This window comes from Rheinheimera sp., assembly GCF_030824435.1.
Taxonomy (GTDB): Bacteria; Pseudomonadota; Gammaproteobacteria; order Enterobacterales; family Alteromonadaceae; genus Pararheinheimera.
In genome coordinates, this window is record NZ_JAVBXS010000021.1 from 1 (window position 1) to 57671 (window position 57671).

Annotated in this window: 52 protein-coding genes (1 of these 52 running past the window's edge); 13 read left to right on the top strand and 39 right to left on the bottom strand. The window is 48.3% G+C overall.

The genetic code is table 11. The annotated features are described in order from the left end of the window. The 5 genes from parE to nudF all read right to left on the bottom strand — a co-directional run. The coding region (gene parE / locus RCH83_RS04775; RefSeq protein WP_306519569.1) for a DNA topoisomerase IV subunit B at window positions 1-1572 on the bottom strand (1572 nt) is incomplete at its 3' end. A gap of 80 nt (window positions 1573-1652) precedes the next feature. Beyond that, a complete protein-coding gene (locus RCH83_RS04780; protein WP_306519571.1) occupies window positions 1653-2228 on the bottom strand; it encodes a YqiA/YcfP family alpha/beta fold hydrolase in 576 nt (191 codons plus the stop codon). After that, complete coding sequence (locus RCH83_RS04785; protein WP_306519573.1) at window positions 2225-3064, bottom strand: metallophosphoesterase; 840 nt, start codon at window positions 3062-3064, stop codon at window positions 2225-2227. Before RCH83_RS04785 ends, RCH83_RS04780 begins: the two co-directional genes overlap by 4 nt. Next, entirely contained in the window at window positions 3022-3483 is a 462-nt protein-coding gene (locus tag RCH83_RS04790; protein ID WP_306519575.1) for a DUF1249 domain-containing protein, read from the bottom strand. Before RCH83_RS04790 ends, RCH83_RS04785 begins: the two co-directional genes overlap by 43 nt. A gap of 9 nt (window positions 3484-3492) precedes the next feature. Then, window positions 3493-4125, bottom strand: coding sequence for an ADP-ribose diphosphatase (nudF, locus tag RCH83_RS04795; RefSeq protein WP_306519577.1), 633 nt, complete (start codon window positions 4123-4125; stop codon window positions 3493-3495). A 115-nt stretch (window positions 4126-4240) separates the two neighbouring features. On the opposite strand from nudF, the gene tolC reads away from it, so the two are divergent. From tolC to RCH83_RS04810, 3 genes are all read left to right on the top strand, one after another. Next, window positions 4241-5554 carry an outer membrane channel protein TolC gene (gene tolC, locus RCH83_RS04800; protein WP_306519579.1) on the top strand — a complete coding sequence of 438 codons (1314 nt, stop codon included), beginning with the start codon at window positions 4241-4243 and terminating at the stop codon, window positions 5552-5554. 104 nt (window positions 5555-5658) lie between these two features. Then, window positions 5659-6585, top strand: a complete 927-nt coding sequence (lpxL, locus tag RCH83_RS04805) for an LpxL/LpxP family Kdo(2)-lipid IV(A) lauroyl/palmitoleoyl acyltransferase (protein WP_306519581.1) — start codon at window positions 5659-5661, stop codon at window positions 6583-6585. Between the two features lie 122 nt (window positions 6586-6707). Beyond that, window positions 6708-7343, top strand: coding sequence for a TcpQ domain-containing protein (locus RCH83_RS04810; RefSeq protein ID WP_306519584.1), 636 nt, complete (start codon window positions 6708-6710; stop codon window positions 7341-7343). Here RCH83_RS04810 and glnE read toward each other — a convergent pair. Together glnE and RCH83_RS04820 are read right to left on the bottom strand one after the other, a co-directional pair. Further along, window positions 7297-10125 (bottom strand): bifunctional [glutamate--ammonia ligase]-adenylyl-L-tyrosine phosphorylase/[glutamate--ammonia-ligase] adenylyltransferase, encoded by a 2829-nt coding sequence (glnE, locus tag RCH83_RS04815; protein WP_306519586.1) that lies wholly within the window; start codon window positions 10123-10125, stop codon window positions 7297-7299. The two genes, RCH83_RS04810 and glnE, sit on opposite strands and share 47 nt — an antisense overlap. Then, window positions 10122-11078 (bottom strand): inorganic triphosphatase, encoded by a 957-nt coding sequence (locus RCH83_RS04820; RefSeq protein ID WP_306519588.1) that lies wholly within the window; start codon window positions 11076-11078, stop codon window positions 10122-10124. Before RCH83_RS04820 ends, glnE begins: the two co-directional genes overlap by 4 nt. A gap of 148 nt (window positions 11079-11226) precedes the next feature. Here RCH83_RS04820 and RCH83_RS04825 point away from each other — a divergent pair, with 148 nt between their 5' ends. After that, window positions 11227-11922, top strand: a complete 696-nt coding sequence (locus tag RCH83_RS04825; protein ID WP_306519590.1) for a TIGR04211 family SH3 domain-containing protein — start codon at window positions 11227-11229, stop codon at window positions 11920-11922. Window positions 11923-12028: 106 nt separating this feature from the next. Here RCH83_RS04825 and RCH83_RS04830 read toward each other — a convergent pair whose 3' ends face one another. The 5 genes from RCH83_RS04830 to RCH83_RS04850 form a co-directional block, all read right to left on the bottom strand. Then, window positions 12029-12604, bottom strand: a complete 576-nt coding sequence (locus RCH83_RS04830) for a DUF4287 domain-containing protein (protein ID WP_306519592.1) — start codon at window positions 12602-12604, stop codon at window positions 12029-12031. Window positions 12605-12801: 197 nt separating this feature from the next. Further along, on the bottom strand, window positions 12802-13680 hold the full coding sequence (locus RCH83_RS04835) for a LysR family transcriptional regulator (RefSeq protein ID WP_306519594.1): 879 nt from the start codon (window positions 13678-13680) through the stop codon (window positions 12802-12804). Window positions 13681-13747: 67 nt separating this feature from the next. Continuing rightward, window positions 13748-14482 carry a sulfite exporter TauE/SafE family protein gene (locus RCH83_RS04840; protein ID WP_306519596.1) on the bottom strand — a complete coding sequence of 245 codons (735 nt, stop codon included), beginning with the start codon at window positions 14480-14482 and terminating at the stop codon, window positions 13748-13750. Between the two features lie 165 nt (window positions 14483-14647). Then, window positions 14648-15343, bottom strand: coding sequence for a pirin family protein (locus tag RCH83_RS04845; protein WP_306519598.1), 696 nt, complete (start codon window positions 15341-15343; stop codon window positions 14648-14650). 164 nt (window positions 15344-15507) lie between these two features. Further along, a complete protein-coding gene (locus RCH83_RS04850; RefSeq protein ID WP_306519600.1) occupies window positions 15508-15954 on the bottom strand; it encodes a DoxX family protein in 447 nt (148 codons plus the stop codon). A gap of 652 nt (window positions 15955-16606) precedes the next feature. Between RCH83_RS04850 and RCH83_RS04855 the strand changes: the two genes are divergently transcribed. Then, entirely contained in the window at window positions 16607-17425 is an 819-nt protein-coding gene (locus tag RCH83_RS04855; protein WP_306519602.1) for an ABC transporter substrate-binding protein, read from the top strand. A gap of 161 nt (window positions 17426-17586) precedes the next feature. Here the strand turns inward: RCH83_RS04855 and RCH83_RS04860 are convergent, their stop codons facing one another. Beyond that, a complete protein-coding gene (locus RCH83_RS04860) occupies window positions 17587-18063 on the bottom strand; it encodes a winged helix-turn-helix transcriptional regulator (RefSeq protein WP_306519604.1) in 477 nt (158 codons plus the stop codon). 132 nt (window positions 18064-18195) lie between these two features. On the opposite strand from RCH83_RS04860, the gene putA reads away from it, so the two are divergent. Next, window positions 18196-21990 (top strand): bifunctional proline dehydrogenase/L-glutamate gamma-semialdehyde dehydrogenase PutA, encoded by a 3795-nt coding sequence (gene putA, locus RCH83_RS04865; protein WP_306519606.1) that lies wholly within the window; start codon window positions 18196-18198, stop codon window positions 21988-21990. Window positions 21991-22267: 277 nt separating this feature from the next. Then, window positions 22268-23374 carry an HD-GYP domain-containing protein gene (locus RCH83_RS04870; protein ID WP_306519608.1) on the top strand — a complete coding sequence of 369 codons (1107 nt, stop codon included), beginning with the start codon at window positions 22268-22270 and terminating at the stop codon, window positions 23372-23374. A gap of 78 nt (window positions 23375-23452) precedes the next feature. Here RCH83_RS04870 and RCH83_RS04875 read toward each other — a convergent pair whose 3' ends face one another. Both RCH83_RS04875 and RCH83_RS04880 read right to left on the bottom strand, forming a co-directional pair. Next, window positions 23453-24358 carry a general secretion pathway protein GspB gene (locus RCH83_RS04875; protein WP_306519610.1) on the bottom strand — a complete coding sequence of 302 codons (906 nt, stop codon included), beginning with the start codon at window positions 24356-24358 and terminating at the stop codon, window positions 23453-23455. 3 nt (window positions 24359-24361) lie between these two features. Then, entirely contained in the window at window positions 24362-25318 is a 957-nt protein-coding gene (locus RCH83_RS04880) for an ExeA family protein (RefSeq protein ID WP_306519612.1), read from the bottom strand. Between the two features lie 78 nt (window positions 25319-25396). Between RCH83_RS04880 and RCH83_RS04885 the strand changes: the two genes are divergently transcribed. Further along, a complete protein-coding gene (locus RCH83_RS04885) occupies window positions 25397-26659 on the top strand; it encodes a multifunctional CCA addition/repair protein (RefSeq protein WP_306519614.1) in 1263 nt (420 codons plus the stop codon). 96 nt (window positions 26660-26755) lie between these two features. On the opposite strand, the gene RCH83_RS04890 is transcribed toward RCH83_RS04885, so the two are convergent. The 4 genes from RCH83_RS04890 to folB form a co-directional block, all read right to left on the bottom strand. Next, window positions 26756-29842, bottom strand: a complete 3087-nt coding sequence (locus RCH83_RS04890; RefSeq protein ID WP_306519616.1) for an efflux RND transporter permease subunit — start codon at window positions 29840-29842, stop codon at window positions 26756-26758. Window positions 29843-29884: 42 nt separating this feature from the next. Further along, the gene (locus RCH83_RS04895) at window positions 29885-31009 is read right to left on the bottom strand and encodes an efflux RND transporter periplasmic adaptor subunit (protein WP_306519618.1); all 1125 of its coding nucleotides are present in this window, start codon (window positions 31007-31009) and stop codon (window positions 29885-29887) included. A gap of 217 nt (window positions 31010-31226) precedes the next feature. Continuing rightward, on the bottom strand, window positions 31227-31709 hold the full coding sequence (gene folK / locus RCH83_RS04900; protein WP_306519620.1) for a 2-amino-4-hydroxy-6-hydroxymethyldihydropteridine diphosphokinase: 483 nt from the start codon (window positions 31707-31709) through the stop codon (window positions 31227-31229). Further along, window positions 31709-32062, bottom strand: a complete 354-nt coding sequence (gene folB, locus RCH83_RS04905) for a dihydroneopterin aldolase (RefSeq protein WP_306519622.1) — start codon at window positions 32060-32062, stop codon at window positions 31709-31711. The genes folK and folB overlap by 1 nt, the downstream gene beginning before the upstream one ends. A 141-nt stretch (window positions 32063-32203) precedes the next feature. Here folB and plsY point away from each other — a divergent pair, with 141 nt between their 5' ends. Next, window positions 32204-32809, top strand: a complete 606-nt coding sequence (gene plsY / locus RCH83_RS04910) for a glycerol-3-phosphate 1-O-acyltransferase PlsY (protein ID WP_306519624.1) — start codon at window positions 32204-32206, stop codon at window positions 32807-32809. Between the two features lie 123 nt (window positions 32810-32932). Here plsY and trpS read toward each other — a convergent pair whose 3' ends face one another. Together trpS and rpe are read right to left on the bottom strand one after the other, a co-directional pair. Beyond that, window positions 32933-33940 (bottom strand): tryptophan--tRNA ligase, encoded by a 1008-nt coding sequence (gene trpS / locus RCH83_RS04915; RefSeq protein WP_306519626.1) that lies wholly within the window; start codon window positions 33938-33940, stop codon window positions 32933-32935. Window positions 33941-34029: 89 nt separating this feature from the next. Continuing rightward, window positions 34030-34704 carry a ribulose-phosphate 3-epimerase gene (rpe, locus tag RCH83_RS04920; RefSeq protein ID WP_373689742.1) on the bottom strand — a complete coding sequence of 225 codons (675 nt, stop codon included), beginning with the start codon at window positions 34702-34704 and terminating at the stop codon, window positions 34030-34032. A 240-nt stretch (window positions 34705-34944) separates the two neighbouring features. Between rpe and RCH83_RS04925 the strand changes: the two genes are divergently transcribed. From RCH83_RS04925 to RCH83_RS04935, 3 genes are all read left to right on the top strand, one after another. Then, window positions 34945-35694, top strand: coding sequence for a TorF family putative porin (locus RCH83_RS04925; protein ID WP_306519628.1), 750 nt, complete (start codon window positions 34945-34947; stop codon window positions 35692-35694). 138 nt (window positions 35695-35832) lie between these two features. Next, window positions 35833-36108 (top strand): hypothetical protein, encoded by a 276-nt coding sequence (locus tag RCH83_RS04930; RefSeq protein WP_306519630.1) that lies wholly within the window; start codon window positions 35833-35835, stop codon window positions 36106-36108. After that, the gene (locus tag RCH83_RS04935) at window positions 36105-36296 is read left to right on the top strand and encodes a DUF2970 domain-containing protein (protein ID WP_306519632.1); all 192 of its coding nucleotides are present in this window, start codon (window positions 36105-36107) and stop codon (window positions 36294-36296) included. The genes RCH83_RS04930 and RCH83_RS04935 overlap by 4 nt, the downstream gene beginning before the upstream one ends. Window positions 36297-36330: 34 nt before the next feature. Here RCH83_RS04935 and RCH83_RS04940 read toward each other — a convergent pair whose 3' ends face one another. From RCH83_RS04940 to RCH83_RS04980, 9 genes are all read right to left on the bottom strand, one after another. Further along, window positions 36331-37161, bottom strand: coding sequence for a Dam family site-specific DNA-(adenine-N6)-methyltransferase (locus tag RCH83_RS04940; RefSeq protein WP_373689743.1), 831 nt, complete (start codon window positions 37159-37161; stop codon window positions 36331-36333). 30 nt (window positions 37162-37191) lie between these two features. After that, window positions 37192-38775 carry an SPOR domain-containing protein gene (locus tag RCH83_RS04945; protein ID WP_306519636.1) on the bottom strand — a complete coding sequence of 528 codons (1584 nt, stop codon included), beginning with the start codon at window positions 38773-38775 and terminating at the stop codon, window positions 37192-37194. Continuing rightward, the gene (gene aroB, locus RCH83_RS04950; protein WP_306519638.1) at window positions 38776-39855 is read right to left on the bottom strand and encodes a 3-dehydroquinate synthase; all 1080 of its coding nucleotides are present in this window, start codon (window positions 39853-39855) and stop codon (window positions 38776-38778) included. It abuts the gene before it with no gap. 24 nt (window positions 39856-39879) lie between these two features. Continuing rightward, entirely contained in the window at window positions 39880-40398 is a 519-nt protein-coding gene (gene aroK / locus RCH83_RS04955) for a shikimate kinase AroK (protein WP_306519640.1), read from the bottom strand. Between the two features lie 159 nt (window positions 40399-40557). Then, window positions 40558-42618 carry a type IV pilus secretin PilQ gene (locus tag RCH83_RS04960; RefSeq protein ID WP_306519642.1) on the bottom strand — a complete coding sequence of 687 codons (2061 nt, stop codon included), beginning with the start codon at window positions 42616-42618 and terminating at the stop codon, window positions 40558-40560. 16 nt (window positions 42619-42634) lie between these two features. Continuing rightward, window positions 42635-43171 carry a pilus assembly protein PilP gene (locus RCH83_RS04965; RefSeq protein ID WP_306519644.1) on the bottom strand — a complete coding sequence of 179 codons (537 nt, stop codon included), beginning with the start codon at window positions 43169-43171 and terminating at the stop codon, window positions 42635-42637. Continuing rightward, a complete protein-coding gene (locus RCH83_RS04970; protein ID WP_306519646.1) occupies window positions 43171-43761 on the bottom strand; it encodes a type 4a pilus biogenesis protein PilO in 591 nt (196 codons plus the stop codon). Before RCH83_RS04970 ends, RCH83_RS04965 begins: the two co-directional genes overlap by 1 nt. Continuing rightward, window positions 43758-44369, bottom strand: a complete 612-nt coding sequence (locus RCH83_RS04975) for a PilN domain-containing protein (protein WP_306519648.1) — start codon at window positions 44367-44369, stop codon at window positions 43758-43760. The genes RCH83_RS04970 and RCH83_RS04975 overlap by 4 nt, the downstream gene beginning before the upstream one ends. After that, a complete protein-coding gene (locus tag RCH83_RS04980) occupies window positions 44357-45436 on the bottom strand; it encodes a pilus assembly protein PilM (RefSeq protein WP_306519650.1) in 1080 nt (359 codons plus the stop codon). Before RCH83_RS04980 ends, RCH83_RS04975 begins: the two co-directional genes overlap by 13 nt. Window positions 45437-45730: 294 nt before the next feature. On the opposite strand from RCH83_RS04980, the gene RCH83_RS04985 reads away from it, so the two are divergent. Continuing rightward, complete coding sequence (locus RCH83_RS04985; protein WP_306519652.1) at window positions 45731-48145, top strand: penicillin-binding protein 1A; 2415 nt, start codon at window positions 45731-45733, stop codon at window positions 48143-48145. A 115-nt stretch (window positions 48146-48260) separates the two neighbouring features. Here the strand turns inward: RCH83_RS04985 and argH are convergent, their stop codons facing one another. From argH to metL, 9 genes are all read right to left on the bottom strand, one after another. Continuing rightward, window positions 48261-49640 (bottom strand): argininosuccinate lyase, encoded by a 1380-nt coding sequence (gene argH, locus RCH83_RS04990; RefSeq protein ID WP_306519654.1) that lies wholly within the window; start codon window positions 49638-49640, stop codon window positions 48261-48263. A 225-nt stretch (window positions 49641-49865) separates the two neighbouring features. Beyond that, window positions 49866-51080 carry an argininosuccinate synthase gene (locus tag RCH83_RS04995; protein WP_306519656.1) on the bottom strand — a complete coding sequence of 405 codons (1215 nt, stop codon included), beginning with the start codon at window positions 51078-51080 and terminating at the stop codon, window positions 49866-49868. Window positions 51081-51088: 8 nt separating this feature from the next. Next, entirely contained in the window at window positions 51089-52003 is a 915-nt protein-coding gene (locus RCH83_RS05000; protein ID WP_306519658.1) for an ornithine carbamoyltransferase, read from the bottom strand. Between the two features lie 130 nt (window positions 52004-52133). Next, window positions 52134-52925 (bottom strand): acetylglutamate kinase, encoded by a 792-nt coding sequence (gene argB / locus RCH83_RS05005; RefSeq protein ID WP_306519660.1) that lies wholly within the window; start codon window positions 52923-52925, stop codon window positions 52134-52136. Then, window positions 52925-53971: an N-acetyl-gamma-glutamyl-phosphate reductase gene (argC, locus tag RCH83_RS05010; RefSeq protein ID WP_306519662.1), complete on the bottom strand. Its 1047-nt coding sequence runs from the start codon at window positions 53969-53971 to the stop codon at window positions 52925-52927. The genes argB and argC overlap by 1 nt, the downstream gene beginning before the upstream one ends. A gap of 395 nt (window positions 53972-54366) precedes the next feature. Next, window positions 54367-56139: a C4-dicarboxylic acid transporter DauA gene (dauA, locus tag RCH83_RS05015; protein ID WP_306519664.1), complete on the bottom strand. Its 1773-nt coding sequence runs from the start codon at window positions 56137-56139 to the stop codon at window positions 54367-54369. A 111-nt stretch (window positions 56140-56250) separates the two neighbouring features. Further along, window positions 56251-56802 (bottom strand): hypothetical protein, encoded by a 552-nt coding sequence (locus RCH83_RS05020; protein WP_306519666.1) that lies wholly within the window; start codon window positions 56800-56802, stop codon window positions 56251-56253. A 75-nt stretch (window positions 56803-56877) separates the two neighbouring features. Then, complete coding sequence (locus RCH83_RS05025) at window positions 56878-57081, bottom strand: hypothetical protein (protein ID WP_306519668.1); 204 nt, start codon at window positions 57079-57081, stop codon at window positions 56878-56880. 336 nt (window positions 57082-57417) lie between these two features. Then, window positions 57418-57671: the 3' portion of a bifunctional aspartate kinase/homoserine dehydrogenase II gene (gene metL / locus RCH83_RS05030; RefSeq protein WP_306519670.1), read on the bottom strand. It continues 2173 nt past the right edge of the window; 254 of the gene's 2427 nt are visible here — the last part of the coding sequence; its start codon lies off the right edge, out of view; its stop codon occupies window positions 57418-57420.

Below are 57671 nucleotides of genomic sequence, written 5' to 3' on the forward strand. Positions count from 1 at the left end.
CATAGCAACAAACACATGGCCCTGTTCCACCAGAGTGCGGAAATGCTGCATAAAAAGTGCACATAACAAAGTGGCGATGTGCAGACCATCAGAGTCGGCGTCGGCCAGAATACAAATTTTGCCATAACGCAGCTGCGACAAATCGGCTGAATTTGGATCCATACCAATTGCCACTGAAATATCATGCACTTCCTGCGACGCCAGAATTTGTTCTGAATCCACTTCCCAGGTATTAAGGATTTTACCGCGCAGCGGCATCACCGCCTGAAACTCACGGTCACGCGCCTGTTTAGCCGAACCACCTGCTGAGTCACCTTCCACTAAAAACAATTCGGTACGGCTGACGTCCTGCGCGCTACAGTCGGCCAGTTTGCCCGGTAAAGCCGGGCCTGCCGTCACTTTTTTGCGCACAATTTTTTTCGCGGCTTTTAAGCGTTTTTGCGCGTTGTTAATACAAAAATCAGCCAAAGCTTCAGCAATTTCAGTGTGTTCATTTAGCCATAAACTAAAACTGTCTTTCACAACGCCAGTGACAAAAGAAGCGGCCTGACGGCTGGATAAACGCTCTTTAGTCTGACCGGCAAACTGCGGCTCCTGCATTTTTAATGACAAAATATAACTACAGCGGTCCCACACATCTTCCGGCGTGAGCTTAATGCCGCGTGGTAATAAATTACGGAACTCACAAAAATCACGTAAAGCTTCCAGCAATCCCTGGCGTAAACCATTGGCATGGGTACCGCCCTGGGCTGTTGGAATCAGGTTGACGTAACTTTCGGTGACCAGCTCGCCGCCTTCCGGTAACCAGAGCACAGCCCATTCCACCGCTTCATGACTGGCGGCAAAAGCGCCGGTAAAAGGGGTTTCCGGTAGCGCTATCATGTCTTTGACAGCATCAATTAAATAATCACGAATACCGGCGATATAACACCAGCTGTAACTTTGCTCGTTGACTTTATCTTCAAATTTTACGGTCAGGCCCGGGCACAACACAGCTTTGGCTTTGAGTACATGCAATAAACGGCTGACCGAAAATTTATTGGAATCAAAATATTTAGCATCTGGCCAAAAGCGCACGCGGGTACCGGTATTACGTTTGCCAACAGTGCCGGTTATCGCCAGTTCAGATACCTTAAAACCGTTTTCAAAAGCCATTTCATAAACATTGCCGTCACGGCGTACTGCCACTTCCACCCGGGTGGACAAAGCGTTGACCACCGAAATACCCACGCCATGTAAACCACCGGAGAACTGGTAGTTTTTATTGGAAAATTTACCACCGGCATGCAAACGACATAAAATCAGCTCTACACCACTAACGCCTTCTTCCGGGTGAATATCCACCGGCATACCCCGGCCATTGTCGATGACTTCCAGCGATTGATCCGGGTGCAAAATCACCTGAATTTGATCCGCATGCCCGGCCAAAGCTTCATCCACGCTGTTATCGATGACTTCCTGACCCATATGATTTGGACGTGTGGTGTCGGTATACATCCCGGGGCGGCGCTGTACAGGTTCAAGACCTGTCAGTACCTCAATCGAATCGGCATTATAAAGTTGTTCAGTCATGATGCTCTCTGGCTGCTGTGGGCATGCCAGCCGGTTAAAAAACCGGCTGGGACAAAGTCACTGTATTGATCACCAGTGTTTTACGCTAATTGGCAGAATTTGACAATATCCGGCAGCCTGTTGGCATAACCCTGATAGCTGTGATCGCCGCCTTCTTGTACATCTAATTGACAATGTTGATAAAAATCCACCGCATCCAGGTAATTCAGCACTTCGTCACCGGTTTGTAATAACACCTGATAAAGCGCCGGATTTTTTGGTCTGGCAGGCGCTAACTGCGCCAATAACGGCAGATGATCTTGAGTGACATCGTAATGTTGTTGCCGCACCGGGTGGTAATAACGCCCCAGATGCCTGGCGAGTAATAAATGCGGCCGCACTGCCGGGTTAATTAAAGCGGCGGGAATTTGATATTGCTCTGCCAGCACTGTTGCCAAAAAACCACCCAAAGAGCTGCCAATCAACGCATCCGGCCGCTGGCCTTGCAGCAACTCCTGCAAACAAGCCATGGCATCGTCGGGCGTATAAGGCAAGTCCGGCACTAATAACCTGTGCTGCGGCAACTCGCGGGCGAAATAATCAGCGGTAATCAGCGCTTTTTCCGACTGGGATGAACTGGCAAAACCATGTAAATAAACTACTAACTTACTGCTCACAACCCGATAAACTCCCAGGAAACTGCCGGAGTATCACCGGCGGTAAAAGTCCAGACACAAGCTTGTGGCCCCAAATCTTCGGTTTGCCAGTCTGCTGTTTGTTTAAATTGTACCGAAGTTGCCGGACAACCGACAATCTGTAGCTGCCTGCCCAAAGCACCGGGCAAAGGAAAGGCCCGCTGATAAGCAAAATGACAATGACCATGCGCCAGCCCTTTGACTTGCGGATATTGCGCCAGCAGCTGCCAGAACAATTCCGGCTGTTGCAGGCCCAGCGTATCAATAAAACTGCCAATGGGCGCTGGCTGGTGGTGGCAAAACAACCAGACCGGCGTGCTGGCATGCTTCAACTGCAAAGCCAAAGCGTCACGGCGCGTTAAATCAAATTCACCTGCCGGTGTTGGCCCTTTGCTATTGAGTAACCCCAGCAACCAGCCACTGAGTGACAACCACTGGGCCGCATAAAAAGGTGTTCTGGCAAAAGCTTCTGCCATCATGGCCGGGCAGTCATGGTTGCCTGGCAGATAAAATACCGGTGTTGGCTGCTGTTGTTGCCAGTTAAAAAGCAAATCTGCCAACAGCTGATAAGAAGCAAGGCTGTGATCCTGGGTCAGGTCGCCAGTTAAAATCACCGCATCAAAAGCGCTGGCCGGATAAGTCTGTAATAAAGTTTTTAAATGTTGATAAGGCTGGATCTGTTGATATTCCGCATCAGGCGTTGCCAGCAAGTGACAGTCCGAAAGTTGTAACAAGCGGTAAGCTGTCTGCGGGGGAAACTGATACAACAATGACATCAGCTCAGCGTCTCGGCTTTGTGATAACCCTGGCGCTGGCATAAGGTTAACCAGTCACGCAGCAATAGGTTAATCTGCAGTTTTTCGTCAGGTAACATCATATCGGTATTGGGGTAATCATAAACTGCTTTAAAACGGCGGATTTGCTGGCAAGCCACAACTTCGGCGAGACGGGCGTCATGGTATAACCGCACTTCAAACTGCGGTCTTAACCAGCCAAAAACTGTTTGGCTTAAATGTTCAATCCGGATGGTGGTGGTAAATTTACATAGCTCCAGCAGACGAATGCGGTAACCCTCATGTTCACTGATCTGAATCACCTGAAAGTCACCGATACTCGCTTTGGCTGCGGCATGACCACCTGGTAATAAAAATCGCAGCTGTGCATAATTCCGCTCACATAAAGTAAGAAAATCAGGAACATAAGGTTTATAAACGGATTTTTTCGCAAGCAACGGCATCTGCGTAAACTACTCCCGGGCGGCACTCACTTTCGCGTGATGTAATTCCAACCATTGTAGTGCAATCACAGTGGCGGCATTATCAATTTTTCCACTCTGAAGCAGCCGCATGGCGTCTTTTCGGCTGAATACATGCACTTTGATATCTTCATGTTCCTCCGGTAAACCAAAAACACCACTTGGTATTTCACCGGTTAACTCGCCGAGGTATAAATGAATACGCTCAGTAGTGCCGCCAGGGCTGCTTAAATAACTGAGCATCGGCCATAACAGGCCTAAGGTTAGACCTGCTTCTTCCAAGGCTTCACGGCGCGCCACATCTTCATAAGCTTCACCTTCGCCAATCATACCGGCCACAGCTTCCAGCAACCACGGGCTGGTGCTGGTAGCTGCAGCCCCCAGCCGGAACTGCTCTACCAACACCACCCTGTCAGTTTTTACACAATAAGGCAGTACCACCACGGCATGACCACGTTCAAACATCTCGCGGCTAAAGGTTTCACTCCAGCCACCGGCAAAAAGTTTATGTTTGATTTGGTACTTATTAATCCGGAAAAAACCCTGAAAAACCGTGTGCTGGTCGATAATCTGCAAATCATCCTGACCAAATCCGGGATAATGGATCTCCTTGATTTCAGACATATTCGCTCTCACATTCTGTTACATTTAGGCGTATAACTTTTACGCATTAATTGTGACTTAGTGTACGCTAACACGATATTATTCGTTCACTTTTAGTTTTCCATAGGATTGGGTTATGAAGAAAACCTTATTAAATTCACTGATTTGTGCCGCAATTGGTCTGCTGAGCCTGCAAGTCAGCGCTGAAAATCTGCAAAATGTCTATCAACTGGCATTAAAAAAAGACCCTCTGGTATTAAAAACTGCCGCCCAACGTGATGCAGCTGCTGCTGGTATAGATGTCAGCAAAGCGCAGTTTTTACCGAACATCAGCCTGGGTGCAGGTGTGACTCGCAGCTCAGGCGAACAAGCCATCAATCAAAATACTGTGGTGCGCAGCAGCAGCACCAATACGGGGGCAGAACTGACACTGACCCAAAGCATTTTTGACTGGGCAGACTGGGAACGTTTATCCAACTCAGAAAAACAAGCATTGCAAGGCCAGACTTATTACAACGCTGCTTTGCAAGCGCTGATTGTACGGGTGTCACAAGCTTATTTTAATGTGTTAAGCGCCAACGACGATTTAACTTTTGTGGTTGCCGAAAAACGTGCAGTTGAACGTCAATTGGAACAAACCAAACAACGTTTTGCCGTAGGTTTAACCGCCATTACCGACGTGCATGAAGCACAAGCGCAATATGACAGCGTGGTAGCCCGTGAGATTTCTGCCACCAATGCTTTGGAAAACGCCAAAGAAGCGCTGCAGGAAATCACCGGTGAATATCACTCAGAATTGTCGCCACTGAACACAGCCGCATTCAAACCAGTAGCACCACAACCGGCCAATGCGGTGGATTGGGTGGCTATTGCTGAAGAAAACAATCTGGATTTAAAAGCCCGCAAACTGGCGGTTGAAATTGCACAAAACAATATTGATTTAGCCGAAACTGGCCATTACCCAACGGTAGGTCTGACGGCAAAAGCTGGTCTGAGCGATTCAAACCGCACGCCACAAACCGACAGCAACTCTCTGAGTGTCAATCTGGCAGTGCCGATTTATTCAGGTGGTGCTGTAGTTGCCAATACTGATGTACAACGTGCCAACTATGTAGCAACCAGCGAAGATTTAGAACTGGGCCATCGTTCAGTACTGCGCCAAATTCGCGTGAACTACAACAACGTGGGTGCTGCTATTGCCGGTATTAAAGCGCTGGAACAAGCTGTGGTTTCTGCTGAAAGTGCGTTAAAAGCCACCGAAGCAGGTTTTGAAGTAGGCACCCGGACTATCGTTGACGTGCTGATCAGCACCCGCAACCTGTTTGATGCCCGCCGTAACCTGACCAAAGCCCGTTACGACTATATCCTGGCCGTGTTATCGTTAAAGCAGGCTGCCGGTACTCTGACCGAAGCGGATTTAGACCTGATCAACAGAGCGCTCAGCGCTTAATCTACCCTACTACAGGTCCGGCCAACAGGCTGGACCTGTCTGCCTCCTGTTTTGTCTGCTGATTTCCGTTACAATGCCCCGGTTTTTTCTGTCGAGGACCTGTTGTGATTAAAACTCCACCCTTTCAGTGGTCAATGCTGCATCCACGTTTTTGGTTATTGTGGTTTGGTCTGGCTTTAGCTTATGTGCTGAGCTGGTTACCTTATCCTGTATTAATGGTGATGGGCCGTGGTCTGGGCCGGTTGATGCTGAAATTGTTAAAATCACGCCGCAAAGTGGCCTTACGTAATCTGGAATTATGTTTCCCGGAAAAAACTGACGCAGAGCACCAACAACTGCTGCTGGCCAATTTTGAACAAAGTGGCTGCGCTGCCATTGAAACCATGATTGCCTGGTGGTGGCCTGATTGGCGTTATCAAAAGCTGGCGCATTTTAAAGGATATGAACATATTCAGGCCGAACTTGCCAAAGGCAAAGGGGTCTTGCTGCTGGCAACTCATATGTTGCATCTGGAAACTGCAGGCCGCACCTTTGGTTTAACCCATCCCAGTGTTGGTTTTTACCGGCCACACAATAATCCGGTGATGGAATATTTTATGTACCGCGGCCGCAGCCGCAGTAATAAATACATGATTGGCAAAAGAGATGTTAAAGGTCTTATTCAGGCCCTGAATGAAGGTGAAGTGTGTTTTTATCTGCCGGATCAGGACTATGGCCCTAACCGCGCTGTGTTTGTGCCCTTTTTTGCCGTGGCAGAAACCGCCAGCACTACAGGCACTTTGTTATTTGCCAATGCCGCCAATTGTAGTGTGGTGCCTATTTACACCAGCAGCCTGCCCAACTGTGGTGGTTATCTGGTGGAAGCTTTGCCGGCTTTGGAAAACTTCCCTTCGGGGGATGATGTTGCCGATGTACGCCGGGTGAATCAGTGGGTTGAACAAGCGGTATTAAGACATCCGGAACAATATATGTGGTTACACCGGCGTTTTAAAACCAGACCCAACGCCAATGACCCGGGTTTTTACCACTAAGGGCCGTGGCAGCTGTAGCAAGGTTGAACCCGATGTAGGCTTTGCTGATGCTGAAAATAAGTTGGCAGTACCCATGGCTTTGACTAGTATGACAGCAGCCATCAAAACAGGAGAATAGTCTTATGTGGTTTTGGATCAAACACTTATCTGCGGCTATTATCCTGATCGCACTGGCAATTTTCCTGCTGAGCAAACCAGACCTTTTTAAAAATACCACCCACAGTACCGAAAATATTAAAGTGGCGGCCGCACAGGAGTTCACCAGCTTTTACGAACAAATCCGTTATTCGCTGGACGCCACCAAAGACTTATCCAAAGAATTTATCATCAGCCTGACCGACACCAGCGACTCTTTAGATGAAACTCTGGCAGCACGCACCAATACGGTACCACCGCTTGAAGATGGCTGGACCGGCAAATCGGTGCAACGCCGTTTTAAACCAGGTAATAAAATCCGGGAAGATTTAATGACCTATGCCAGCGCAGAAGAGATTGAACTTATCTGGACCTTGCCACGTGATTATGTGGTGAAACAATATTTCCAAAGCGAAGGCAATTATCTGAAAACCCTCCAGGAAATTGCCTCTGCCATAGCGCCGGATTTTGAAAAACCAGTGTTGCTTTATATGTGTCCAAAAGAGCGCGCAGCAGTGATCACAGACAAAACCAATGACTTTTTACAACAAAACTGCCGTGCGCTGAACGAATCTGCTATTCAGCTGCAAACACCTGCTGCCAACTCAACTGTACCAGGCTGAGTGCCTGGCTGAGATCAGGTAAATCACTGATATCGGCCGGCTCCAGCGTCAACCTGTGGCTGACCCCTCTTAAATCCTGATAAGCCTGTTGCAGAGCACTGGCATCCGGTAATTTCATAATGCCACAAGCCGCTGCTGCATCCAGAATACGGATATTGTCACTGTATTGATAAAGCGGCGGAAAGGTTGCCGCATAAGCAAGTACCAGATACTGACTGATAAATTCCAGATCCACCACACCACCTGCAGTGTGTTTTACTTCAGTATTGTCCAGTCCATGGTGCTCTCTGAGTTTTTGCCGCATTGAAAGTACGTCGTGTTTTAATTTGGTTAAATCCCGCTTTTTGCTCAGAATTTCCGCACGAATTTGGGCAAAACGTGCCGAGATAGTGGCATCACCATAAATCAGCCTGGTTCGCACCAGCGCCTGATGTTCCCAGGTCCAGGCGTCCTGCAACAAATAATCGCGGTAGGTTTCAATATGCACAGTTAACAAACCGGCATTACCGGAGGGTCGCAGCCTGGTATCGACATCGTACAACACGCCACTGGCGGTGCGGGTGGTGCACAAATGCAAAATACGTTGCACCAGTTTTAAATAAAACTGCCGCGAATCAATGGCTTTGTCACCTGTAGTTTCGGTATTGGCATCACACTGATGTAAAAACACCAAATCTAAATCTGAACCATAACCCAGCTCCAGCCCACCCAGTTTGCCATAAGCAATAACGGCAAATTGTTTATCGCTGCCAGCGGCAAGACCGGCCGGATAACCGTATTTTTCCACCATTTGTTGCCAGGCCAGCTCCACCACTTTGTCCATCACGGCTTCAGCCAGCCAGGTTAAATGGTCGCTGACTTTCATCAGCGGCAACATACCGCTGATGTCGGCGGCGGCAATACGCAGTTGTTGCGCCTGTTTATACTGGCGCAACGTTTCCATTAACAGCTCCAGATCGTCTTCCGGCACCCGCAGCAGCTGCAAGCGCAGCCGGTCGTGGTAATCTGCCACTGTCGCCACCTGATAGAGCTGCTCAGGGTCGATTAACTCATCGAGCAACATCGGATAACGCGCCAGATGGGCCGACAACCAGCCACTGCGGGCACACAATTTTACTAACTGTTGTAACGCCGGCGGGTTTTCGTATAACAGTTCCAGATAAGCGGTGCGGCTGACAATTTGCCGGAACACTGCCAGCACCCGGTTTAACACCGCATTACCGGCTTTTTCCGCCGCCAGACCACTTAATAACATCGGCATAAGTTTGGCCAGCAAGTCGCGGCCACGTGGCCCAACTTTGCTTTTTTGACAATCAAGCTTAAATTGCTGCAAAGCTTCAATCAGGCTGCTGGCTTCTGCAACAGGCAGCCAGTCCACTTCGGCGGCCAGCTCAGGGGTGGGCAGTTCACTTTCCCACAACATACGACCGGCCAATAAATCTTCCGGCTCTGCTTTATCTTCATGGGCTATGACTAATTTAAACTGCTGATGCACCCGCGCCATAGTAGCGCTGATGCGCGTCTGCAGCGCCTGCCAGTCTTTGTCACCACAAGATAATACCAGCCGTTGCTGCGCCACGGCATCCAGCGGTAATGTTTGGGTTTGTTGATCGTCCATGCCCTGCAGCAGCTGCTCCAGCTGGCGCAACTGCAGATAATCATCTTTAAGCTGTTGTACCTGTGGCGCAGTTAAAATTTCATTATCGGCCAGCGCCTGCAAAGCGCGGAAAATGGACTGTTGTTGCAACTGCGGAATACGACCGCCGCGGATCAGCTGCAAGGTCTGCACTATAAATTCCACTTCACGGATCCCGCCGGCACCAAGCTTAATGTTGTCAGTGCGGTTACGGCGACGGTTTTCCTGCTCTATCAGCTGTTTCATGCGACGCAAAGATTCAATGGCCGAATAGTCGATATAACGCCGGTAGACAAAGGGTTTGAGCATCGCTTGCAGTTCGCTGGCATAAGGCTCTACCGGATTTAAAATACGCGCTTTGAGCATGGCGTATCTTTCCCAGTCGCGGCCCTGCGCCTGATAATAATCTTCAAAAGCGGCAAAACTGAGTACCAAAGGTCCGCTGTCACCAAAAGGCCGCAACCTCATATCAACCCGGTAGACAAAACCGTCCGCCGTCACCTGATGTAACAATGCAATCAGCTTTTGCCCAACTTTGGTATAAAACTGCGCATGATCACAACTGCGCCGCCCGCCCCTGGTTTCACCATGCTCCGGATACACCAGAATAAGGTCGATGTCGGAGGAGAAATTCAGCTCGCCGCCTCCCAATTTGCCCATACCTAAAATCAGTAGTGGCATAGGCAGCCCCTTGTCGTCCAGCGGCTGGCCCCATTGGCGCGCCACTTCGGCATAAGCAAAACGATAAGCAGCATTAATTAAGTTGTCGGCAAGAGTGGACACCCGCTGTAATGACAATTCAACTTTTTGCCGGTGCAGCACATCATCGGCCAGAATGCGGCACAATTGTGCATTACGGTAATGGCGCAGCATTGTCATGGCCTGGCTTTCGCTCAGATGCTCGTCCAGTACCAAAGGCGGCGCCTCTTGCGCCAATAACAAAGCGGGTAACAAATTGGCTTGCTGCAGCAAAACCCGGCCGGCAAAACTGCTGCAACCAAGTAAATGTCGCAACTGCTGCTGCGCTGTTGCATCAAGTGTCACTGCTGGTGATAGCTGCTGCAGTTGTTGCAAAATGGCCTGGTATTGCAATACAACTTCGTCGTCTAACTTTGCCTGCTGCTCAGTCACGGCGGCCTCTGTCATGCTTCACCTCCGGCAGCATGCTCCAGCGCTGTAACGTCCAGCAGCAGTTCCGACAACGCCAGCAACCACAAAGTCATGGCTTGTCCGGGTTCGGCTTTTAAGGTTGCGGCTTGTGCCAGCAAGGGTTGTAATAGCTGTTGTTGTGTTGCCATGTTTTGCAGGCTTTGCTGCAACCACAACCATTGTTGTTGTAATTCGGCGGCAAATGATGCGGCAAATTCGCCGGGCATTTGTTGTGCATGTTGTTGTAACCATAAATTCTGTAACAGTGCCCGCAGTTGTTGTGACAACGACAGCCCCTGTACCGGTGTTTGCCAGCTGAGTGGCTGTTGTTGCACCAAAGCATAACCGCGCTCGGCCTTGGACTGAAAACCCAGCGCCAAAGGCAACTGCTGACAAAGCGAACGTGCCAGCTGAAACAACAAAGCGGCATCACCGCTGACCAGCTCCAGTTCCAGCTCCAGTATCGGCTGGCTCTGGCCACCCGCTGTGACTTGCCCCTGATCCAGCACCGCCTCCAGCACAGTACCGTCGGCCAGAGTTAATAACGCACTTTGGCGGATAAAATCGGTGCGGAACATTTCCTGTAACTGTTGCTGCAGCGCGGCCACGTCAGTGCCTTCAGGCCAGATATGAGCGGGAAAAGCCGAGAGTTTTGGCAACACAGCATCACAAGGCACATTATATTCAGGCCTGATATGGGCAGCGCCCTGCTGCTGGCCTGCCAGCTTAATGGTTTGTTCAAACCGGCCTTTTTTCAGCCGGCTGCGCAAACCGCTGTCATGGCGCCTGAACCACTGATCCGGCGTTTCAAAATATGCATTCAGCAATTGAGTGGGTTCAGCCAGTTCCACTTTAACAGCCAGCTGCTGCCAACAACTGTGGATACGGGCCAATAAGGACTCAGACAGGGCTTCGGTCAGCCATAACTTTAATTCCACTTCGATACTCATACGCTGCTCTTTGTTTTTTCTGCTGCTGCCAATGTCGGCAACATAGGATATAAGCCCTAAGCCAGCAAGTGTTTTTGCTTGTCAAGCGGTTAACAACTCCCTATGATCCAAGGCATTATTGCCGCCTCACGCTGGATGTGAAAAATTTATGTCTGAAATGATTCGTTTTATGTTGCTGGGCACAGCCCTGACGTTAAGCCCGTTAAGTCTGGCACAACAAAGCCCAACCACCACCACTGCCGACCCCGCTGTAACCACCACTGAAGTGAACACCACAGAGCCAACAACAGCACTAACCCAGCCTGAAGCGGCTAAAACCAATAACGAAAAACCGGCTTTTATTATCGACACTTTAAGCACGCCGGTACGTTCAGGCCCTGGCAACGAATACCGTACTATTTCTACAGTGCGGGCCGGTGAAAATGTTACTTATATCGGCCAGAATCCGGCCAATGGTTTTATTAAGATCCGGGATGATGCCGGCACCGAAGGCTGGCTGAGCGGCGAATATATTACCTACAGCGCCAGCCCTAAATCTGATCTGGAAAGTTTAAAACAGCAGCTGAGCCAACAGGAAATGATGGTTGCCCAGTTTGAGCAAGAACGCAGCACGATACAAAATGCGTTGAGTGCGGCAGAAGCTGCCCGCGATCAGGCGTTAAAAGAAGCTGAGCTGGCCAAACAAACCACAGCAGCTATTACCAAACAACTGGCGGAACAAAACCCGCCGCTGGCACAAAATAAAATGGTGATTGGCGGTGGTATTCTGGCGGCGGGTTTATTATTGGGTTTAATTTTACCGGTCTTTATGCCAAACCGCCGTCGTAAAGACCGCTGGATGTAACTGCATTTATTGCATAAAGCTGTTTTAACTTATCACAAAGGGAGCTCAGGCTCCCTTTGTTGTTATGACCATGTTTGTTGTGATGACCATGTTGAGTTCGATTTACTTAGCCAGCCGCCAGATAAGCGGCTTTTAACCAGCCTAACAGTTCAGCGTCAATTTCAGCAGCAGTGGCTAACCGCAGTTTAAAATTACACATTTGGCCTGCCGGCAGTTTTTTTAACCTGGCATTTTCTGGCAACTCTTTAATATTCAGCCCTATTTCCAGCTGAGTGTTAGTGGCAGGTCCTATCATGGCAAACTGTTTTTTGCGCCGGTAACTGACATAGGTTTTTTTCGGTGCAGCGTCAAAATCACCAAATAATACAAGCTGTTGCAACAACAGATCATGCAAAGGCCGCAGCGCTGCTTTAGCGCCTGTATACAGGCCATCCAGCACCTCAACGTCGCTGAGATCTGCCGCTGCTGCTGCCGACTGACCATCAGACTGCCGTACGCTATGCACCAGCGTATTGGCGTCGCCGTGGCCCATACCAAGCTGGGTTTTTAGCATTGTCACCAGCTCGCCGTGTTTTTCCAAACCACTTTGGTTGATCAAAGTGGCCAGCTCAGCCAGGGTTTTACCGGTACGTTTTTCAATATTGGCCAGCTGAGTGGCGACCGCCTGTGATACATCTGCCATCTGTTATCTCCGTGCTGTCACCACCACAACAAGGGTCATCAGCAGATATGCCGGCCTTTTGTGCTGCAGTGTGATAGGTAAAAGGTGTTGATATGCCCCTTGGGTATAAAACATTCGGCACCAAAGCACAATTTTCACCCCAAAACAGCCTGCATAACAGTGCAAAGTCAGACGCGCTGACGATTGGTTGCAGCAGCTTAAGGCACTAAAAACCGCAGATGACCAATAAAACAACGCGCCACAGGGCCCAGAGTGTCGGCATCATTAAAATTCAGATAAAAGGTGCTGCTGCGGCTGCTGCCGCGGGGTAACTGCAATGGCAACAAAGAGCCATCATCCAGATAAGGTTGTACCGCAGTGCGCGGCAACCAGGCAAAACCGAGGTTTTTGCGCAGTAACTCAATGGAAGTGCCAACATGACTGACGGTCCAGCGCTGTTCAGAGCCAAGCCAGCCCACGTCTTTTTTCTGCTCCTGTGCTGAGTCACGCAGCACTATTTGCCGGCAGTTTTTTAACTCTTCCAGCGTTAACAAACGCTGAGGTAAGTTGAGCGGATGCGAAGGACTCGCCACTGCAATAAATTCCACCTGGCAAATATCTTCACTTAAGTTATCGGGCAAAGTAAAAGGCGACAAAGCAATTTCAGCTTTGCCCTGACTGAGTAGCTCATTGGCGCCGGTTAAAATGGTTTCCATCAGCTCAATACGAATCAAGGGGTACTCGCTGGACACTGCCGCCAGCGCCTGATAAAGCACATCTCGTGGAAAAGCTTCATCCACTGCTATATGTAAACTGGACTCAACACCACTTTTTAAATTCAGCGCCACGTTTTCCATACGGCCGGCTTCGGCCAGCAAATAATTGACCCGGCGCAGCAGCTGTTCGCCGGCAGCCGTTAATTGGGTTTTGCGGCCTTCGGTCTGAAATAAGGTGACACCCAACAGCTCTTCCATTTTATGCACTGCATGGTGAATGGTGGATTGGCTTTTATAAATCACCTCGGCAGCCTGCTGAAAACCACCCTGCTCGGCCACAGCTTTAAACATACGCCATTGTTCTATCGTGGAACGTGCCATAAAAAGTCTCCTGAAAATTTAGGCTATTACCACTGCAAGTGCCCAAGCCCGGAGCAACAAAAGCAGCTTAGCCGGATGGCCACAATAACTTCAGGCCAGCCAGCAGTAATAACAGATGCACCAGCGGCAAAAAATGCCGGTCCTGCAGCCGTTGTTTTAACCAATAGCCCAACTGTACAGCGGCATAACACAAGGGCATAAAAGGCAAAGCCCACCACAATAATTCCATTGTCAGCTGTTGTTGCACTATAAAAGCCGGTAGTTTGACCAGATTTAATACGGCAAAAAACAATGCTGAAGTGGCGATATATTCAGTGGCAGGCAATTTGCGCGCCAGCAAATGAATAGCCAGCGGCGGCCCGCCGGCATGTAATAAGGTAGAACTGACGCCACTGACAAAACCCATCAGCACAGCAACAGGCCGGCTTGCCAAAATTGCAGCCTGGCCGTGAAAACCACTAAAATACCGCAGCGCAAAAAGCACAGAACCACCGCCTATAACCCATTGCAACTGAGTGGCTGAAAGCAGCCCCAGCAATAACGCCGACACCAGCACACCCAGCACTGCTGCAGGTAATAATTGCCCTAATACAGCAAGGTTCCAGCATCGCCAGTATTTGCCCAGAGTAAAGAGATCCAGCCCTATCAATAGTGGCAACATCAACCCAAGGGCGGTGTTGGCATCAAATAGCAACAGCAGCAGTGGCATGGCCAACAAACCCAAACCACCGGCAAATGCCGCTTTGGAAATACCAGATAACAACACCACAAAAGCCAGCAGCAAAGCCATTTCCAACGTCATCTGCTTTTCCTCTACTGCTGGTTATATATTTGATTGTATTGCGTTTAATATAAATGCAACAATCTGGATTTTCCCAAGAAGTGCATAAAAACCGCCTTGCTGATAAAAAGTGCTTTTGCTCTTTCGCCAAAGCGGCCAGACAACACAGTCTGGCAAAGCGCCACATCAGGCCGGCAAATCGAACCACAAAGCCCGCACATGATCAGCCCCTGCTTTGACAACAAGTTGGTTTAGTTGCAGCAACTTCATACCATCACCAGGCAACAAAACCTGGTCTGCCAGCTGCAGCTCACCGTCAATCAGATGCAGGTAATAAGCCCGGCCCGGCACCACAGGCAAACTGAACTGTTGCTGTGGCAATAAAATCAGTTGTGACAGGCTGGCATTTTGTTTCATTTGCAAAGTGCCGTCGCGCCCATCCGGTGTGATCACTGTGGTTAAACCCACAGCTTCACCAAAGTCTTTTTGCTGATAACCAGGTTCACCGTCAAGTACATTTGGCTGGATCCAAATCTGCAAAAACTGCAGTTTATCGCTGTTGCTGGCATTAAATTCACTATGGGAGATACCACGGCCAGCACTCATCAGCTGAAACTCACCGGCCGGCAAGGTTTTTTCATTATCCGCCGAGTCTTTGTGCGCTATGGTGCCACTGAGCACATAACTGATAATTTCCATATTTTTATGGCTGTGGGTTTGAAAACCAGCCCCAGGCGCCACTTCGTCATCGTTAATCACCCGAAGGGCAGAAAAGCCCATTTGTTGTGGGTTGTAATAATTGCCAAAAGAAAAAGTATGTTTACTCTTTAACCAGCCAAAATGGGCAGCACCCCGTTCATTGGCACGAATAATTTCAAACATGGTTTTACTCCTCTGCCCGGTCGGGCGAGCTGATAACAGCGACCTCTGCACACCCAGGGCGCCAACTAACATGTCAATATCAGGCATGGTCACCACAACTGCATCAGCGACCTAAACAAACCGGTGCCTCAGCACCGGTTGTCACCACCTTGCAAACCGCAGTGTTATTTCAGTTTACTGGCCAAAAACTCATCGACAGACGCTTTGCCTGCACCGCTGAACATCAAAGATGCACTGGCTGCCAGCAGCGCCAAACCAAACTCATAACCGTTGTTGCTCATAAAAAGGCCATTGCTAAAGTGCACACTAAAAATGGCCACCAACATGGCGATACTGAGTGCAAAAGCTGCAGGGCGGGTGAGCAAACCAAGGATCAATGCCAGACCACCAAAAAATTCAGCAGCACCAGCCAAAAACGCCATCAGTACACCAGGCGCCAGACCAATACTTTCCATCCAGCCGCCAGTACCTTCCAGGCCATAACCGCCAAACCAGCCAAACAGCTTCTGCGCACCATGGGCGACAAAAATAATGCCCACCGGCACCCGCAACAGTAATGCACCATAACCAGCATCAGTTGTTAATAAGTTTTTCAGCATTGAATTGTTCATGGGTTCCACCTTATAAAATTCGTTAAAAATGACTGCGTTATTTGGTTTCGACAGTCATCGTTCTGTCGATGGTGTAACTATAGATGGGTTATTTAATTTAATAAATTGGATTAAATTTGATATTAGGTTCTAAAATTTAGAATTTATAGCCAAGTGTTTGCTAAGGTAGCAGCTTCGGTGCGCTGTGGTTGGCGTTATGTCTGGGCTATGGTGCCTAAGCTGGGTTTATTGCTGGCAGATAGTTAAGCCGGATTTACTGCAGGTTATTGGTTTCATTGATGCTTGCGGCATCAGATAGCACCAGTGGTAAGGCGTTATAAATTCAACCAGATCAACGAAGCTTTAGCCGGCTAAAAAGTGGTCAGGCCCATGACCATATTGGGCAGGAAGACTGATATTGCTGGTGCTGCGGCCTTTGTGTTAATTGCGCTGCAGCGCTCAGCTCTTTTTCTTGCTGGCTGCAGCACCGCTGTTTGGTCCAGCCTACGCTGTTGTTGTATCCCCACAAGGCGGCCCCCTTTTGTTATTCAAAACGCGGTGATCTTATTGCACCCAAAAACGGCCCAGATGTCTTACCAGTGTTTTTGCCCTGTCCAGTTCCATTTTTAGATACTAAACTGCACTTACCCCCCTAAGCAGAAGGATTTGCTTTATGTGCCACCTTGCCTTGCCGTTATTTTGCAGTGTTGTGCTGTTATTTGTTCAGCTTCCGCACTTTGTACTGGCCGCCGATCTTGCTAAAACCACAACAGCACATCAGATCATTACCGTGGTAGAGCCGCCTTCCAGTTATCTGGACAGTCATGGCCGGCTCACGGGTTATGCCACAGATATAGTGCGTGCTTTACAAAAAATCAGCGGTGATCGCAGCCATATTCAGCTGATGCCGGAATCCAGAGCGTTATTAACGGCATCCCGCCAGTCCAATGTGTTGTTGTATGGTTTTTCCCGCACCTTAGAGCGGGAAAATAACTATCACTGGATCATGCCGCTGGCGCGTAAAAAATGGGTGTTGTATATGCGCAGTGATGATCCACAACAACTGCAACACCTGAATGACGCCAGAGCACTGGAAAGTATTGGTGTGGTGCGTGGTGATGTGCGGGAAGAATGGCTGATGGCGCAGGGTTTTACCAATTTACAAAGTTCATCCAGCCATGCCCAGAATCTGGCAAGGCTTGGCAGTCGCAGGTTAAATGCCATTGCTTTTGAACCTCAGGGCATGCAATACCTGCTACGCGAAGCCGGGGTATCACCTGCTGAATACCGTGCAGCGCTGCATTTTTTTGAAACTGAAGTCTGGTTATTAATGTCGCGGCAAAGCCCTGCCAGCGAAGTCGCACGCTGGCAACAGGCAGCACAGCAGCTACAACAAAGTGGTGAACTGGCCGCCATCAGCAAAAGATGGCAACAAAGATTGGCGCTGGAACAAATTCACAGCAGTATTGAAGGGCAATTATTAAGTTTTTAGCCCACTGTTCAAAACTTTAACAGCAAAACGCCTGAGGCCGGTATAAGCGCCATGCCTCAGGTCCCCAAAACAACCAAGCTGCTGCAGCTTTGCGCTCACAAGCATCAACACCAGCCAGCACTGCTCGCCAGGCACCCAGCTGCAGTACAAAATTGCAAAAACTACAACGGCAAACCCGAGTCCTGTTTTACCTTCTCAATCACCACATAAGTGTGGGTTTGCAACACACCAGGCAAATCGACAATACGGCCAAGCACAGCGCGGTAAGCTTCCATGCTGGACAGGCGTAGTTTCAGCAGATAATCAAAACCGCCGGCCACCATATGACATTCGGCCACTTCGGCAATATTTACCACAGCGTCGCGAAACTGATCAAACACAGCGCCCGTGGTTCTGTCTAAAGTCACCTGAATAAAAGCCGCTGTGCCCATGCCGAGTTTGGATGCTGATAACTTAGCGCCGTAGCCTTCAATAAAACCTTCTTGTTCCAGCTTGCGCACCCTGTCAATACAAGGGCTTGGGCTTAAATTCACTCTTTTGGCCAGTTCCACGTTGGAAATACGACCGTCTTTTTGCAGAGTGTCTAAAATTGTGCGGTCTATCCTGTCGAGTGTTCTGGCTTTATCACTTTGGCTCATAACCGTATTTTTTCTGGTTAGTTTATAGTTAAACAGAATTATATAGGGTTATAGCTGGAATTAAACCACCAAATACGGCTGTGTTTTCACTAGAATGCAGCATTTATTTTTGTATCAACCGGGATCATTATTATGTTATTTAACGGCGATCTGACCGCAACCAACCCGCTGCGTCAAACTCTGCGCAACTTTTACCGCGCTGACGAAGAAAAAGTACTGGATTTATTATTACCGCTGGCCGATATCGGCGTGCAGGCCCGTTCCCGCGCCTGGGAAAAAGCCCGCCAGCTGGTGGTGAATATCCGTAAAGCGCAGGTCGGTAAAGGTGGCGTGGATGCGCTGTTAAATGAATTTTCGTTATCAACCGAAGAAGGTCTGGTGCTGATGTGTTTAGCCGAAGCGTTGCTTCGCGTGCCGGACAGCCACACTGCCGATCGCCTTATTCGTGACAAACTGGCCCAAGGCGACTGGAGCTCACATTTAGGCAACAGCGAGTCGTTGTTTGTCAACGCCTCAGCCTGGGGTTTGTTATTGACCGGCAAGCTGGTGAATTACAGCGACGACCAGAAAAAAAGCCAGTTTGGTTTACTGAAACGTACCTGTGGCCGCTTAGGCGAGCCTGTTATTCGCCAGGCGGTGCGTTATGCCATGCAAATTATGGGCACCCAGTTTGTGATGGGCACCACCATCGACAAAGCGGTTGAGCGTGCTGTTGAGCTGGAAAACAAAGGTTTTACTTATTCGTACGACATGCTGGGTGAAGGCGCCCGCACTATGGCCGACGCCGAACGTTATTTCCAAAGCTACATGATGGCCATTAACGTGATTGGTAAAGCAGCACAAAACCGCGGTCCTTTTAAGAGCCCTGGTATTTCAGTAAAACTTTCGGCTATTCACCCTCGTTATGAATTTTCACACCGCGACCGTGTGATGAACGAACTCGTGCCAAAACTGAAAGAGTTAGCTTTGGCTGCCAAAGGCTACAACATCAGCTTTACTGTCGACGCTGAAGAAGCTGACCGCTTAGATTTATCGATGGATATTATTGAAGCCGTGTTCTCAGATCCGGATTTAGCCGGTTGGGAAGGTTTTGGTCTGGCCATTCAGGCATATTCCAAACGTTGTATTCATTTAGTCGAATGGCTGCGTGAACTGACGGTCAAAGTTGGCCGCAAGCTGATGGTGCGTCTGGTCAAAGGCGCTTATTGGGACACTGAAGTAAAAATCAGCCAGACCGAAGGCCATGACGACTTCCCGGTATTTAGCCGCAAACCTTCTACCGACGTGTCTTATCAGGCCTGTGCCCGCAAGTTATTGGAATACCGCGACAGCATTTACCCAATGTTCGCCACCCACAATGCTTATAGCGTGGCCACCATTTTAGAAATGGCGCCGGACCGCACTGGTTATGAATTCCAGCGTCTGCACGGTATGGGTGATGCACTGTACGACCAGGTGGTAGCCGATGATAAAGTGCCATGCCGTATTTACGCACCAGTGGGTGAACACTCAGATTTATTGGCTTATTTAGTGCGCCGCCTGCTGGAAAACGGCGCCAACAGCTCGTTTGTAAACAATATTGTGGATGAAAATATTCCGGTGGAATCTTTACTCAAAGATCCGGTGGAAACAGTCCGTGGCTGGAAACAAAAACGTAATACCCAAATTCCGTTGTCGATAAACCTGTATGGCTCTGAGCGTAAAAACTCCAAAGGTATTGATTTAACAGAAATTGATGCGTTAAACCCACTCAGAACAAACCTGAATAACTGGCTGGCCAAAGCAACAGCGCAACCTGCCATTGAAGGTGCCAAAGCGGTGCGTAACCCGGCCAACCATGCCGAAATCATTGGTTACCATCAGCACGCCACACCAGAGCAAATGAAAGCACTGGTGGATAGTGCAGAAGCAGCTTTCCCATCATGGACAGCAACACCGGTAACAGCACGTGCTGATAGCCTGCGTAAACTGGCTGATGCGCTGGAAGCCAACCGCGACGAGCTGATTGCGATTTGTGTGAAAGAAGCTGGTAAAACCGTGGGCGACAGCGTAGCCGAAGTGCGTGAAGCTGTTGATTTTTGCCGTTATTACGCCGCCCGTGCTGAAGAAATGTTCGGCGCTTCTCAACAAACAGGGCCGCAACAAAGCCGTGGTGTAGTGCTTTGTATCAGCCCATGGAACTTCCCACTGGCGATTTTCTTAGGTCAGGTGTCGGCTGCTGTAGTTGCTGGTAACACAGTAGTTGCAAAACCTGCTGAACAAACCAGTTTAATTGCAGTGCGTGCTATTGAGCTGTGGCGTGAAGCCGGCCTGCCACAAGGTGTGGTCGAGCTGGTGATTGCCCCTGGCCGCGCTGTGGGTGAGCATGTAGTACCGGATTTACGTATTCAGGCAGTGATGTTCACAGGTTCAACCGAAACCGGTAGCTGGATTGCCCGTAAGCTGGCCGAACGTGGTGGTGAGCCGGTGCCGCTGATTGCCGAAACCGGTGGTCAGAACTGTATGATTGTTGACTCTACCGCCCTGCCGGAACAAGTGGTGGACGATGTGGTGTCTTCAGGTTTCCAGAGCGCCGGTCAGCGCTGCTCTGCACTTCGGGTGTTGTTCCTGCAAGAAGATGTCGCCGACAAAATTATTCATATGATTAAAGGTGCGATGCAGGAGCTGCATGTGGGCGACCCGGCGTTTTTAAGCACAGACGTTGGCCCTGTCATTGACCAAAAAGCCTTAACCGGCCTGAATAACCATGTGCAATACCTGGAAGGCAAAGCAACCTTGCATTACGCCTGCAAAGCACCAACGGGCGAAGGCCACTTTTTCTTTGCTCCCCGTTTGTATGAGATCAAAAACTTAAGCTTATTAGAGCGTGAAGTATTTGGTCCTGTGGTGCATATCATCCGCTTTAAAGCCGATGAACTGGATAACGTGATTGCGCAAATTAATGCCACAGGTTACGGCCTGACCATGGGTGTCCATAGCCGTATTGCTGAAGTCACAGCTCAGGTCGCGCGTGAAGTGAAAGCCGGTAACATCTACATCAACCGCAATATGATTGGTGCAGTAGTTGGTGTGCAGCCATTTGGTGGTTGTGGTTTGTCAGGCACAGGCCCTAAAGCCGGTGGCCCTTTCTACTTAACCCGTCTGGTGAAAGACAACCTGAATGTCACTGAAGCGCCACTGGCCGACAGCAAACGTCAGGCATTATTGGCCGCCAGCAGCAACGACTCCGCGCTTCACAGCACACTACAACAAGCGAAAAAAGCACAACCGGCCTGGGCAGCACTGAATATTAATAGCCGCAGCTCGGTGATCCGTCAGTTCCTGGCGCAACTGGCATCAAGCTCTGTTGTGGTGAAACAAGAGCAGGATTTAGAACAGGTGATTCAGTCGGCCCGTCATTTACTGAATGACATCGAAAAACAGCTGGCCGCGCCGCTGACCTTACCTGGCCCTACAGGTGAATCGAACCAATTGTTCCTGGAAGCCCGGGGTGTAGTAGCTGCAGTGCGTGATGAAACAGCATGCTTTAAATACTGGATGCTCAGCCTGATGACGGCGCTGGCAACCGGTAACGCTGTGGTGGTAGCTGTTGAAGAGCAGTTTGTTGCTGAAGCCGATGCTTGCCGTAAAGTACTGTTAAACGCTGGTCTTGCACCAACGCTGTTTAATGTGGTGAAGCTGTCGCAATTAAAGGCGCTTATCAGCAACAACATTATCGCTGCTGCTATTGTGGAAGCTGGCAGTGCGGTGAAGGCACTGACCGGCGAGCTGATTGCCGCCCGCGACGGTGCTATTTCGCCGCTGATTACCACACCGGCCGACGAGCGTTTAGTGCACCGTTTAATCACCGAAAAAACTGTCACTGTAAACACCACGGCAGCAGGCGGTAACGCATCATTAATGACAATGAGCGATAACGCTGGTTAATCAACACTGGCGATAGCCCGCTTAGCAAGGTCAAAAAGCCCGAAGGTGAACTTCGGGCTTTTTATATATACAGGGACCTATGGTACACCGGCAATGCAGGAGCAATTGCCGGTGATATACAGGTAGCCAGGGTTCAACGGCAATGCAGCAGCAATTGCAGAAGGCAACAGCCTGTGTCGGGAATTTTTTCAGCCCGCGCCCTTCGGGCCATTGCATTTAACGCTGAAGCAGCCTATGTTCAGCAAAATTCTTCTTTTTATTCAAGGACAGCGGCGTCATGGCATTGCAGCGAGTCGCCATTGATGAACTTCAGCTTGGCAGTTATGTGGTTGCTGTAACCCGGCAGCGCGGCGACGTTGTGGTCAAAGACGCAGGTTGGGTGCGCACTACTGAAGCTTTGGCTTTGCTGAAACAAAAAGGTGTACTGGAAGTTGAAATTGACCCGGCCAAACAATTGCCCACCGTTGATACTGCGGTAGAGCCAATAGCAGAGGCCAAAACAGCGGCTCCCGCCAAAGCCCCGCGCATCAGTTTTGAACAGGAAATCAGCAAAGCCGAACTGGCCTTTGCTGCCAATGCCCAAAGCCTGCAAGCCAATTTTCCGAAACTGCTAGAGCAAGACGAAGTGGATTTTCACGAATTGTCCAGCGTCAGCAATCGGCTGCTGGAAAGTACCAAACGCAACAGTCAGGCTTTGTTGTTTTTGCAGCAGGTTAGTGCCCAGAATGATGTGTTATTACAACACAGTTTAAGTTGTGCCTGTTTAATGGCTGCTTTTGCCGCCCGGTTAAAACTTCCGGCAGAACAAGCCCAAATTTATACCCTGGCTGCGTTATTACACGACACCGGCGCTTTGCACCTGCAACAACTTTATCCAAACCAGCCTTATGTTGACACAGACGCTGCCAGCTACAGTATTCCGATGTTGCAACAACAACCGGATTGCCCGCCGGAGTTGCTGCAAATGATTGAAGAACATTGTTTGAGTCTGGCGCAACAACAAAGTCTGGGCGGTAAAATGCTGGCTATTGTGAATAGCTACAGCAAAGTCACTGCTGCAGGTAAAAATTCGTTGCAGGCAGCCGCCAGCCTGAAAAAAGCCGAAGGCAAAACGTTGGACACTGAACTTTGTGCCGAATTTTTACAATGTGTTGGTTTATACAGTCCTGGCACTGTGGTGCGGCTGAAATCGGGTAAACTCGGTCTGGTACTGGAAAATCACAGCCAGTATCAGGATAAACCTAAACTAAAACTGTTTTATCACAGTCTGCACCGCCATCATTTGCCGGCCAAACTGCTGGATTTAAGCAAACAAAATGAAGAAGTGATTGAAGCTTGTGCTGATTTAAAAAAATACCAGCTGGAGTTGCAACATTATCTCTGACTGTTGCTAAATCAGGCTTGAGGACACCAGACTTGATACCCCCATGCCTGCTGACGCACCGGGTTGTGCCAGCCCAACTCAGCGCCCCGGCAAACGATACGACCATTCACTCAGCGCTTCCACACTAAATAACTGCCGACCCGTTTGCAGCAACACATACTGTGGCGTAATTTCTTTAATCTGAATATCGGCTGTCACCCACTGCCCTTCCTGCAAGTCTTTGCCATTCACTTTGACCCAACGTTGTTTAGGTTCGCTGGCATAGACATGGGCTTCAAAACGCAAAGGTGGAATTTGCCGTTTTAGCAATTCATCCAGACTGTTGATATCACGTGCCGGCGCAGCGTGGTCTGTCACCGTCTGCCGCCTTGGCGCAGAATCTGTTTCTTCCAGCGCCAGCGCAAATTTGCTTTTTAGCTCATCCGACACTTCACTGGCACTGAGTTCCGGCTGCTGAGCTGGTGTTTCAGCCACTATATCATCCGGGTTGGCTTCGGCCATCTGTGGTTGTGCCTGAAATTCGTCTTCAACCTCAATATCAGCGTTATATTGCGCCGCATCGTTGCGCTCTGCGCCAACCAGAGCAACCTGCTCATCCAGGGTTTGCTGTTGTGCTTTTCGCCCCTGACGCGGCTCTGCCGACACCAGCAATTGTGGTTCTGTGATGCTGTTATCGTTATTGTGTTGAGGATCTGTAGCCCCGGCCTGCGGCTCAGTTGTGACAGGCACTGCCAATAAATCAGTCAGAATTTGGCCGGCACTGGCCGGCTGCACCACAGGTGCCACAGCTGCTGTCGGTGGTTTTTGCAGATATTGCGCCAACAGAAAACCAGCCAGTAAGCCAACCAGCACTAACAACAATAACGCCAGCATTTTCCAGCCCTGTGCATTTTGTGTTGGCTCTGGCTGGGTATAAGCAACAGGCTGCGCCGGCATGGGCTGCTGACCCTGTTGTTGTTTTAACGCTTCCATCAATAACGACATAACTTAACTTCCAGATTTATCCGGGCCCGGACTCGGCACAGAATTCAGACCAAGATCCAGGCCGATGGCAAGCAAAGCGCCAAGGCCGATACAACCGATAAACAGTAACGCCCACAACCACCAGGGCGTGGTTTTGGCTGGCTCAGTTTGACGAATGGCCAGAATTTCACCAGCGGCCTGTTGCACCAGCGCCGCGTCAATTAAGGCTTTTTGCTGACTATAACCGCCAAGCAAAGCGCGGTCACAAATCAGATTGACCAACCGCGGAATACCACCGGATAACATAAACAATTTTTTTAAAGCGCCGTCGGTAAACACCGGTCTGCTACAACCTGCCACCAACAATCTATGCTGCACATAATGTTGTACTTCCATTAAAGTCAGCGGCATTAAGTGGTAACGGGCGGTAATACGCTGCGCCAGCTGGCGTAAATCCTGGCGTTGCAACAACTGCTGTAACTCCGGCTGACCTATTAAAATTACCTGCAACAACTTTTTGGTATTGGTTTCCAGATTGGTTAACAGCCGCAGCTGCTCCAGTACCGCTGGTTGTAAATGCTGCGCTTCATCAATAATTAAAATGGTATTGAGCCCGGCCTCGTGGTTTTTTAGCAACTTGGTGGTAATTTTGTCGGTCAGTGTTTTTAAACTGGCATCGGTTTTTTTATAACGGATTTTTAACTCATCACAAATAGCAGCTAATAATTCCAGCTCTGAAAGTGTTGGGTTCAGAATAAAAGCGACCTGGGTTTTGGCCGGTAATTCCGCCATTAAACAACGTGATACTGTGGTTTTACCCGTGCCTACTTCGCCTGTTAACAATACAAAACCACCGGCATCACCCAGGCCATAACGCAGATGCGCTAAGGCTTCAGTATGACGGGCACCTAAATACATAAATTCTGGGTTGGGCGCTATCGAAAACGGCTGGCTGTTCAGGCCAAAAAATCCGGTGTACATAACATCCTGACTATGAAGTGACGCGACATTTGTTGCTGGCTGGTTATAATGGCAAAAATACCGCAGTCAGGAAAGCATGTGAAGATATATCTTGTGGGTGGCGCTGTGCGCGACCAGTTATTGGGCCTGAGCGTCAAAGACAATGACTATCTGGTGGTAGGTGCCACCCCTGATGAACTTCTGTCGCAAGGATACCAGAGTGTAGGCAAAGACTTTCCGGTATTTTTGCACCCCAAAACCAAACAAGAATATGCACTGGCGCGCACTGAACGCAAACAAGGTCAGGGTTACACCGGTTTTGCCTGTTATTTTGCGCCCGATGTGACGCTGCAGCAGGATTTACAACGCCGTGATTTAACCATTAACGCCATGGCGCGTGACGAAAAAACCGGCGAGTTATTTGACCCTTATGGCGGCCAGACCGACCTTCAGGCCAAAATACTACGTCATGTCTCCCCGGCTTTTGTTGAAGATCCACTGCGGGTGCTCAGAGTCGCACGTTTTTATGCCCGTTTTTATCCGCTTGGTTTTACTGTGGCTGACGACACTAAACAGCTGATGCGTAAATTGGTTCAGCAGGGTGAAATGCAACATTTGACCGCTGAGCGGGTCTGGCAGGAAAGCTCCAGAGCTTTGCTTGAGCAAACACCAGCCGCTTATTTTGAGCTGCTGCATGAAGTGGGTGCTCTTGCCGTGCTGATGCCGGAGCTGGATAAACTCTGGGGTATTCCCAATCCGCCTAAATGGCATCCGGAAGTAGACACTGGTATTCACAGCATGTTGGTGCTGCAGCAGGCCGCGGTTTTATCAGAGCGGCTGGATGTACGTTTTGCCGCGCTTTGCCATGATTTTGGCAAAGGGGCGACTCCAGCTGAACACTGGCCGTCGCATCATGGCCATGAAACGCTGGGCTTGCCGCTAATCACAGCTTTATGTCAGCGGCTACGGGTTCCAAACGACTGTAAAGAGCTGGCGCTGCTTGCCAGCGAATATCATCAGCTTGTTCACAAGGTGCTGGAGCTTCGCCCTGTCACTGTGCAAAAGTTATTTGATGCTATTGATTTATGGCGCAAACCTGAGCGGCTGGAGCTATTGCTGTTGTGTTGTATTGCCGATTTACGTGGTCGCACCGGTTTTGAAGAAGCAATGTACCCTCAGGCGGATTATTTACGCGCCCTGGCAGCAGCAGCCAAAACAGTGGATATCAAAGCGCTGGTGGCGGCCGGTTTTCAGGGCGAAGCCATGCGCAACGCAGTCGCAAAGGCCAGGCTGGATGCCATCAGCCACAGTATGCAGACGCTGAAAGCTGCGGGCGACCATTCACTACCTGAAGCGCAATAAAATTACATTTAAAAACGGTGTACGGGAAAAAAAGCCCAATAAAAAACGGAGCCTGATGGCTCCGTTTTTATTAGGATTGCAACTTAAGTGCTGTTGTTACACCGCATCCGCCTGCAGCTTTTCATCTTTAACATGGTCGGCCTGATGATCTTTGGCCAGCAACACATAAATAGATGGCAATACAAACAGCGTAAAGATAGTACCTATGGTCATGCCCAACACCAACACTATACCAATAGAGTTACGGGCTTCGGCACCTGCACCTTCAGCAAAAATCAGTGGAGTATGGCCGGCTACAGTGGCAATACTGGTCATCAGTACAGGACGTAAGCGCAACACCGAAGCCTGACGCACAGCTTCAATTTTGCTCAGGCCCTCTTCCTGCAGTTTATTGGCAAATTCCACCACCAGAATACCGTTACGGGCAATCAGGCCCACCAAAGTCACTAAACCCACCTGCGAATAGATATTCAGCGTGCTGGTAAAAGCGTCGGTAAAGTGTGGAATAGGCGCCGGGATTTTCAGGAAGGTAAAGACCAGAGCACCAAACATCGCCAGCGGTACTGAACCTGCCAGAATCACCACCGGGTCGCGGAAGCTGTTGTACTGCGCCGCCAATACCAGGAAAATCATCATCAGCGCCGTTAAAAAGGCCGGCAGGAAAGTGTTACCTTCACGTTTTAACTGTCTGGACTCACCGGTGTAATCCACTGTGTAGCTGGAAGGCAGAATTTTGGCTGCTTCGGCTTCAAGGAACTTCAGCGTTTCATCCAGCGGTTTTAACGTAACACCACTGATTTTTACTGCGTTTAGCTGCTGCATACGGTTGATGCTGCGCGGCACTGTGCTGTGCGTCATAGTGGCAATTTGATCAAGCCGGATCATGCTGTTATCCGGACCTGTAATATAAAGTTTGCTCAAGTCGTCCGGAGTTAACCGGCCTGTTCTTTTCACTTGTGGTATTACTTTGTAACTCAGGCCAGCCATATTAAAACGGTTAACATAACCACCGCCCAATAAGGTGCCAAGATCCTGAGTCACAGTGCGCATATCCAAACCTAAGTCGGCCACTTTTTCGCGGTCGATATTCAGTTGATATTCCGGCTGGTCTACTTTCATGTCCAGCATAGGCGGGAAGGCAAACATGCCGCTATTGGTCATCAGCTCCTGCATTTTTAACGCATAATCGTAAATTTCCCGCGAATCTGCCGTCGACGCAATCACAAACTCCACCGGGAACTGGCCGCCGCCAGGCAAGGCTGGTGGGGTGATTGGCATAATACGCACACCGGCAATATTACTGAGTTCCTGCTGTATCGAAGGTAAAATTTCCGCTGTGGTGCGTTCACGCTCACCCCAGGGTTTGACGACCATGCCGCTAAAACCACCGGTTGGGAAAGTGATCTGGAAGGTAAAGTCGGTTTCAGGCACATTCATAAACACCTGATTCACCTGTTTACCATAAAAAGCCGATTGATCTATGGTGGCATTGGCCGATGAATCGACAATACCAAAAATAACGCCCTGATCTTCGGTTGGCGCAAGCTCTTTGGCAGACATGCTGTACAGCGGAATTGTCATGGCGGTAATACCCAGCCAGAACAAATAAACCCCCAAGCGGTTTTGCAACGTCTGGTTTAATTTTCGGCTGTAAAACACACTAAAGCGGTCAAAAGCTTTAGACAAAGGTGCTTTCAGTTCCTTATGAGGTTTTAACATTCTGGACGCCATCATTGGCGACAGCGTAATGGCCACTACAGCGGAAATAGCCACAGCACCCGCCAGGGTAATGGCAAATTCACGGAACAAAGTGCCGGTTAAACCACCTTGTAAACCTATAGGCACGTACACCGACATTAAAGTCACTGTCATCGCAATCACAGGGCCTGCCAGCTCACGGGCTGCCACTATCGCTGCTTTAAAAGGTTTTAAACCTTGCTGAATATGGCGTTCGATGTTTTCCACCATCACTATGGCGTCGTCCACCACCAGACCAACTGACAATACAATTGACAGTAAAGTCAGCAGGTTTAATGAAAATCCGCAGATTTTCATAATAAATAATGCGCCTATTAACGACAGCGGTATCGCAATCACCGGAATCAGCACAGAGCGGCTAAAACCCAAAAACAGGAAAATAACCACAATAATAATGAGCAAGGTTTCGGCCAGGGTTTTAATCACATCATCAATAGCGGCCTGGATATATTTAGTGGCGTCATAAGACACTTCACCACTTAAGCCAGCTGGCAATTCCGCTTTAATGGCTTCCATCTCTGCTGTGACTTTTTTAATCACTTCCAGACTGTTGGCATTAGGTGCAACAAAAACCCCCATAAACACAGCGGTTTGGCCTGAATAGTTCACTTCGACGCTGTAATCGTCAGCACCCAGTACCACGTCGGCAATATCCTGCAGCCGTACTACACCTTCGCTATTCTGACGCACCACCAACTGCCGGAAATCTTCCACATTATTCATGTCGGCATTGGCACTTAAATTCACCTGAGTGTAAGAGCCACGGGTGGTACCTATGGCTGCCTGCACGTTGTTATTGGCTAAGGCAGTACGGACATCAGAAGGTGTAATGTTAAAAGCCGCCATTTTTTCCGGTTTTAACCAGATGCGCATGGCAAAAGTACGGCCACCAAGAATTTCGGCTTTTTGCACCCCAGACACTGCAATTAAACGCGGTTGTACTGAACGGGTTAAAAATTCGGTGATCTGGTTTTGTTCCAGAATGTCCGAGCTGAAACTTAAATAAGCCGACGCAAACTGGCTGTCAGCCGCTTCGATGGCAATAGAAGGTACTTCGGCCTCCGGCGGTAACTCACCACGCACCTGATTCACCTTAGCGGTAATTTCGGTCATGGCTTTAAGCGGGTCGTAGTTTAAATGCAGATGGGCACTGATGGTCGACACACCCATACTGCTTTGTGATTCGACATAATCAATACCACCGGCAGAGGCGATGGCACGCTCTATCGGCGTGGTAATAAAACCGCGCACCAGTTCAGCATTAGCACCCACATACACAGTGGTAATTTTGATCACAGCGATGTCGCTACGCGGATACTGGCGCACCGACAGATTGCTTAACGACTGAAAACCGGCCAATAAGATCAGCAGGCTGACTACTATGGCCAGCACCGGTTTTTTAATAAAAATATCGGTAATATTCATTATTCACCTGAAAAAGTGGCAGAACCCTGGGCAAACGGCGGCTTAACTGTCCGCTGGTGTTGGATCTGTTTTAAATTCCGGGGTTGGCTTGTCGGTAATGACCAGCGCCTGATTATTGAAGAGTTTAAAAGCTCCGGCACTGACCACACTTTCACCTGCTTTAATGCCGTCCAGCACTTCAACAAAATCACCTCTGGACTGACCCAGCCGCACAAACTGTTGTCTGGCTTTCAGGGCTCCGGTTTTTTCATCTTTATCTGCCACAAAAACAGTGTCACCAAAAGGGGCATAAATAACCGCAGTTGAAGGCACAGCCAGTACCTGTAATGGTTCGCTTAAAGTGACAGTGGTAGAAACAGCCATACCAGGCATCAGTTTATTGTCGGCATTATCCAAAGATGACTGCACCATGGCGTTGCGGGTCGTTGGGTTAATTTCGGTGCCAATAGCGGTAATTTTGCCGGCGACCGTAGAACCTTCAGCGTCACCGACGGCAACACTTACATCTAAACCGCGGCTGATTTGTGACAACCAGCCTTGTGGGATTGGAAAATTCACCCGCACTCTGTTGGTGGCCTGCAATGAAACTATGGCAGTACCCACTTGTAAATCTGTGCCCAGGTCGACCTGACGAATCCCCACCCGGCCATCAAAGGGCGCGCGGATTTGTTTTTTCTCCAGGGTGGCGCGTAAGTCGTCTACATCCCCTTTGGCAGACTCCACTTGTTGTACTGCAGTGTCGAGTTCGCTCTGACTGGCAATATTCCGTTTACGCAGTTCGACCAAACGCTGATAACTGGCCTGCGCCAGTTTTAATCTGGCCTGAGCGGCGTCGAGCTGGGCTTTTTCATTGACAGCTTCCTGCTCAACCAGCACTTCGCCTGCCTGCACATAAGCACCACTCTGGAAGGCAATACGCTTAACCTTGCCTGGTACCTGAGCTGAAATAGTAATACCTTCGTCTGCTTCAACAGTGCCTATAGCAGTATAGGTTTGAGGCCAGCTCTGCAACTTTGCCTGATACACACTGACAGACTCCGGTGGAGGTACAAAAGATTCACCACTTTTGATCATGGTAAAAATCTGCTCAGCTTTAATACCGGCAACAATTGCCAATACCAACAGCAGCAGGCCAAACGCAATCAGAATAGATTTAAGTGCTTTCATTGGGGTCGCCAGTTTGCTTATGTCGAAAATTAATTAAATTCAGACAGAGAAATAACAATGATTCTCTTTATACTGCTGTATAAAATACCATGCTTTGCTGGCAAACTCGAGACGAGGCTTTGCCCAATTTCAATGCATATTTGTAACTATTTGTGAGACACCTTAACATCGAAACCTCCTGTTTACGTTGTAGTTGTCCTTTGAATGAACTGCAGGACTAAAATTGAAAGGCGATAGGCCAGATTTTCTGGGCTTTTTGGTACTGCTGCCAAAGCTGTTGATAACTCAGGCAAAGCACCGGGTGAAAAACTGTGGGTGCTATCTCAGCCAGAGGCCAGAGTACAAAGGCGTTTTCGGTAATTTCGCCTCTGGGTAACTCAACCGGCTGCTGGCACACCACAGTGTCGTAGGTTAACAAATCCAAATCCAGGGTGCGACCACAAAATTTTTCACCACCGCGTACCCGGCCATGCCGATCTTCAATGGCTTTAAATACAGCCACACACTCAGCAACGCTGAGTGTGGTGGTCGCGCCAATCACCATATTGTAAAAAGCATCACCTTTAAAACCAACGGCGTCACTTTCATAAACAGACGAAAGCGTAAGTTCACCAAACTGTTGTGTCAGTTCCTGCACAGCCATACGAATATGATGTTCGCGGTTGTGATTAGTGCCAACACTGATATAAATCTGCGCCATTACCAGGCGCCCCTGCTAATCAACACACCAACATTGGCGGCGGAAGGCACAGCACCAGGTTTACAGACCCGCACCCGCACCGCCGGCGTGGCAAAGTCTGACAGTAACATTTGCGCAACTTTTTCAGCAACAGTTTCTATTAGTTCAATAGGTTCAGCACAGACCAAAGCTGTCACTTTTTCACTGATCAGGGCGTAGTCCAGTGTCAGGCGAATATCATCACTGGCGGCTGCCTGGCGGATATCGGTCGCCAGTTCTAAATCCAGTTCCAGTCGTTGAGTGATGGTTTTTTCCCACTCATAGACCCCTATCACTGTGTCGATTTGTAACTGTTTGATAAAAACCATATCCATTATATTGGGTTCCGCATTGCGTTATCTTAGGGTTCAGGTAGGCTGGTCGGATAGGCAAAGCGCAAAAAAGCCGATAATCTGACCGCTTTCGTAAATCCGACGCGATCTTAACGCAAAACCTGGTGTTGAGGAAATCCATTGATGACTTCCGGCATCGGCCTGATGATGATAGCCGCTTATCTGTGTGGCTCAGTTTCATCAGCCGTCATTGTCAGCAAACTATTCAGACTGCCTGATCCACGCCGTCATGGCTCCGGGAATCCGGGTGCCACTAACGTGCTTCGCCTTGGTGGCACTTTACCTGCTGTGCTGGTTTTGGTGTTTGATGTACTCAAAGGCACAATTCCGGTCTGGGGTTCTTATTTTCTTGGTATCGAAGCCTTTTACCTGGGCATGATTGCCATTTGTGCTTGCCTTGGCCATATCTACCCGGTGTTTTTTGGTTTTCAGGGTGGTAAAGCGGTTGCAACAGCTTTTGGCACTATGATGCCAATAGGGCTGGATTTAGCAGGTTTATTGGTTGCCACCTGGATGATTTTGGTTGGTGCTACCGGTTATTCGTCTTTCGCCGCTGTGGTGACTGTTAGTCTGGCCCCCATTTTCACCTGGTTTATCAAACCTTTATATACCATTCCTGTCTTGATGTTGAGCATTCTGATAATCTTCCGTCACCGGCAAAATATAGTGCGGTTGTGGCAAGGCAATGAAGCAAAAGTCTGGGATAAAACCAAAAGGCCCAAAGAATAACGGGTTCTTTTGGTGTTCAGTGATGCGGCATTACTGCAACAAAAATTGGATAAGATAAAACAGCAGTGACTGAACCAATAGAAAAGGAGGCCTAAGCCTCCTTTTTCCTTTTATATCAAAATCTTAAGGTAAAACAAAACCTACAGCTTCATTCACTTTTGCTAAAGTGGCTGCAGCACGCTGACGGGCATTGGCAGCACCTGCACGCATCACCTGATTTAACGTTGTCTGATCTTGTCTGAGTTCAGCAAAACGTTGTTGTACCGGCTCCAGCAGCGCAATAACTGCATCAGCCACGTCGGTTTTTAAATGGCCATACATTTTGCCTTCGTATTCGTTCACCAGGGCCTCAACAGATTTGTTGGTCACACCGGATAAAATACTCAGCAGGTTAGCAACACCAGGTTTGTTGTCGATATCAAAATACACCCGTGGTGGATCTTCAGAATCCGTCATGGCCTTTTTGAATTTTTTGCTGATCATTTTTGGATCTTCCAGCAAACCAACAAAGTTCCACGGATTTTCATCGGACTTTGACATCTTTTTGGTTGGTTCCTGCAGGCTCATTACCCGTGCCGCCACCGGCGGAATATAAGGTTCAGGCACAGTAAACACATCACCATGCAACGCATTAAAACGCATGGCGACATCACGGGCTAATTCCAGATGTTGTTTTTGGTCATGACCAACAGGCACCTGATTGGCCTGATACAACAGAATGTCAGCGGCCATCAGTACCGGATAAGTAAATAAACCTGCGTTAACATTGTTGTTATGACGTTCAGATTTATCTTTAAACTGTGTCATACGGCTGAGTTCACCAAACTGGGTGTAGCAGTTCAGTACCCAGGCCAGTTGGCTGTGCTCAGGCACATGTGATTGCATAAACACAGCAGAACGTGCCGGATCTATGCCACAAGCCAGATAGAGCGCCAGCGAATCCAGTGACGCACTGCGCAGTGCAGCTGGTTCCTGACGCACGGTAATGGCATGTAAATCAACAATACAATACAGGCAGTCATAATCGTCCTGCATTCTGTCCCATTGGCGCAAAGCACCAAGATAGTTGCCAATAGTGAGCTGACCCGAAGGCTGAGCACCGCTTAATACAATAGGCTTGCTTGTTGTCATGAAAAATTCCGTTATTGACGACCCTAATAGCGGATCAGACTAAAAAATTGCCCCGATTATACCTTGACCAGTATGAAATGACAGTCAGCTTAAGCCACGACTTTGGCCAGTTCAGCGCGCATTTGGCCAATCACAGCGGCATAATCCGGCTGACCAAAAATGGCTGAGCCAGCCACAAACATATCAGCGCCTGCCGCCGCAATTTCGGCGATATTGTCGACTTTGACACCACCATCCACTTCAAGCCGGATAGGCAAACCACTTTGATCAATCAATTGCCGTGTTTTACGCAGTTTATCCAGAGTGGCCGGAATAAAACTCTGACCGCCAAAACCAGGGTTCACCGACATCAATAAAATCACATCAACTTTATCCATCACATGTTCCAGATAAGTTAAAGGTGTTGCCGGGTTAAAGACTAAACCAGCCTGACAACCATGCTCACGGATAAGCTGCAGACTGCGATCGATATGTTTTGACGCTTCAGGATGAAAAGTAATAATACTGGCGCCGGCTTTAGCAAACTGCGGAATAATCGCATCCACAGGTTCAACCATTAAATGCACATCAATAGGCGCAGTGATACCGTAACTACGTAAAGCGCTGCACAACATAGGGCCAAATGTCAGATTGGGCACATAATGATTGTCCATCACATCAAAATGCACTACGTCTGCACCGGCACTCAGCACCCGCTCCACATCATCACCCAGCCTGGCCAAGTCAGCCGATAAAATGGAAGGCGCCAGCCAAAAAGGTTGCATCAGACCCGTCTCCGCTCAAAGCAAATAAAATTGGCGCTTAATGTAACCGATTTGTGTTGATAACGCAGCCGCTGACTGCCGATAAAACGCCCAGAAAACAGGCAATTACGCACCAAATCAGCGCAGTCACTGCAATTAAAAAATTAGCAGCTAGACTAGATCATTGAATCGTATAATTATTTTCCTCTGGCATAAAAATGGAATAGTCAGTAGTGATACTTTCAGACAAGGGCAAATAACATGAAAAAAACCGCAGCACCTGTAAAAAACAACATTGCAATTTCACTGATGTCAGCTTTGACGATATTGGCGTTGTCCAGTTTCAGCAGTCATGCTGAACCCACACTCAGCGGCAACTTCAGCCTGACCTCTGACTATTTATTCCGTGGTATCTCGCAAACCAATGAAGGCATGGCGTTACAAGGTGGCCTGACCTTAACCGGTGAGTCCGGATTTTATGTTTCAACCTGGGGCTCAAATATCAGTTTTGGTCAGGGCTCGATGGAACTCGATTTATTAGCCGGCTGGACCGGCAAGTTATCAGAAGACTGGAGTACGGACCTTGGTGTGATGCAATATCGCTACCCCAATGGTGACAACGACACCGACCAATTTAACTTTTATGAAGCTTACGGCAAATTTATTTATAAAGACTTAACTTTAGGTCTGGCCTATTCCAACGACTATTTTGGCACTGACGTCGATACTTATTATTATTATTCAGCAGACTACAACTACAGCTTTATTGATAACCTGACCTTCCAGTTGCATGCCTCATACAACCAGTTTGAAGATAATCAACAATACAGCACCTTTTTAGCAGCCGGCCCTGTTACTGGGGATGGTTATCTGGACTGGAGCATTGGCGCCACCACAACGCTGCTCGGCACCTCTTTGTCGCTAAAATATGCCGACACTGATATCGACAGTTCAGCAGAATGTAATTTATGTGATGGCCGTGTTGTGGCCACCCTGACAAAAACCTTTTAATTATCACGCGTAGCGACCAGCATCCACAAAAGCTGGTCGCTGCAAAGGAACACTGAAGTCTGGCAAAACAAGACTACAGCTTGTTCAATGGCTATTACTGCTGTATTATTCGCCAGTCAACTGATGGATCTGAGACTGATGAAAACACCAAACCTGATTAAAATCACCGGCCTGTTGCTTGGATTGAGCACAGTGGTGTTGTTATTACCCGCACAAAGTGAACAACAAATTGCTTCCTGCAGTAAAACAATATTGTTATCTGAACAAGGCATTGAGCAGGTTCAAATTCAATGTAACCAGACACCACAACCAAGCTGGTCATCCTGGTTTAGCGGTCATAGCCGTTCGACACAATTCCACTTTATTGATTTGCTGGAATTATTAAGCCGCTTCCACCATAAATCAGCACCATGAAACAGCAGCCCGGCCTGAAACAAGTGTTTAAGGCGGTCGCAGGGGCTTTGATTGGGGTTCAATCTGAACAACAACGTCAGCAAGACTTTAACAGTAACAGTCCAATGCCTTATATTCTGGTGGGTATTATTGTCACAGTGCTATTTGTGGTGACTTTGTTGTTGATTGTCAGGGCTGTGTTACCCTGATCTTCGGCTGGTGCTGTTGTGCCGATACCCTTAATCAGCTTTTACCTTTGTTGAACGCCTGATACAAAGCAAAAAGTTCAGCCACCTTGCCTCTGGTACTACCCTTCTGACTGATCGAACGCCCAACCTGAATCGAATGAAGCTCTGCGCCCTGATAAATTTTCCGTGTCCAGCTGGTGTCATGGTTGCTTATCAGCACTGAATGACCCCGTTGTTGTGCCTGCTCAGACAAATTAGCTAAATCTGCCTGATCATCCAGATTAAAACTGTTTTTGGCATAAGAGGTAAAACTGGCAGTTTTGGACAAGGGCACATAAGGCGGGTCGCAATACACCACAGCTTTGGCAGGCAACTGCGCAAACAATTGTTGATAGTCCATACAAACAAAAGTGGCACGTTTTGCTTTTTCAGCAAAAGCTTCCAATTCAGCTTCGGGGAAATATGGTTTTTTGTATTTGCCAAAAGGCACATTAAAAAATCCGGATTGGTTGTACCGGCATAAACCGTTATAACAATGCCGGTTTAAAAACAGAAATAACAAAGAACGCTGATAGGGATCCGCTGTTTGGTTAAACAGTTGCCGCATGGCAAGGAAAACCGATTTTTCATTGTTGCTGTCAGCAAACAACACTTTAGCATCCGTGATCAGCTGCTGTGGTTTCTGCTGCAAAAACTGATACAGATGAATGAGATCGGCATTAATGTCATTCAGCAAATAACGTGAATAATTGGTATTTAAAAATACCGAACCAGCACCAACAAAAGGCTCTACCAGCACATCTGCATCGGGCAAATGGCCAACAATAGCTTCCATCAGATTATATTTGCCGCCCGCCCACTTTAAAAAAGCGCGCTGCTTTTTCACCGGATTTTTATTCAAAGTGAACCTGCCTGCTTATTGAACACTGATTTCACTGTGAATATCGGCCAGAGGTTTTACAAAAGCCTGTTGCAGCGCCTTGGGTAAAGCGGAAATTTGCGCTTTGGCTTCTACCGCGTCGGCAAAAGGTGCCATCACCACAACCAACTGGCGCTGACCATTTTTAATCCGTTGATAGGTATAAGTTTGCAAGCCAGGTTCAGAGGCTAAAAATGACTTTAATGCTGTTTCATTAGAAAACACCACCAGTTGCAATGCCATGCCTGACATCGACAATAACTCCGACTCCTGGAAAGCATAACCACCAGCGCTTGGCTGAGCCGTTGTTTCTGGCTGGGGTTTAAGCTCGGCTTGTGCTTCGGAGGCTAAATCTTCCAAAGGCTCAGTTTCGGCCGCACTGCTGGCTGTATTATTTTGTTGTGTCACTTCGGCAGCCATTTCATCAGCAACGGATAACTCAGCTTCAGCAGCCAGTTGTTGTGGTTGCTCTGCAACAGCATTGCCCTGAGTTAAATCCGGTACTTTGGTGCTTACCTCTTCAGAAGCTGGCTGTGACGCCACAACAGGTTCAGTAACAGTTGCAATCGCGTTGTCCTGAGTCTCAATAACCTTATCTGCACCCTGAGTGCTGTTTGCCGAAGCTGGCTCTGTCTCAACTGCCGGTTCATTATCAACCACAGCGGTTTGACCTTGTTCAGCTGAAGCAAAGTCCACAGGTTTGGCCATACCTTCAGCACTGGACGAAGCAGTTTTACTGCCCACCTGTTCCAGCTCACCCACCAGTTTCTCAACCACAGCTTGATTAGCGCCAGGTACTGCTGCAGGTGTTGTTACGGTCGCAACTTCTTGTTCTTCAGGTAAATAAGTTAATTCACCCAATCCAGCCGGACGGGTTTGTTGTTCGGTCCAGAACCAGAAAAATACCACAGCAGCAATCAGCGCCATGCCCAGAGTAAAGACCAGCAAAGGTTTGGCAAGAGAAGCGGTTTTAATTTCAGTTTTGGGTTGTTGCCGGCGAGCCAGCGAAGGATCCAGCAGAATATGAATATTGCCCGAAGCAGTGTCCATCCGGTCTGCCACTGTCAGGGTATTTAAACCACTGCCTTCCAGCAAAATCTGTGCGTCTTCCAGTCCCAACGCCGGTAACGGCAGATTCAGTTCTGCTCCATCAGCAGCTTGTTCAGTAGCCGCAATGACCAGACAAGGCAAATCAGCCAGTTCAGCCCAAAGTTCTTGTGGTAAATGTTCAGCCTGATCAATCACCAACGCCAACGGCTCGGTCAGCTCTCTGTCACCAACCAGCTGAATCATCGGTTTACCGGCATCTTTACAAACACCAAACCAATGCTCCAGCACGTGCTGGCGCACTCTGGTTGCAGTCAGTTCAGGTTCGGCTTTAATCAAAGCCAGATTAAACTGGCTGGACAACAGATCGGCAATCGCCAGCGTTAATGTGGTTTTGCCAGTACCTGGCCCACCCACCATATGGATAAGCTGATAAGGGTTAAACTCCAGCTGGAATACTAACCGTTCCAGCCATTGCCGCTGTGAAGGCAACAAGCCTTTCATTTGAGTTAACTTTTGCTGTAATTCAGACATTTATCCGGCAAAAACCTGCTGTAATTCTGTTTCTGTGACATCGTCGACGATGATGGCGAGTCCAAGCGTTTTTGGCAAGATAAAGCGCATGCGGCCGTCTTTTACTTTTTTGTCAGTTTTCATATAAGGCATAAAATCAGCGATTTGCATGCCCTTCGGCGGAGCAACCGGTAATGCAAAAGCCTGCAATAAAGCACGAACCCGGATGACGTCATTAGCATGAACCCAGCCGCGTGATGCAGCCAGTTCAAACGCCATCATCATACCCACAGCAACAGCTTCACCATGTAACCATTCACCATAACCTAACCAGGCTTCAATGGCGTGACCAAAGGTATGACCCAGATTTAACAAAGCGCGTTCACCCTGCTCAGTTTCATCACGGCTGACAATATCGGCTTTCATCTGGCAACAATGACTGATCATCTGACTCAGTTGTGGTTCCTGCAGCTCAGCAATGGCAAGCTGATGTTGCTCCAGCCAGACAAAAAACTCTGCATCCCCCAGCAGGCCATATTTAATAACTTCGGCCATACCTGCGGCAAACTCACGCTTTGGCAATGAACTTAATACCTGAGTATCAATTAACACGGCTTGTGGCTGGTTAAAAGCACCAATCATATTTTTGCCAAGTGGATGATTCACGGCGGTTTTTCCACCGACAGAGGAATCGACCTGCGACAATAAAGTGGTTGGAATTTGTAAAAATGCAGTGCCGCGCTGATAACAGGCGGCCACAAAACCTGTTAAATCGCCAATAACACCACCACCCAATGCAACTAACAAGGCATCACGCGGCATGCCGTTTTCCAGCAAAAAGGAGTTTACTTGCTCAAAAGACTGCAGATTTTTATAAGCTTCGCCATCGGGCAATAAAAACTCGATGACTTGCTGCTGGGCAAATAACTGGCGTATGTTCGGAAGATATAAGGCCGCAACAGTTGGATTAGAGATAATCGCGACTTTTTTATAGCGCCAGAGCATAGAAAGCTCCGGCACCGCAAGCGCACTGCTTAACAGCTCAGGCGCAATAACAATCGGGTAACTGCGCTGGCCAAGTTGAACGGCAACTTTTTCCATCGACAGTCCCCTTAGCTGGAAAAATTAAAAACCCAGTTGTTCAACAATCTGATTGGCAACAGAACGGGCGCTTTGTTCGTCAGTCCGGATGGTGAAATCTGCGATTTCTTCATATAACGGATTGCGTTCAGCGGCCAGACGTTCCAGCACATGTTGTGGCGCTTCTTCAGTTTGTAATAACGGGCGGCGTTTATCACGTTGGGTTCTGGCAACCTGTTTCTCAATAGGTGTTTCCAGATAAACCACAATGCCACGTGCCGACAAGCGGTTACGCGTTTCTTTACTCAATACTGAACCACCACCAGTGGCCAGTACTATGCCCTGCAGTTCGGTCAGATCTTCAATGACGTTTTCTTCACGGACCCGGAAGCCTTCTTCGCCTTCCAAATCAAAAACCCAGGCAATGTCAGCACCGGTACGGCGCTCAATTTCCTGATCTGAATCGTAGAAGTCGAGATGCAGCATTTCTGCTAAATGACGGCCAATGGTACTTTTTCCTGCGCCCATAGGGCCAACAAGGAAGATATTGCGTTTCTCTGCCATATGTCGTAATGCTAATCAGCTAACTAAATGAGGGTTGATGTCAGGACCTAAAAGCTCCCACGAAAATTTGAAGCGCTGAATTATGTCAGTTTTGCCGACAGCTTAGCAAGCTAAATTTCACAGGACCCAAGCGGGTCCTGTGAACTTTGCACTGAAATGTTATTTGTTTTCAGTCAGAATTTTTGGCGTGACGAAAATCAGGAGTTCTTTCTTCTCGGTTTTATCCAGTGAACGACGGAACATAGCGCCAACGTATGGAATATCACCAAAGAAAGGTACTTTTTGTACTGTGTTGATGGTTTGTTGCTGGTAGATACCACCCAGCACTATGGTTTCACCATTATCCACCAGCACCTGGGTCTGGATACGCTGGGTATCGATAGCAACAGCGTTACCAGTGGCTGTTGGTACTACTTTACCTTCGGTATCCTGAGTCACCACCAGATCCAGAATAATTTTATTATCCGGGGTTACCTGAGGTGTCACTTCCAGACTTAATACGGCCTTTTTAAATTCAACTGTGGTAGCGCCACTTGAAGCTGACTGTACATAAGGAATTTCCACACCCTGTTCAATGCGGGCTTTTTTCTGGTTTGCCGTCGAAATACGTGGTGAAGCCACTATTTCTGCTTTGTTTTCTTCTTCCAGCGCTGACAGTTCTAAATCAATCAGGGTGCCATCGCCCAACTTGGCAATATGGAAACCAATACGGCCAGCAGTTGTAGTGCCCGTCGTTGGCAGGTTCACGTTGTATCTGTTATCCAGCGAAGGAATGACACCGTTCGCCAGCTGGTTTGCAGCTATGGCACTACCACCTACACCTTTGGTCAGCTGCTGGTCGTTAAAACCCCAGCGAATACCAAGCTCATCGGCCACACTGTCTTTTACCGTCACCATGCGGGATTCAATCAGTACTTGTTTCACCGGCACATCTAAACGCTCAACTAAACGGCGTACGTTTTCAATGGCTTTGGCTGTATCTTTTAGCAGGATAGTATTGGTTCTGTCGTCCACCGACACCACACCACGGGCTGTTAATAAAGAAGCGTCTTTGTTGCTCAGCAGGTTGGCTAAGTCAGCAGCCTTGGCGTAGTTCACTGCAATAAATTCTGAGTATAAAGCTTCCAGCTCTTCAACTTTATTACGGGCCTGTAACTCTTTGGCTTCACGTTCTGCCAGCTCGTCAGTTGGCGCCACCATCAGGATATTGCCGTCCATACGTTTATCAAGACCACGCACTTTTAATACGATGTCCAGCGCCTGATCCCAAGGGGTACCGTCCAGACGTAAGGTGATATTGCCATTGACAGAGTCGCTGGTGACAAGGTTAAAACCGTTATAGTCCGCGATAATCTGCAGCACAGTACGAACCGGAATATCCTGGAAGTTCAAAGAAATAGCACGACCTTTATATTCTTTCCCGCCAGCCATAAAACCAACGGCAGATTCGTCTTTCTCCACACTTAAGCTGAAAATGTTATCTACTTGCTGGTAGTTAAATTTAAAAGCTTCGGTCGGTTCAATCACAAGACGGGTTAAAGCACCTTCTTTAAAGGTTTCAATGCCTTTAACCACAGTACCAAAGTCCATTACATCCAGCTGATACAGCAACTCTTCCAGAATATCGGTATTGTGGAATTCAACCACAATTTTGCCGAGCTTTTCAGAAACGTCGACCGCAGCAGTGTTCTCTTTTAAGAACACCAGCACCCGGGCTTCGCCTTTTTCACCACGACGGAAGTCTATGGCGTTCACTTTGTTGATATAAGTTGGCAATACGTCAGCACTTTGACCAGGACCTGCTTCGGTCGGGTTGTCAGAAATCTGCAGATAAAACACATTGCCTTTAACGCGGGTGCGGTACAGCTTCAGATAATCCAGATAAATCGACGTTTTAAAACCTTCGTTAAAAAACTCAGATTTTGCTTTTTGTACACCGGCTTTATCAATGACCACTTCTGCCAGTTTTTCTTCGTAATCGGCTTCTTCAAAGGTCAGTTCAATACGCGATGGATCATTGAGTACCTGAACTGAAGGTTCAGCCTGCAATTCTTCATCGAACACAAATTCGATTTCAGTTTCACCTGTGCTTAACGGGTTATAGCGAACATCGTACAGCAGCGGGACCGCCATCGCCGGACTGGCAGACAGCAACAGCAAACCCAGTAACCAACGACGGCAGACCGGTACTTTTTTGATTGTTTTAGTTGTATTTTCCATGCTTCTCTCGCATACCTTATTTGCTGGCTACAGCTGCTGGTTCGGCCATCTGCAGTACTGTGGTTCGTTCTTTCCAACAACCTGCACCATCAGGAATGAGTTCCAGTAATTCCACTTGCGCCGGATCTACATTAATGACACGACCATGGAATAAACCAAGGTAGTTGTTTTTACTGATCCGGTGTAACGTTTTGTCAGAGGCTTCAATTAGCGCCCAGATATCGTCCTGATCACCCAAAGTGCCACGCATTTTCAGGTTATCCAGAGCATACTTCTCCAGTGGCTCTTTCCGCCTTGAAGGATCCGGACTCAAACAGTCCTGAATTTGCGCATACTTTTCCTGTACAGCCTCAGGTCGCGGCGCACTAAAAGGGCTGCGGCTTTCTGCTGATTTGTAACTGATATGCACAAATTGCTTCACTTCAGGCAACGGCGGTATTTTCGCCGGCGTGCTGGCTTTAACTGAATTCATAAATTGCTGAATATCAGTTAAATCATCATAACAGCCTTGCAACAAGAACAAACTGATTAAAACCGGTAAGGAACGGCGCATTATTTAGCCTCCTTATACCGATAAGTTTTTGCAATCACGTTAAAAACCAGGCGTTCTTCTTTGTCTGTACTGACCGAAAAGTCATGCAAAGACACAATACGCGGCAGCTTGGCGACTTCACTAACAAAATTACCAAACTGGTGGTAATCCCCCACCACGTCAATTTTGATCGGAAGTTCGGTGTAGAAGTCTTTTTCAATTTCAGGTAACCAATTGATTTTCACAAAGGTTAAACCTGTTGAAGTGCCTGCATAAGTAATGTCATCCAGCAAACCCGGTGTTTCATGAGTGGCAGGTAACTGTTTTAACAGGTAAGAAAAGGTTTGCTCCATTTCAACCATTTGTTTTTTATAAAGTTCCAGATTTACAGCTGAAGCATATTTCACTCTGTATACCTGGCGCAGCTCCTGCTCTTTGGCCTCAGAAACGCCCAGTTGGGTGATTTTGTCATCAACCAGCAAGAAAAAACTTAAAGTTGCAATCAGAATAGCCAACACAGCTATTACTATGACTTTACCGGCTAAAGGCCAGGAGCCCATATCCGACATATCAAGATTGTTCAGTTCATCCAGATTAAAATTCATGCTCATTTTGCCGTCCCCTGCGCTGGTGTGCCTGGTTTTGCAGTTGCCGGTTTGGCTTCACCCTGCACCGCTTCAAAACCTTTGACTGTCAGGTGGATTTTAAAATCACTGAGGATCTGACTCTGGTCTTTACCTGCTTCGATAAACTCCAGCAATGGATCTTTTAACAGCTCAGAACTTTCAACAGAACGAATCATGTTCGACAAACGGTTATTTGATTCACTTTTGCCAACCAACAACAAAGAGGGGCCTTGCTTTTGCAGATTGGATAAATAAACACCGGCTGGAACCACTGCGGCAATTTCGTCCATGATCTGGGTACCCAGGTTCCGGCTGCTTTGTAGCTGACTGATCAGTTCAATCCGTTTTTGCAGGTTTTTCTTTTTCTCGTCCAGTTCACGGATCTCAACAATACGTTGTTCCAGTACGGTAATTTCGCCCTGCAAATACGCATTGCGACTATTTTGACCTTCAATCTTGGCGCTATACACTGCACTTAACCCAAACACAGCAGCAAAACTTAAAATGCCCGCCATGCTGAGCATCGTCATAAACTGTGTTTGTTGTTGTTTCCGCTGCGCTTCACGCCACGGCAATAAGTTTATATATGCCATGTCGAAAAACTCCGTAACGCCAGACCACTGGCAACCATCAATTGAGGTGCGACCTGATTAAGCAACTCCCGGTCAATTGAAGCGGCACTGTCCATATTTAAAAATGGATTGGCCACAACAGTGTGAATACCCAGTTCGTCAGTCAATAATTTATCCACACCTTCAATCAGACTGGTACCACCAGAAATCAGCAGGTAATCGATATTGTCACGGCCTGAAGTGGTCAGATACATCTGAATACCACGGCGAACTTGTTGCAATAACATGGTCTGGAAAGGGGCAAGTACTTCAAAAGTGTAGTTCGGCGGTAAGTCGTTGTTGACCTTTGCCTGTTCCGCTTCTTCGTATGTTTTGCCGTAATAAGAAACTATGCTGCGGGTATATTGTTCACCACCAAACACCTGATCTCTGGTGTAAAGGGTTTTGCCGCCTTCCATGATACTGAGTAAGGTCATAGTGGCGCCGATATCTACCACGGCAACCAACTTAGATTTCGCATCGCTCGGTAACTGTTTATAACAAAGTTCGGCGGCGCGGCTTAATGCATAACTTTCAACATCGATAACTTTTGCGGTAAATCCACCCTGATCCAATGCGCTGACACGGGTCTGCACACTTTCGGTACGGGCTGCGCTGAGCAGCACATTTACCTTGGACGGGTCGTTTGGATTTAAATCCTGTTTTTCGAAATCCATACTCACTTCACTAAGCGGGTATGGAATTAAACTGTCTGCTTCAACTTCAATCTGACTGGCAAGTTCGTTGTCAGATAAATTCGCGTCCATAAAAATGACTTTGCTGATCACTGTTGAACCTGACACTGCAGCAGCAGCAAACTTCACTGATTTAGGGATTTTTTTGCGGATTTTGCTGATGACATTGCCGACGGCTTCGATGTCCTGGATTTCGCGCTCATTCATCGATCCTTTAATCATAGGTTCAATTGCAAAGGCTTCTACTTTATAATGCGCACCATGCTGACTGAGTAATACAGCCTTCACGGTGTGGGCACCAATGTCTACCCCCAGGATTAAAGGGTTTTTTGTATGAAACAGGCGATTTATCATAGCTTCCTGCGGCCGTATCAAATTTATGATTATTATGGTTTTGATTTCTAGCTTAGTCGTTTTTAAAACGGATCTAAAGCGCTTTAACGACTGCTAATAAATTTATACTAGCAGCCTATTTTGGTAAATGGGAGTAAAAATTGGGGCTATTCAGTGTCTTGGCTTAAAAAACTGGTAATAATTACCCTCAGCGGCGCGATCCTGGGCGTAACTTTGATATTTGGCAGCTACATCTATTTAAAAGATGATCTGCCAAGTGTTGAAACCCTCAAGGATGTCAGGCTGCAAACGCCTATGCGCGTATTCAGTCAGGATGGTGAGCTGATCTCACAATTTGGTGAGAAGCGCAGGATCCCTCTGAAGATCAACGAAATACCACCTTTATTGATCCAGGCGGTACTTGCGACCGAAGATGCGCGTTTTTATGAACATCCGGGCATTGATGTCATTGGTGTATTCCGCGCTGCCACAGTGGTTGCCACAACAGGCGATTATAGTCAGGGTGCCAGCACTATTACCCAACAGTTAGCCAGATTGTTTTTCCTCAGTCGGGAAAAGAAAATAATCCGCAAAATAAAAGAAATCTTTTTAGCATTTCATATTGAAGAGCTGCTGACAAAAGATGAAATACTGGAGTTGTACCTGAATCGGATTGAATTGGGACAACGTGCTTTTGGGGTTGGCGCTGCAGCTCAGGTTTATTTTGGTAAAAATATTCAGGATCTGACTTTATCTGAAATTGCCATTATTGCCGGTTTGCCGCAAGCCCCTTCAGTATTAAATCCGGTGCGCTCACCAAGCCGGGCCAGAGCCCGCCGTAATATAGTGCTTGGTCGTATGCTTACTGTGGGATATATCACGCAACAGCAACATGACGAAGCAGTGCAGGCGCCTATTGTCTCTAAATTACATGGCGCCCAAATTACTGCGTCAGCACCCTATTTAGCCGAGATGGTGCGGCAGGAAGTGGTTGATACTTATGGCGAAGACGAAGCCTATTCCAAAGGTTTTCAGGTATTTACTACTGTAAATTCTGCTCAGCAGGCGCGCGCCGTTGCTGCATTACAACAAAATTTGCATAACTACGATGAACGCCATGGCTTCCGTGGCCCTGTTGCTGTGGTCTGGCCTGCAGTCAAACAGGAAAACGCTGACGGCAGTTTTAGTTTTACTGAAGATAAACGCTTGTCCGATGAGGCCATTTTGGCTTATCTGGATGAGCAGGATTCTATTGAAAAACTGCAGCCAGCAGTGGTGACACAGGTTAAGCAACAGTCTGCAGAACTGATGCTGTCCGGTGGCCGCAAAATTGAGCTGGACTGGGATGGTATGAAATGGGCGCGGGCTTATATCAGTAATGAACGCCAGGCCAATCCGCCGAAAAATGCCGGCCAGATCCTTGCCCCTGGCATGTTGGTGTATCTGCGTGAACAACAGGGTAACTGGCGTTTAAGCCAGCTGCCACAAGCCAGTAGTGCATTGGTGGCACTGGATCCACAAGATGGTGCTGTGCGTGCTTTAGTCGGCGGTTATAGTTTTGGTTTGACCCAGTTTAACCGGGTGACCCAGGCCAACCGTCAGGTTGGTTCCAATATAAAACCTTTTATTTATTCAGCAGCACTGGAACATGGTTATACCCTGGCTTCTATTGTGAACGATGCGCCTATTCATGAATGGGATGCTGGCTCAGGCACCGCCTGGCGACCAAAAAACTCACCTGATGTTTATGACGGCCCTATCCGTTTACGTGAAGCCTTGGCAAAATCAAAAAACGTGGTGTCGGTGCGGCTGATCAGTGGTGTTGGTATTGATCACACCATCAATCACTTAGCTAAGTTTGGTTTTCATAAATCAGATTTACCCCGCAACCAGACTTTGGCTTTAGGCTCTGCTTCATTAACACCGCTGGAACTGGCCACTGGTTATGCCGTTTTTGCCAATGGCGGCCATTTGGTGAAACCTTATGTGATTACCAAGATTCTGGACGATCAGAACAATCTGATTTACGAACATAAAGCAGTGCAGGTATGTGACAACTGTGCCGAAGTTGCCGCTGCCGAAGCCACTTTGCAAGCGGCTGAAAATGCACAAGCCGCAACTGAGCCAGCACAAGACGAGACTGCAGCTGACATCAAAGCAACAGCTGAATTTGCGCCCAGAGTGATTTCTGCCCAAAACGCATTTTTAATTTCCGAAGCAATGAAAAGCGCCATTTGGGGCGGTGACGGCTGGGACGGCACAGCCAAAAACCTGAAGGCGCTGAAACGTCGTGATTTATCCGGTAAAACAGGCACCACCAACGATGTGAAAGACACCTGGTTTTCCGGTTTTACGCCGGATCTGGTGATCACCAGCTGGGTTGGTTTTGATGACGCTGAAAGTGTACTGGGTAAAACGGCATGGAACAGCAATCTGGGTGTGGATCAGGTGGCTGGGGGTGAATCGGGCGCCCGCACTGCGCTGCCGCCGTGGCAACATTTTGCGGAAGTTGCGCTCAAAGATCTGCCGGAAAAATTCCCGCCAACCCCGGTTGGTATAGTGTCGGTGCGGATTGACCATAAAACCGGTTTATTAAGTCAGGCAACGGATAACAGCAGCAGTTTTGAGTTCTTCCAGCAAGGCACAGAACCAACACAATATGCCAATCCAACAAATCCTGATTTGCCTCAGGATCAGCAAAAACCGGCGGAAATTGATATTTTCCGTTAAGGTTTGGCTGCTTCGCTGAGCTTATCAGCGGATAAAAATAGAAAAACCGGCCATGGCCGGTTTTTCTATTTAGGATGATAAAGCCTGTTGCACTGCGACAAAGCCAGGCAAAGCCCTACAAAGTGGCAAACCAGCTTTCTGTGGCAGCAAGTGCTGCCCCAACCTGCTCTGGTGAAGTGCCACCCAAAGCCGCTCTTTTGGCAAGACCCGCTTCGATGGTTAAAGCGGCATACACGTCGTCGCTAATCAGCGGCGAAACTGCTTTAAGCTCACTGAGTGTTAAAGCTTCCAGCGGTTTTTGCTGCGCTGAGGCTTTCAGCACCAACTCACCGGACAGTTCATGCGCATCCCGGAAAGCGACACCTTTACTCACCAGATAATCAGCTAAATCAGTGGCATTGCTGTAGCCAAGCTCGGCGGCTCGACGGCATTGGCCGGCATTGACTGACAAATGTGGCAGCACAGTTGCAAGCACCAGCAAACACTGTTGCCAGGTGGCCATTAAATCAAAAAAGCCTTCTTTGTCTTCCTGCATATCTTTGTTGTAGGCCAGCGGCAGACCTTTGAGCACATGCAAAATACCGACTAAATGCCCAAGCACCCGACCGGTTTTACCGCGTAGCAGCTCAAATACATCGGGGTTTTTCTTTTGTGGCATCAAGGATGAACCTGAAGAAATGGCATCGCCCAGTTTAAAAAAGCCCGCTTCGCCGGAGCAGAAAAAAATCACATCTTCTGATAAGCGCGATAAATGGGTTAAACACAAACTGGCAGCGGAGGAAAGCTCCACTACATAATCGCGGTCCGACACTGCATCCAGGCTATTGCGCGCAGCTTCTGCAAAACCTAAACGTTCGGCAACTGCAACTCTGTCCAGCAACACACCGGTGCCTGCTAAAGCACCACAACCCAAAGGGCAAACATCCATGCGTTTTAACGCGTCATCAATGCGGCTTAAATCACGGCGGAACATTTCAACATAAGCCAAAGCCCAGTGACTGACCAACACCGGCTGTGCCCGCTGTAAATGGGTAAAACCCGGCATCACTAAACCATAATGGCTACGGGCAAAAGTGAGCAATGCACCAATGGCAGATTGCAAAGCATCACGCACTAAACCGGCGTTCAGTTTGCTCCAGAGCCGTAAATCTGTTGCCACCAAATCATTACGCGAACGGCCGGTATGCAGCTTTTTAGCGGCATGACCAATTTTTTCACCAAGTTTGGCTTCAACCCAACTATGAATATCTTCTTCTTTGCTTTGCAGCGGTAACTCTGGGTTGGCTTCGACTTCCAGCGCAAGTTCTGCTAAAGCGCCATCTAACAATGCTGCTTCTTCTGCCGTGATAATACCGGCTTCGGCCAAACCGACAGCCCAGCTGCGTGATGCGGCAATATCTTGCTGCGCCAGTAAATAATCAAATCTTAATGAGTCATTAAAAGCCCGGAATTCATCCAGACTGGCTTCCTGAAAACGTCCGCCCCACATGGCCATGATTGTGCCCTCTCTTTACCCTTCATCCTTGAAACTACAGCTTTGTTACCTTCGCTCTCTCGCCCCAGTCACATAGCTCACTATGCTCCGGGTCGGACTGGCACTCCAGCCTCGTTCGCTTTTCGCCGCGCTGTAACATCAATGATTTTGGGTAGATTAAAAAACAGCGGTCGAAACCGCTGCTTAACTGATTATTGCCGGCCAAAACCGGCGTACAAGATCTGGTTATTTAGTATGCAACGCCCGGATACGGCTGGCTAAAGAATACAAACGGATAAAACCGGCGGCATCTTTCTGGTTATATACTTCATCACCGTCAAAAGTGGCAAAAGCTTCTGAATACAGGCTGTTGGGTGAACGGCGTTTGGCAACTGTCACCTGGCCTTTATAGAGTTTCACCACAATATCACCGGTCAGTTGTTCGGCCAGTGAGTTGGAAGCGGCAAATAACGCATCTTTTAACGGCGTAAACCAACGGCCGTCATACACCAATTGTGCCACTTCTAAACCCACTTCTTCACGGTACTTCAGCGAAGTGCGGTCATAAACCAGGGACTCCAGTGCACGCAGTGCAGCCACGATAATAGTGCCGCCAGGTGTTTCATAACAACCACGCGATTTCATGCCGACAAGGCGGTTTTCAACGATATCAATACGGCCCACACCATGCTCAGAGCCAATGGCGTTCAGCTGTTCAATAGCTTCGATTGCGCCAACCGCATTGCCGTTAATAGCGGTTAATTCGCCTTTTTCGAAACTCAGCTGTAAATATTCAGCTTTATCGGGTGCTTGCTCTGGTGACTTGGTCCACATCCAGACTTGATCCGATGGCTCGTTCCACGGATTTTCCAGCTCGCCACCTTCGTGCGAAATATGGAATAAGTTGGCGTCACGGCTGTAAATTTTGGTGGCTGTAGCTGTAGTCGGTACGTTTTTTTCGGCCAGGTAATTGAGAAGTGACTGGCGGGAATTAAATTCCCACTCACGCCATGGCGCTATCACCTTCAGCTGTGGTGCTAAAGCAGCAAAAGCACCTTCAAAACGCACCTGGTCATTACCTTTGCCAGTGCAACCATGGCATAAAGCATCAGCACCTAACTTTAATGCCAGCTCAACCTGAGCACGGGCAATAATAGGCCGCGCCATCGAAGTGCCGAGCAAATATTGGCCTTCGTAGACAGCACCGGCTTTGAGCGTTGGGTAAATCACTTCTTTGACAAACTGTTCGCGTAAATCCACCACATAACAGCTGCTGGCACCGGATTTAATGGCTTTTTCTTCCACACCGGCTAAATCTTCGGCGCCCTGGCCAACATCAGCCACAAAAGCAATGACTTCGCAGTCGTAGTTGTCTTTCAGCCAAGGCACAATGGCTGAAGTATCTAAACCACCGGAATACGCCAGTACCACTTTTTTCACGTTTTGTTTTGCATCACTCATGTTCGGCCTCAGGCAAATAAACTTACTAAAACAGCATTTTGTGCATGCATACGGTTTTCCGCTTGCTGCAACACCAAAGAATAGTCACTGTCCAGCACTTCGCTGGTCACTTCATGGCCACGATGCGCCGGCAGGCAGTGCATAAAGTTTTTCACTGCCAGCCGCTGCATCACAGCGGTATTAATTTGATAAGGGGCAAAAGTTTTTTCAACATCAGCAGGATCAGCTTTATTGCCCATCGACATCCAGGTGTCGGTATACAAAGCATCAGCACCAGCGGCAGACGACACATGCTGACTCAGCGTCAGTTTAGCGCCACTTTCCTGTGCTAAAGCCTGAGCTCTGAGCAGCACGTGAGCGTCAGGGCCAAAACCTGGTGGTGTCACTACTGTTAAAGTCATACCCATAATGGCAGCGCCTAACATCAGAGAATGACAGACATTATTGCCATCACCAACAAAAGCCAGATGCACTTTGGATAAATCGCCAAATTGCTCTTTCAGTGTCAGTAAATCCGCCAGCGCCTGACATGGATGGTACAAGTCGCTCAGTGCATTAATCACCGGCTTTTTGCTGCTTTGTGCCAGTTTAATCAGGCTTTGTTGTGAATACACCCGCGCCACTATAGCGTCAGTCCAGCAGGCTAAATTGCTGCCGAAATCTTCCACCGACTCGCGCACGCCCATAGCGCCATTTTGTTGATCCAGATAGACACTGTGACCACCAAGTTTGTTGATACCTACGTCAAAACTGACGCGGGTACGCAACGAAGGTTTTTCAAACAACAAGGCAATACTTTTGCCTTTGAGGGCGTTGCTGTAGTTGTTTGGGTGTTGTTTAATCTCGAGGGCTAAATCCAGCAAGCCCGCCAATTGTTGTTGATCCAGTTCAGCTAAACATAACAGCTGTTTTAATTGACTCATAACTCACACTGCTTGACCGCGCTGCGGCTTCCTTATTGGGGAAATCGGCCCGACGGTCTAACAGCGTCAGACCTTCGTAATAGCGGATTTCAGTGGGGTTGAGGGTTTCCCGATGATTCGAAACGCCCCCTTATTCACTGATGCAGGTTCCTACTGCTTGATGTTGCATCAGTTTTAACAAATCATTGGGTTGCTGCCAGCCGGCAACAACGATGGATCGTCGAAGGGCTGCCGCAGTTTCCAAAGCGGCATCTAACTTCACTTTCATGCCGCCTTTAATCACACCACTATCAACCAGCGCCTGCGCGCCTTTGCCATCCAGTGTGCTGATGAGTTTGCCATCAGCGTCCAGAATGCCAGGCACGTCGGTTAATAACACCAACTGTCCTTGCACCAACTGGCAAATAGCGGCGGCTGCTAAGTCGGCGTTGACGTTCAGTAAATCGCCGTTGTCACTTTGGCCAATAGAGCTAAATACCGGCACAAAACCACTTCGTAATAAGGTGTTGACTAAAGTGCCGTCATTGGCTTTGGCAATGCCTACGGCACCCAGTTTTTCATTGATATCAAACTTCAGGCTTTGACCGGCAGCTAAGGTTAAACCTACCGCTTTTAAACCTTGCAGCTGCGCCCGTGACACCATCAGGCTATTCACCGCACCAGCGAGTGCCCCTGTAATTACCGGCATTTGTTCTTTTGGTGACACCCGCTGACCATCAATCTTCTGGGTGCTAAAACCAAAAGTAGCCAGCCAGCTGTCGACTTGATCACCACCGCCATGCACCAGCACTATCGGGTATTGGCTAGAAAGTTGTGCCACTACTTTTAATAACGCATCTAAAGCATTGTTGTCCTGTAACAGCCGGCCGCCCATTTTTAAGACTAAGGGTGTTTTAGCGTTGTTTTGTGTTTGCTCACTCATCACAGCACTCCTGCTTTTTCAAAAGCAAACAAACCTGCGGTTTCAGCTTTACCAAACTTCACGTTTGCTGCCTGCATGGCCTGAGCTGCTGCGCCTTTGAGTAAATTATCAATGGCAGAAACCACCACTAACTGCTCGCCGTCCTGTTGCCAGAAAATATCGCAAAATGGCGAACCTTCTACATCGGCCACATTGGGTGAGGTTGCTGTTAACCGCACCAGCGGTTTATTGGCATAAGCATCCACAAAAGCGGCTTTCACCTGTTCGGCAGTTACACCGGCTTTGAGTGTGACCACGCTGGTGGCCAGAATACCGCGTTTAAAGTTACCTAAATGTGGCGTGAACACCACTTTACGCCCTAAATTTTGTTCAATTTCTGGTCTGTGTCTGTGTTTAAAAAAGCCATAAGCATTGAGGCCCACTTCACAAAATGAAGTGTTGAGCGCCGCTTTGCGGCCAGCACCTGACACGCCGCTGGTGGCGTTGATGACCGGAATACAACCATCCGCCACTAAACCGGCTTTTAACAAAGGTAATAACGCCAGGGTACAGGCTGTAGGGTAACAACCAGGCACAGAAATCAGCTGGGGTAACGGCTTGTCCAACCATTCCATTAATGAATACACAGCTTCATCTAAAAGCGCCGGATGCTGATGCTCATAGCCATAAAATTTTGGATAAAGGTCGGCCTGTTTTAACCGGAAAGCACCCGACAAATCGACAACGACAATACCTGCAGCCATTAATTTTGGCGCTACTTCTTCACTGGCTTCGTGTGGCAGGGCTAAAAAGGCCACATCTACCAATCCAGTGATGCGGGCAATTTCGTCGTCAGTCCAGGGCTCAACCAACACATTCACTTGTTGCTGGAAACGTGGATAGAGCGAAGAAAAAGGCTCTGCTTTGCGGCCGGCAGAGGCATAAGCAAAGCAGAGCTCAAAGTAAGGGTTTCTGGTTAATAAAGCGCAAAGTTCAGCGCCGCTATAACCGGCAGCGCCAAGTACGGCACTACGAATAAGAGTTTTGTCAGACACTACAGACGGCATCAGCTGTCGATCTCCAAAAATAAGCGAATACAACACGGGCTTCGCAACAAACTGCGGCCAGTGTACTGAGTCAATCATGCACTTTCAAGAATTATTATGCTGTTTTTGTGAATTTATATTAATTAATTCCAAATACAACAACTGACAGGCATAGATCTTTTATCTGCGGCTAAGGCTAGCTGAAATTTTTTAATTTTTCGATGACAACAACCAGGGTATAAACCAGCGCAGGAGCAGAAGGCGTTTTGTTATTGTGTGTGGTTAAGGGGTAAAAACAGCGTACCACCAGCTGCATCAGCCTCCCCGGCGGTACAGCTTGTTGCGGCTAGCCACTGCTTGGCCAAAAGTAGCAGTGGCCTATTCAGCTGACAGTGATTTTGTTATGCAAACCACAGTTAAAGCCCTGAATCTGTTAAGGTGTTGTGCTCTTCATCCTGGGAGTGGAGTTGTTTTTTTGGTAATAACCTTAAAGCCTCAGGCAAGGTTGCATAAAACGACAATAATCCGTCTACCGGCCGGATCCGTGCTTTAGCCAGCGTTTTCAGCGGTTGAAACTGCAGATCTACCAGCAGAATATGACAATTTATTTTATCGCAGGCGCTGATGTATTTGTCCAAAGCCACCAAACCCCCAGAGTCTAATAACGATACCCCGTCCATCAGCAGCACCACACTTTGTTGATTTTTACTGAGCTGCGACAACTCACCAAAAACCCTGTCTGCTGCGGCAAAAAACAAAGGTCCGCTAATACGAAATACCTTGTGACCTTCCGCCAGTTTTTCCGGCACCAGTTTTGGGCTTTCAGTCACGTCTGTGACCTTGGTCATCTCTGCCACTTCTTTTACAAAGAGCAGCGCCGCAATAATGATGCCGCTGGTAATGGCTATCACCATGTCGAACAACACGGTAAAAGAAAAACAAACGGTAAAAACCCAGATGTCACTGCGTGGTGCTGTATTAATCAGATGCAGCGCTTTACCGGCTTCACTCATATTCCAGGCCACTACCAGCAATAAAGCCGCCATAGCCGCCATCGGCAAATAAGCCAGCCATTTAGACAATAACAACAGCGCCAACAATACCACCAGCGCATGCACCATAGCAGCAACGGGCGACTGTGCCCCGGCCCGCACATTTGCGGCAGAACGCGCCAAAGCTGCAGTTGCGGTAATACCACCAAAAAACGGCGCTATCAGATTGCCAATGCCCTGCCCCAACAACTCACTGTTGGCGCTGTGGCGCCGCCCTGTCATACCATCGAGCACCACAGCACATAACAAAGATTCAATTGCCCCCAACATGGCCATGGCAAAAGCAGCTGCCAGCAAATCTTTCACCATCTGCGAGCTCCAGACGAGCAGTTGGCCATCGGCGCCCGGTTGTTGCCAGGGCCAGCTAAAACTTGGCAACATATCCGGAATGCCCATGGCAGTACCGCCATCCAGCGTGTGGTATTGAAATCTGCTGCCAATAGTTTCAACCGGCAACGAAAACCAGTTCAGCACTAGAGCGGTAATAGTACCGGCCAGTACTGCCGGCAAATGGGCCGGAATAGGCAGCTTTAATGCGGGCCATTTAAACATCACCAACAAAGTGACGCCGGCAACCAGCATGCTGGGCCAATGGGCGCTGTCGGCCGCTAACATCAGGGCATGTAATTTTTCGATGTAATGTTCGGGCATGGCGGCCAGCTGCAAGCCAAATAAGTCTTTGATTTGCAGAGTTGCAATAACAACAGCAATACCAGCGGTAAAACCCAGGGTTACAGCTTCCGGAATATACTGAATAAAACGGCCAAGCCTGAGCATCGCCATCATCACCAGCAGGCCGCCGGACAAGGTTGTGGCTATCAATAAACCAGCCAAACCATATTTTTGCGCGACCGGATACAAAATAACGACAAAAGCAGCAGTAGGCCCGGACACACTAAAACGCGAGCCACCACAAAGCGGAATAATAAAACCGGCAATAATAGCGGTGTAAAGACCATATTGAGGCGGCACACCACTGGCAATGGCGAGTGCCATGGCCAAAGGAATAGCAATAATACCAACAGTAACACCTGCCAGCAGATCTTTGCCCAGTTGCTGCCGGCCATAACCTTCCGCCGCCGCATCCCTTAAAGCATGACCCATTCGTAAAGAAAACAGATAAGCGCGATGAGACATAAGCCGCCCCTGAAAAAAACATGGTCAGAAGCTGCAAGCATAACCGAAAATCTTGCGGAAATTTTTGATTTACAAGGATACTTTAGTCGCAGAGACTAAAAAAACAGCGACTTAAGGGTTGAGCCAGCGTTGCACCCTGGCCGGCAAACGAATACGACCCGGTGCCAACAACAAACTCCAGACAGTTAAATCAACCAGCAGCCGGATGCCTATAGCAACAATAGGGCCGGTGCTAAAGAAAAATGGTATGTTTTCACCAAAAACGGTTTTATCCATCAGATGGATCATCAGTTCGGCTGAGCCAAGTACATGATACAAAGAAGAAAATGCCAGTAAAAAAGCAATCAGATACACCTGAGGATAATGGCCACGCTGCGGCTGCGATTTAAACAATTTATGCAGCGCCGGATCCATATGGTAATGCACCAGCAAAAACGCAAACAGCAGATCGACCAGGCCGGTCACAAGTAAATAAGTGAGAGGCAACGAATCCATCAGTAAAAAACCCAGCAGGAACTCAGCAAAGCGGATAAAAAGCACTATGGCGAGGGTTGGGTAGATTGCATTTTTATTTCTGCCTAAAAATGCAATCAGCAATACGGATAAAACTGTAACACCAGCAACCTGAAGTTGATCGTCACGCAAGATAAAAGTGGCTGCCAAAAAAAATGCGCAAAGCAATACAACACTGATATTGGCAACCAATCCTTTTATCTCATGCACGTAAACCTCAACTTATTAGGCAGGAATAGTTGGCCATTTTGGCCAGCTAGTGCCCAAAGTCTGTACCTGACCACCACCACTTGCCAGCGCTAAAGCTTCAGCAGACAAAGTGACTTTGTCCTGAGCTGCCGGTAATGGCTGTTTTTCTAACGCCGTATTTTTTTTCGTTTGAACGTCGAATAATGGCGAGTTGACGCCTGATTGTGCATTGATTTGCATGATGAGTAAATCCCTAATTTGTAAGTTTATTTGTTAGACTTCTCGAAAAATTTGTGCCCATTTCCGAGTCTTCTTAAGCGAGTCGGTAACAACGGCAAATACTATTTAGCAACAACTGCGCCATGATCTGCTGACAAAAATTTGGCGTTGGTAAAAACAGCAATAAAAAACCAGTAAGTAAATGAATTAAAATGGTTTATTTAGCTTAAAAAAACCTCTAACCTCACTGATCCGGCCGGATCATTCCAGATCGGTGCACAAAAAAATAACGGCAAATATTTGCCGTTATCGGGAACAAATGTCGGCCAAAAGCGGCAACAGTTGTATGCCTGGCGCTCAGGCTCTTTCATTGGCCCAGGCAGCTGCTTGCGCCTGACTATGTCGTGCCGCTTTTGCCGCAGCCATTTGCTGGCGTGCCAAAATGGCCAAATCAGCGTGAATACCACCTGCTGTCACCAAGCGGCCGGCGCCAGGGCCTTTGAGCACCAGCGGATTGGCCTGATACCAGTCGGATTCAATGACAAATACATTGTCACACGCCTGAATGGCAGCCAGCGGATGTTCAGGCGCAACTTCCAGTAACTGCACAT

Excerpts from the sequence above, each read along its gene's own strand:
- RCH83_RS04785 (WP_306519573.1), bottom strand. The coding sequence starts at position 3,064 with ATGCCAGCGCCAGGGTTATCACAAAGCCGAGACGCTGAGCTGATGTCA.
- RCH83_RS04790 (WP_306519575.1), bottom strand. The coding sequence starts at position 3,483 with ATGCCGTTGCTTGCGAAAAAATCCGTTTATAAACCTTATGTTCCTGAT.
- nudF (WP_306519577.1), bottom strand. The coding sequence starts at position 4,125 with ATGTCTGAAATCAAGGAGATCCATTATCCCGGATTTGGTCAGGATGAT.
- tolC (WP_306519579.1), top strand. The coding sequence starts at position 4,241 with ATGAAGAAAACCTTATTAAATTCACTGATTTGTGCCGCAATTGGTCTG.
- RCH83_RS04810 (WP_306519584.1), top strand. The coding sequence starts at position 6,708 with ATGTGGTTTTGGATCAAACACTTATCTGCGGCTATTATCCTGATCGCA.
- glnE (WP_306519586.1), bottom strand. The coding sequence starts at position 10,125 with ATGACAGAGGCCGCCGTGACTGAGCAGCAGGCAAAGTTAGACGACGAA.
- RCH83_RS04820 (WP_306519588.1), bottom strand. The coding sequence starts at position 11,078 with ATGAGTATCGAAGTGGAATTAAAGTTATGGCTGACCGAAGCCCTGTCT.
- RCH83_RS04825 (WP_306519590.1), top strand. The coding sequence starts at position 11,227 with ATGTCTGAAATGATTCGTTTTATGTTGCTGGGCACAGCCCTGACGTTA.
- RCH83_RS04830 (WP_306519592.1), bottom strand. The coding sequence starts at position 12,604 with ATGGCAGATGTATCACAGGCGGTCGCCACTCAGCTGGCCAATATTGAA.
- RCH83_RS04835 (WP_306519594.1), bottom strand. The coding sequence starts at position 13,680 with ATGGCACGTTCCACGATAGAACAATGGCGTATGTTTAAAGCTGTGGCC.
- RCH83_RS04840 (WP_306519596.1), bottom strand. The coding sequence starts at position 14,482 with ATGACGTTGGAAATGGCTTTGCTGCTGGCTTTTGTGGTGTTGTTATCT.
- RCH83_RS04845 (WP_306519598.1), bottom strand. The coding sequence starts at position 15,343 with ATGTTTGAAATTATTCGTGCCAATGAACGGGGTGCTGCCCATTTTGGC.
- RCH83_RS04850 (WP_306519600.1), bottom strand. The coding sequence starts at position 15,954 with ATGAACAATTCAATGCTGAAAAACTTATTAACAACTGATGCTGGTTAT.
- RCH83_RS04855 (WP_306519602.1), top strand. The coding sequence starts at position 16,607 with ATGTGCCACCTTGCCTTGCCGTTATTTTGCAGTGTTGTGCTGTTATTT.
- RCH83_RS04860 (WP_306519604.1), bottom strand. The coding sequence starts at position 18,063 with ATGAGCCAAAGTGATAAAGCCAGAACACTCGACAGGATAGACCGCACA.
- putA (WP_306519606.1), top strand. The coding sequence starts at position 18,196 with ATGTTATTTAACGGCGATCTGACCGCAACCAACCCGCTGCGTCAAACT.
- RCH83_RS04870 (WP_306519608.1), top strand. The coding sequence starts at position 22,268 with ATGGCATTGCAGCGAGTCGCCATTGATGAACTTCAGCTTGGCAGTTAT.
- RCH83_RS04875 (WP_306519610.1), bottom strand. The coding sequence starts at position 24,358 with ATGTCGTTATTGATGGAAGCGTTAAAACAACAACAGGGTCAGCAGCCC.
- RCH83_RS04880 (WP_306519612.1), bottom strand. The coding sequence starts at position 25,318 with ATGTACACCGGATTTTTTGGCCTGAACAGCCAGCCGTTTTCGATAGCG.
- RCH83_RS04890 (WP_306519616.1), bottom strand. The coding sequence starts at position 29,842 with ATGAATATTACCGATATTTTTATTAAAAAACCGGTGCTGGCCATAGTA.
- RCH83_RS04895 (WP_306519618.1), bottom strand. The coding sequence starts at position 31,009 with ATGAAAGCACTTAAATCTATTCTGATTGCGTTTGGCCTGCTGCTGTTG.
- folK (WP_306519620.1), bottom strand. The coding sequence starts at position 31,709 with ATGGCGCAGATTTATATCAGTGTTGGCACTAATCACAACCGCGAACAT.
- folB (WP_306519622.1), bottom strand. The coding sequence starts at position 32,062 with ATGGATATGGTTTTTATCAAACAGTTACAAATCGACACAGTGATAGGG.
- plsY (WP_306519624.1), top strand. The coding sequence starts at position 32,204 with ATGACTTCCGGCATCGGCCTGATGATGATAGCCGCTTATCTGTGTGGC.
- trpS (WP_306519626.1), bottom strand. The coding sequence starts at position 33,940 with ATGACAACAAGCAAGCCTATTGTATTAAGCGGTGCTCAGCCTTCGGGT.
- rpe (WP_373689742.1), bottom strand. The coding sequence starts at position 34,704 with ATGCAACCTTTTTGGCTGGCGCCTTCCATTTTATCGGCTGACTTGGCC.
- RCH83_RS04925 (WP_306519628.1), top strand. The coding sequence starts at position 34,945 with ATGAAAAAAACCGCAGCACCTGTAAAAAACAACATTGCAATTTCACTG.
- RCH83_RS04930 (WP_306519630.1), top strand. The coding sequence starts at position 35,833 with ATGAAAACACCAAACCTGATTAAAATCACCGGCCTGTTGCTTGGATTG.
- RCH83_RS04935 (WP_306519632.1), top strand. The coding sequence starts at position 36,105 with ATGAAACAGCAGCCCGGCCTGAAACAAGTGTTTAAGGCGGTCGCAGGG.
- RCH83_RS04945 (WP_306519636.1), bottom strand. The coding sequence starts at position 38,775 with ATGTCTGAATTACAGCAAAAGTTAACTCAAATGAAAGGCTTGTTGCCT.
- aroB (WP_306519638.1), bottom strand. The coding sequence starts at position 39,855 with ATGGAAAAAGTTGCCGTTCAACTTGGCCAGCGCAGTTACCCGATTGTT.
- aroK (WP_306519640.1), bottom strand. The coding sequence starts at position 40,398 with ATGGCAGAGAAACGCAATATCTTCCTTGTTGGCCCTATGGGCGCAGGA.
- RCH83_RS04960 (WP_306519642.1), bottom strand. The coding sequence starts at position 42,618 with ATGGAAAATACAACTAAAACAATCAAAAAAGTACCGGTCTGCCGTCGT.
- RCH83_RS04965 (WP_306519644.1), bottom strand. The coding sequence starts at position 43,171 with ATGCGCCGTTCCTTACCGGTTTTAATCAGTTTGTTCTTGTTGCAAGGC.
- RCH83_RS04970 (WP_306519646.1), bottom strand. The coding sequence starts at position 43,761 with ATGAGCATGAATTTTAATCTGGATGAACTGAACAATCTTGATATGTCG.
- RCH83_RS04975 (WP_306519648.1), bottom strand. The coding sequence starts at position 44,369 with ATGGCATATATAAACTTATTGCCGTGGCGTGAAGCGCAGCGGAAACAA.
- RCH83_RS04980 (WP_306519650.1), bottom strand. The coding sequence starts at position 45,436 with ATGATAAATCGCCTGTTTCATACAAAAAACCCTTTAATCCTGGGGGTA.
- RCH83_RS04985 (WP_306519652.1), top strand. The coding sequence starts at position 45,731 with ATGCGCGTATTCAGTCAGGATGGTGAGCTGATCTCACAATTTGGTGAG.
- argH (WP_306519654.1), bottom strand. The coding sequence starts at position 49,640 with ATGGCCATGTGGGGCGGACGTTTTCAGGAAGCCAGTCTGGATGAATTC.
- RCH83_RS04995 (WP_306519656.1), bottom strand. The coding sequence starts at position 51,080 with ATGAGTGATGCAAAACAAAACGTGAAAAAAGTGGTACTGGCGTATTCC.
- RCH83_RS05000 (WP_306519658.1), bottom strand. The coding sequence starts at position 52,003 with ATGAGTCAATTAAAACAGCTGTTATGTTTAGCTGAACTGGATCAACAA.
- argB (WP_306519660.1), bottom strand. The coding sequence starts at position 52,925 with ATGAGTGAGCAAACACAAAACAACGCTAAAACACCCTTAGTCTTAAAA.
- argC (WP_306519662.1), bottom strand. The coding sequence starts at position 53,971 with ATGCCGTCTGTAGTGTCTGACAAAACTCTTATTCGTAGTGCCGTACTT.
- dauA (WP_306519664.1), bottom strand. The coding sequence starts at position 56,139 with ATGTCTCATCGCGCTTATCTGTTTTCTTTACGAATGGGTCATGCTTTA.
- RCH83_RS05025 (WP_306519668.1), bottom strand. The coding sequence starts at position 57,081 with ATGCAAATCAATGCACAATCAGGCGTCAACTCGCCATTATTCGACGTT.